This is a genomic window from Ottowia sp. (assembly GCF_047975795.1).
In the GTDB taxonomy this organism is placed as follows: Bacteria; Pseudomonadota; Gammaproteobacteria; order Burkholderiales; family Burkholderiaceae_C; genus Ottowia.
Map to the genome: position 1 here is coordinate 1 of NZ_JBKEEE010000025.1, position 49188 is coordinate 49188.

Annotated in this window: 49 protein-coding genes and 4 pseudogenes; 25 read left to right on the plus strand and 28 right to left on the minus strand. The window is 61.0% G+C overall.

What is annotated here, in order from left to right; all coding sequences use genetic code 11:
- The 6 genes from ACK5NW_RS03615 to ACK5NW_RS03640 all read right to left on the minus strand — a co-directional run.
- Positions 1 to 118: GTP-binding protein (locus ACK5NW_RS03615; RefSeq protein ID WP_416924963.1), on the minus strand; the 118-nt coding region annotated here is incomplete at its 3' end.
- A 195-nt stretch (positions 119 to 313) separates the two neighbouring features.
- A complete protein-coding gene (gene fusA / locus ACK5NW_RS03620; RefSeq protein WP_416925139.1) occupies positions 314 to 2416 on the minus strand; it encodes an elongation factor G in 2103 nt (700 codons plus the stop codon).
- 81 nt (positions 2417 to 2497) lie between these two features.
- The gene (gene rpsG, locus ACK5NW_RS03625) at positions 2498 to 2968 is read right to left on the minus strand and encodes a 30S ribosomal protein S7 (protein ID WP_416925142.1); all 471 of its coding nucleotides are present in this window, start codon (positions 2966 to 2968) and stop codon (positions 2498 to 2500) included.
- A 176-nt stretch (positions 2969 to 3144) separates the two neighbouring features.
- Positions 3145 to 3522 (minus strand): 30S ribosomal protein S12, encoded by a 378-nt coding sequence (gene rpsL / locus ACK5NW_RS03630; protein ID WP_416925144.1) that lies wholly within the window; start codon positions 3520 to 3522, stop codon positions 3145 to 3147.
- 192 nt (positions 3523 to 3714) lie between these two features.
- The gene (locus tag ACK5NW_RS03635; RefSeq protein ID WP_416925146.1) at positions 3715 to 4872 is read right to left on the minus strand and encodes a D-alanyl-D-alanine carboxypeptidase family protein; all 1158 of its coding nucleotides are present in this window, start codon (positions 4870 to 4872) and stop codon (positions 3715 to 3717) included.
- Between the two features lie 46 nt (positions 4873 to 4918).
- Positions 4919 to 5572 carry an alpha/beta hydrolase gene (locus ACK5NW_RS03640; RefSeq protein ID WP_416925148.1) on the minus strand — a complete coding sequence of 218 codons (654 nt, stop codon included), beginning with the start codon at positions 5570 to 5572 and terminating at the stop codon, positions 4919 to 4921.
- A gap of 214 nt (positions 5573 to 5786) precedes the next feature.
- Here ACK5NW_RS03640 and ACK5NW_RS03645 point away from each other — a divergent pair, with 214 nt between their 5' ends.
- On the plus strand, positions 5787 to 6125 hold the full coding sequence (locus tag ACK5NW_RS03645) for a hypothetical protein (RefSeq protein WP_416925150.1): 339 nt from the start codon (positions 5787 to 5789) through the stop codon (positions 6123 to 6125).
- Positions 6126 to 6176: 51 nt separating this feature from the next.
- On the opposite strand, the gene purH is transcribed toward ACK5NW_RS03645, so the two are convergent.
- The 3 genes from purH to dusB form a co-directional block, all read right to left on the minus strand.
- Entirely contained in the window at positions 6177 to 7790 is a 1614-nt protein-coding gene (purH, locus tag ACK5NW_RS03650; protein WP_416925152.1) for a bifunctional phosphoribosylaminoimidazolecarboxamide formyltransferase/IMP cyclohydrolase, read from the minus strand.
- Between the two features lie 188 nt (positions 7791 to 7978).
- Positions 7979 to 8215, minus strand: a complete 237-nt coding sequence (locus ACK5NW_RS03655) for a Fis family transcriptional regulator (protein ID WP_416925153.1) — start codon at positions 8213 to 8215, stop codon at positions 7979 to 7981.
- Positions 8212 to 9255: a tRNA dihydrouridine synthase DusB gene (dusB, locus tag ACK5NW_RS03660; RefSeq protein WP_416925155.1), complete on the minus strand. Its 1044-nt coding sequence runs from the start codon at positions 9253 to 9255 to the stop codon at positions 8212 to 8214. Before dusB ends, ACK5NW_RS03655 begins: the two co-directional genes overlap by 4 nt.
- Positions 9256 to 9461: 206 nt before the next feature.
- Between dusB and alkB the strand changes: the two genes are divergently transcribed.
- Positions 9462 to 10133 carry a DNA oxidative demethylase AlkB gene (alkB, locus tag ACK5NW_RS03665; RefSeq protein ID WP_416925157.1) on the plus strand — a complete coding sequence of 224 codons (672 nt, stop codon included), beginning with the start codon at positions 9462 to 9464 and terminating at the stop codon, positions 10131 to 10133.
- A gap of 49 nt (positions 10134 to 10182) precedes the next feature.
- Here the strand turns inward: alkB and ACK5NW_RS03670 are convergent, their stop codons facing one another.
- Together ACK5NW_RS03670 and ACK5NW_RS03675 are read right to left on the minus strand one after the other, a co-directional pair.
- Positions 10183 to 10605 (minus strand): universal stress protein, encoded by a 423-nt coding sequence (locus ACK5NW_RS03670; RefSeq protein ID WP_416925159.1) that lies wholly within the window; start codon positions 10603 to 10605, stop codon positions 10183 to 10185.
- A gap of 86 nt (positions 10606 to 10691) precedes the next feature.
- Positions 10692 to 11531 carry a metallophosphoesterase gene (locus ACK5NW_RS03675; protein WP_416925161.1) on the minus strand — a complete coding sequence of 280 codons (840 nt, stop codon included), beginning with the start codon at positions 11529 to 11531 and terminating at the stop codon, positions 10692 to 10694.
- A 191-nt stretch (positions 11532 to 11722) separates the two neighbouring features.
- Between ACK5NW_RS03675 and ACK5NW_RS03680 the strand changes: the two genes are divergently transcribed.
- The 4 genes from ACK5NW_RS03680 to ACK5NW_RS03695 all read left to right on the plus strand — a co-directional run bounded on the left by ACK5NW_RS03680 (position 11723) and on the right by ACK5NW_RS03695 (position 15400).
- Positions 11723 to 11896, plus strand: a complete 174-nt coding sequence (locus tag ACK5NW_RS03680) for a hypothetical protein (RefSeq protein WP_416925163.1) — start codon at positions 11723 to 11725, stop codon at positions 11894 to 11896.
- A gap of 250 nt (positions 11897 to 12146) precedes the next feature.
- Positions 12147 to 12707 (plus strand): bactofilin family protein, encoded by a 561-nt coding sequence (locus tag ACK5NW_RS03685; protein WP_416925165.1) that lies wholly within the window; start codon positions 12147 to 12149, stop codon positions 12705 to 12707.
- Positions 12708 to 12810: 103 nt separating this feature from the next.
- Positions 12811 to 13512, plus strand: coding sequence for a hypothetical protein (locus tag ACK5NW_RS03690; protein WP_416925167.1), 702 nt, complete (start codon positions 12811 to 12813; stop codon positions 13510 to 13512).
- Positions 13513 to 13684: 172 nt separating this feature from the next.
- Positions 13685 to 15400: a GMC family oxidoreductase gene (locus ACK5NW_RS03695; protein WP_416925169.1), complete on the plus strand. Its 1716-nt coding sequence runs from the start codon at positions 13685 to 13687 to the stop codon at positions 15398 to 15400.
- 76 nt (positions 15401 to 15476) lie between these two features.
- Here the strand turns inward: ACK5NW_RS03695 and ACK5NW_RS03700 are convergent, their stop codons facing one another.
- On the minus strand, positions 15477 to 16352 hold the full coding sequence (locus ACK5NW_RS03700; protein WP_416925171.1) for a neutral zinc metallopeptidase: 876 nt from the start codon (positions 16350 to 16352) through the stop codon (positions 15477 to 15479).
- Positions 16353 to 16403: 51 nt separating this feature from the next.
- Between ACK5NW_RS03700 and pcp the strand changes: the two genes are divergently transcribed.
- Entirely contained in the window at positions 16404 to 17087 is a 684-nt protein-coding gene (gene pcp / locus ACK5NW_RS03705) for a pyroglutamyl-peptidase I (RefSeq protein ID WP_416925173.1), read from the plus strand.
- A 34-nt stretch (positions 17088 to 17121) separates the two neighbouring features.
- Here pcp and ACK5NW_RS03710 read toward each other — a convergent pair whose 3' ends face one another.
- Positions 17122 to 17745, minus strand: coding sequence for a serine aminopeptidase domain-containing protein (locus ACK5NW_RS03710; protein WP_416925175.1), 624 nt, complete (start codon positions 17743 to 17745; stop codon positions 17122 to 17124).
- Between the two features lie 229 nt (positions 17746 to 17974).
- On the opposite strand from ACK5NW_RS03710, the gene ACK5NW_RS03715 reads away from it, so the two are divergent.
- Positions 17975 to 18721 carry a penicillin-insensitive murein endopeptidase gene (locus ACK5NW_RS03715; RefSeq protein WP_416925177.1) on the plus strand — a complete coding sequence of 249 codons (747 nt, stop codon included), beginning with the start codon at positions 17975 to 17977 and terminating at the stop codon, positions 18719 to 18721.
- Positions 18722 to 18770: 49 nt separating this feature from the next.
- Here the strand turns inward: ACK5NW_RS03715 and ACK5NW_RS03720 are convergent, their stop codons facing one another.
- Positions 18771 to 19319, minus strand: a complete 549-nt coding sequence (locus ACK5NW_RS03720; RefSeq protein WP_416925179.1) for a PaaI family thioesterase — start codon at positions 19317 to 19319, stop codon at positions 18771 to 18773.
- Positions 19320 to 19495: 176 nt separating this feature from the next.
- Between ACK5NW_RS03720 and ACK5NW_RS03725 the strand changes: the two genes are divergently transcribed.
- Together ACK5NW_RS03725 and ACK5NW_RS03730 are read left to right on the plus strand one after the other, a co-directional pair.
- Positions 19496 to 20680, plus strand: a complete 1185-nt coding sequence (locus tag ACK5NW_RS03725; RefSeq protein WP_416925181.1) for a formylglycine-generating enzyme family protein — start codon at positions 19496 to 19498, stop codon at positions 20678 to 20680.
- A gap of 211 nt (positions 20681 to 20891) precedes the next feature.
- Complete coding sequence (locus ACK5NW_RS03730) at positions 20892 to 22520, plus strand: arylsulfatase (protein WP_416925183.1); 1629 nt, start codon at positions 20892 to 20894, stop codon at positions 22518 to 22520.
- Positions 22521 to 22680: 160 nt separating this feature from the next.
- On the opposite strand, the gene asd is transcribed toward ACK5NW_RS03730, so the two are convergent.
- The gene (gene asd / locus ACK5NW_RS03735) at positions 22681 to 23541 is read right to left on the minus strand and encodes an archaetidylserine decarboxylase (protein WP_416925185.1); all 861 of its coding nucleotides are present in this window, start codon (positions 23539 to 23541) and stop codon (positions 22681 to 22683) included.
- A gap of 232 nt (positions 23542 to 23773) precedes the next feature.
- Here asd and ACK5NW_RS03740 point away from each other — a divergent pair, with 232 nt between their 5' ends.
- Positions 23774 to 24337 (plus strand): hemerythrin domain-containing protein, encoded by a 564-nt coding sequence (locus ACK5NW_RS03740; RefSeq protein WP_416925187.1) that lies wholly within the window; start codon positions 23774 to 23776, stop codon positions 24335 to 24337.
- 39 nt (positions 24338 to 24376) lie between these two features.
- On the opposite strand, the gene ACK5NW_RS03745 is transcribed toward ACK5NW_RS03740, so the two are convergent.
- The 8 genes and pseudogenes from ACK5NW_RS03745 to ACK5NW_RS03780 form a co-directional block, all read right to left on the minus strand.
- A complete protein-coding gene (locus ACK5NW_RS03745; RefSeq protein ID WP_416925189.1) occupies positions 24377 to 25075 on the minus strand; it encodes a fumarylacetoacetate hydrolase family protein in 699 nt (232 codons plus the stop codon).
- Positions 25076 to 25156: 81 nt separating this feature from the next.
- Entirely contained in the window at positions 25157 to 26257 is a 1101-nt protein-coding gene (locus ACK5NW_RS03750; protein WP_416925191.1) for a transglutaminase-like domain-containing protein, read from the minus strand.
- A gap of 281 nt (positions 26258 to 26538) precedes the next feature.
- Positions 26539 to 27084 carry a TlpA family protein disulfide reductase gene (locus ACK5NW_RS03755; protein ID WP_416925193.1) on the minus strand — a complete coding sequence of 182 codons (546 nt, stop codon included), beginning with the start codon at positions 27082 to 27084 and terminating at the stop codon, positions 26539 to 26541.
- Positions 27084 to 28631 (minus strand): annotated as a pseudogene (gene alaS / locus ACK5NW_RS03760) (alanine--tRNA ligase); the annotation flags it as partial. The gene ACK5NW_RS03755 and the pseudogene alaS (ACK5NW_RS03760), both read right to left, overlap by 1 nt.
- A gap of 111 nt (positions 28632 to 28742) precedes the next feature.
- Positions 28743 to 29879 (minus strand): annotated as a pseudogene (gene alaS, locus ACK5NW_RS03765) (alanine--tRNA ligase); the annotation flags it as partial.
- Between the two features lie 60 nt (positions 29880 to 29939).
- Positions 29940 to 30365: a type II toxin-antitoxin system VapC family toxin gene (locus ACK5NW_RS03770; protein ID WP_416925195.1), complete on the minus strand. Its 426-nt coding sequence runs from the start codon at positions 30363 to 30365 to the stop codon at positions 29940 to 29942.
- Entirely contained in the window at positions 30362 to 30679 is a 318-nt protein-coding gene (locus ACK5NW_RS03775) for a type II toxin-antitoxin system Phd/YefM family antitoxin (protein WP_416925197.1), read from the minus strand. Before ACK5NW_RS03775 ends, ACK5NW_RS03770 begins: the two co-directional genes overlap by 4 nt.
- Before the next feature lie 520 nt (positions 30680 to 31199).
- A complete protein-coding gene (locus ACK5NW_RS03780) occupies positions 31200 to 32396 on the minus strand; it encodes a phosphoglycerate kinase (RefSeq protein WP_416925199.1) in 1197 nt (398 codons plus the stop codon).
- A 430-nt stretch (positions 32397 to 32826) separates the two neighbouring features.
- Between ACK5NW_RS03780 and rpmH the strand changes: the two genes are divergently transcribed.
- The 8 genes from rpmH (at position 32827) to ACK5NW_RS03820 (ending at position 39598) form a co-directional block, all read left to right on the plus strand.
- Entirely contained in the window at positions 32827 to 32961 is a 135-nt protein-coding gene (gene rpmH / locus ACK5NW_RS03785) for a 50S ribosomal protein L34 (RefSeq protein WP_005798102.1), read from the plus strand.
- 87 nt (positions 32962 to 33048) lie between these two features.
- Complete coding sequence (locus ACK5NW_RS03790) at positions 33049 to 33546, plus strand: ribonuclease P protein component (RefSeq protein ID WP_416925201.1); 498 nt, start codon at positions 33049 to 33051, stop codon at positions 33544 to 33546.
- Entirely contained in the window at positions 33543 to 33833 is a 291-nt protein-coding gene (gene yidD, locus ACK5NW_RS03795) for a membrane protein insertion efficiency factor YidD (RefSeq protein WP_416925203.1), read from the plus strand. Before ACK5NW_RS03790 ends, yidD begins: the two co-directional genes overlap by 4 nt.
- Positions 33830 to 35536, plus strand: a complete 1707-nt coding sequence (yidC, locus tag ACK5NW_RS03800; RefSeq protein WP_416925205.1) for a membrane protein insertase YidC — start codon at positions 33830 to 33832, stop codon at positions 35534 to 35536. Before yidD ends, yidC begins: the two co-directional genes overlap by 4 nt.
- Before the next feature lie 178 nt (positions 35537 to 35714).
- Positions 35715 to 36473 carry a sulfite exporter TauE/SafE family protein gene (locus tag ACK5NW_RS03805; protein ID WP_416925207.1) on the plus strand — a complete coding sequence of 253 codons (759 nt, stop codon included), beginning with the start codon at positions 35715 to 35717 and terminating at the stop codon, positions 36471 to 36473.
- A gap of 167 nt (positions 36474 to 36640) precedes the next feature.
- Positions 36641 to 37894, plus strand: coding sequence for a CaiB/BaiF CoA transferase family protein (locus ACK5NW_RS03810; RefSeq protein WP_416925209.1), 1254 nt, complete (start codon positions 36641 to 36643; stop codon positions 37892 to 37894).
- Between the two features lie 26 nt (positions 37895 to 37920).
- Positions 37921 to 38643 carry a phosphoglycolate phosphatase gene (locus ACK5NW_RS03815; protein WP_416925211.1) on the plus strand — a complete coding sequence of 241 codons (723 nt, stop codon included), beginning with the start codon at positions 37921 to 37923 and terminating at the stop codon, positions 38641 to 38643.
- Between the two features lies 1 nt (position 38644).
- Positions 38645 to 39598 (plus strand): succinylglutamate desuccinylase/aspartoacylase family protein, encoded by a 954-nt coding sequence (locus ACK5NW_RS03820; RefSeq protein WP_416925213.1) that lies wholly within the window; start codon positions 38645 to 38647, stop codon positions 39596 to 39598.
- Here the strand turns inward: ACK5NW_RS03820 and ACK5NW_RS03825 are convergent.
- Positions 39574 to 40233, minus strand: a complete 660-nt coding sequence (locus ACK5NW_RS03825; RefSeq protein ID WP_416925215.1) for a hypothetical protein — start codon at positions 40231 to 40233, stop codon at positions 39574 to 39576. The two genes, ACK5NW_RS03820 and ACK5NW_RS03825, sit on opposite strands and share 25 nt — an antisense overlap.
- A gap of 310 nt (positions 40234 to 40543) precedes the next feature.
- Between ACK5NW_RS03825 and ACK5NW_RS03830 the strand changes: the two genes are divergently transcribed.
- The 3 genes from ACK5NW_RS03830 (at position 40544) to ACK5NW_RS03840 (ending at position 43870) form a co-directional block, all read left to right on the plus strand.
- Positions 40544 to 42136, plus strand: coding sequence for an anthranilate synthase component I family protein (locus ACK5NW_RS03830; protein WP_416925217.1), 1593 nt, complete (start codon positions 40544 to 40546; stop codon positions 42134 to 42136).
- 125 nt (positions 42137 to 42261) lie between these two features.
- Positions 42262 to 42828 carry an anthranilate synthase component II gene (locus tag ACK5NW_RS03835; RefSeq protein ID WP_416925233.1) on the plus strand — a complete coding sequence of 189 codons (567 nt, stop codon included), beginning with the start codon at positions 42262 to 42264 and terminating at the stop codon, positions 42826 to 42828.
- Positions 42829 to 42952: 124 nt separating this feature from the next.
- Entirely contained in the window at positions 42953 to 43870 is a 918-nt protein-coding gene (locus ACK5NW_RS03840; RefSeq protein ID WP_416925219.1) for an NAD(P)-dependent oxidoreductase, read from the plus strand.
- A 499-nt stretch (positions 43871 to 44369) separates the two neighbouring features.
- On the opposite strand, the gene ACK5NW_RS03845 is transcribed toward ACK5NW_RS03840, so the two are convergent.
- From ACK5NW_RS03845 to ACK5NW_RS03860, 4 genes are all read right to left on the minus strand, one after another.
- Positions 44370 to 44717, minus strand: coding sequence for a hypothetical protein (locus ACK5NW_RS03845; protein ID WP_416925221.1), 348 nt, complete (start codon positions 44715 to 44717; stop codon positions 44370 to 44372).
- Positions 44718 to 44785: 68 nt separating this feature from the next.
- Positions 44786 to 45349 (minus strand): hypothetical protein, encoded by a 564-nt coding sequence (locus ACK5NW_RS03850; RefSeq protein ID WP_416925223.1) that lies wholly within the window; start codon positions 45347 to 45349, stop codon positions 44786 to 44788.
- Positions 45321 to 45794, minus strand: coding sequence for a tetratricopeptide repeat protein (locus ACK5NW_RS03855; RefSeq protein ID WP_416925225.1), 474 nt, complete (start codon positions 45792 to 45794; stop codon positions 45321 to 45323). The genes ACK5NW_RS03850 and ACK5NW_RS03855 overlap by 29 nt, the downstream gene beginning before the upstream one ends.
- A gap of 30 nt (positions 45795 to 45824) precedes the next feature.
- Positions 45825 to 46232, minus strand: coding sequence for a GFA family protein (locus ACK5NW_RS03860; protein WP_416925227.1), 408 nt, complete (start codon positions 46230 to 46232; stop codon positions 45825 to 45827).
- A gap of 872 nt (positions 46233 to 47104) precedes the next feature.
- Here ACK5NW_RS03860 and ACK5NW_RS03865 point away from each other — a divergent pair.
- From ACK5NW_RS03865 to ACK5NW_RS03875, 3 genes and pseudogenes are all read left to right on the plus strand, one after another.
- A pseudogene (locus ACK5NW_RS03865) lies at positions 47105 to 48082 on the plus strand (IS481 family transposase).
- Between the two features lie 179 nt (positions 48083 to 48261).
- Positions 48262 to 48753 carry a hypothetical protein gene (locus ACK5NW_RS03870; RefSeq protein ID WP_416925229.1) on the plus strand — a complete coding sequence of 164 codons (492 nt, stop codon included), beginning with the start codon at positions 48262 to 48264 and terminating at the stop codon, positions 48751 to 48753.
- 268 nt (positions 48754 to 49021) lie between these two features.
- Positions 49022 to 49188, plus strand: a pseudogene (locus ACK5NW_RS03875) (IS5/IS1182 family transposase); the annotation flags it as partial.

Genomic DNA, 49188 nt, shown 5'->3' on the forward strand with positions numbered 1-49188 from the left:
ACTTGGCCGACAGCACGGTGGCAATGGCCGCCGTCAAAGTGGTCTTGCCGTGATCGACGTGACCAATGGTGCCCACGTTCACGTGCGGCTTCGATCTCTCAAATTTCTCTTTTGCCATTTCAAAAAACTCCAGTTCAAAGAACAAACGCCCGTGTCATGGTTTCAAGTCTGCATCAGGATGCCTGTTTCGCACTGCACGGGCACAGCGCGGACTCCTGATCACAGACCGGCGGCAAACACCACCACTAAACTACGGTTTTCATAGCTGCCATCGCAGAGAGAACCTGCATCAACAGCCAATTTCATTCACAAATTACTTGGCACGTGCGGCCACGATGGCGTCGGCCACGTTCTTCGGCGCTTCAGAATAGTGTTTGAATTCCATGGTGTACGTGGCACGCCCCTGGGTGGCCGAACGCAGCGTGGTCGAATAGCCGAACATCTCGGACAAGGGAACCTCGGCCTTGATGATCTTGCCACCGCCCACCATGTCGTCCATGCCCTGCACCATGCCGCGGCGGCTGGACAAATCGCCCATCACGTTGCCAGCATATTCTTCAGGCGTTTCAACTTCCACAGCCATCATCGGCTCCAGAATCACGGGCGTAGCCTTCTTAGCGGCTTCTTTGAAGCCGAAGATGGCCGCCATCTTGAACGCCTGCTCGGACGAGTCGACGTCGTGGTACGAGCCGAAAGTCAAACGCACTTTGACATCCACCACTGGATAACCGGCCAACACGCCGCTGGTGAGCGCCTCTTCCACACCCTTTTGCACGGCAGGAATGTATTCGCGCGGCACCACACCGCCTTTGATTTCGTCGACAAACTCAAAGCCCTTGCCCGCTTCTTGCGGCTCCAGCGTGAAGACGACGTGACCGTACTGGCCTTTACCGCCCGACTGGCGCACGAACTTGCCTTCGACATCGGTGACCGTTTTGCGCACGGTCTCGCGGTAAGCCACCTGGGGCTTGCCCACGTTGGCCTCGACGCTGAACTCACGCTTCATGCGGTCAACCAGAATCTCCAGGTGCAACTCACCCATGCCGGAGATGATGGTCTGACCCGACTCTTCGTCGGTGCGCACGCGGAACGACGGATCTTCCGATGCCAAACGTTGCAGTGCAATGCCCATCTTCTCCTGGTCGGCCTTGGTCTTAGGCTCCACCGCCTGCGAAATCACAGGCTCAGGAAACACCATGCGTTCCAGCAGCACGGGGTTGGCCGGATCGGACAGGGTTTCACCCGTGGTCACCTCTTTCAGTCCCACGCAGGCAGCGATGTCACCCGCGATGATCTCGTCAATCTCTTCGCGGTTGTTGGCGTGCATCTGCACGATACGACCAATGCGCTCTTTCTTGCCCTTGACGGTGTTGAGCACCGTGTCGCCCTTTTTCAGCACACCCGAATAGACGCGCACAAAGGTCAACTGCCCCACGAACGGATCCGTCATCAGCTTGAACGCCAAGGCCGAGAACTTCTCGCCATCGTCCGCCTTGCGGGTAATGGGTTTTTCGTCATCGTCCGTGCCCGACACCGGAGGAATGTCCACCGGCGAGGGCAAGAAGTCGATCACCGCATCCAACATGCGCTGCACACCCTTGTTCTTGAAGGCGGTACCGCACAGCATGGGCTGGATTTCGGTCGCAATGGTGCGCGTGCGCAAACCCTGCTTGATATCGTCTTCAGACAAGTCACCCTCTTCCAGGTACTTGTTCATCAGCTCTTCGCTGGATTCGGCAGCAGCTTCGACCATCTTCTCGCGCCACTCTTTGGCCGTATCGGCCAGCTCGGCGGGAATATCGGCGTAGTCGAACTTCATGCCCTGAGAGGCTTCGTCCCAGATGATGGCTTTCATCTTGATGAGATCAACCACACCCTTGAAGCTGTCTTCCGCCCCAATCGGAATCACGATCGGGACGGGGTTGGCCTTCAGACGCAGCCTCATCTGGTCGTGCACCTTGAAGAAGTTGGCGCCCGTGCGGTCCATCTTGTTGACAAAGGCCAAGCGTGGCACCTTGTACTTGTTGGCCTGACGCCAAACAGTTTCCGACTGCGGCTGCACGCCGCCCACGGCGCAATACACCATGCAAGCGCCATCAAGCACGCGCATGGAGCGCTCCACCTCGATGGTGAAGTCCACGTGACCCGGGGTGTCGATGATGTTGAAGCGGTGCTCAGGGTAGTTGAGCTCCATGCCCTTCCAGAAACAGGTAGTGGCGGCCGACGTGATGGTGATGCCACGTTCTTGCTCCTGCGCCATCCAGTCCATGGTGGCCGCGCCGTCGTGCACTTCACCAATCTTGTGATTCACGCCGGTGTAGAACAGGATGCGCTCGGTGGTCGTGGTTTTACCAGCGTCAATGTGCGCCGAAATACCAATGTTGCGATAGCGCTCGATAGGGGTTTTGCGAGCCATGATTAATCTCTTTCTTCAAACGTGCAGGCCCGCTCGTGGCGGGCCGCATTCCTGGGGAGAAAATGGAAAACGACCGAACGATTAAAAACGGAAGTGGCTGAACGCCTTGTTCGCCTCGGCCATGCGGTGCACTTCGTCACGGCGCTTCATGGCACCACCGCGACCTTCTGTGGCCTCCAACAGCTCATTGGCCAGGCGCAGCGCCATGGATTTTTCGCCACGCTTGCGGGCAGCCTCTTTGATCCAGCGCATCGACAACGCCAGACGCCGCACCGGACGCACTTCCACCGGCACCTGGTAGTTGGCCCCCCCCACACGACGGGACTTGACCTCGACCATGGGCTTGACGTTGTTGATGGCCACCGTGAAAAGCTCCAGCGGATCTTTGCCGCTTTTCTTTTCCATCTGGTCGAGCGCGCCATAAATGATGCGCTCAGCCACCGCTTTTTTACCGCCTTCCATGATCACGTTCATGAACTTGGAAAGCTCGACATTGCCGTACTTGGGATCCGGCAGGATTTCACGCTTAGGGACTTCGCGACGACGTGGCATTTCTCACCTCTTTGCTTCAGTTGGCGACCCGGAGTTGTCCTGAAAATTCCGCTCGCCCGGCAGGCCCATTCAAAAAAACCTGCACTTACTTGACCCACGCTTTGGGCCACTACGCCTGATCCGGGGCCGTCAGCCACCCGATTCAGACACCTTGAAAAAACGACTTGAAAGCCAGATCAGGCTTTCTTGGGACGCTTGGCACCGTACTTGGAGCGCGACTGCTTGCGATCTTTCACACCCTGCAAATCCAGCGAGCCGCGCACGATGTGGTAACGCACACCCGGCAAATCCTTGACACGGCCACCACGCACCAGCACCACCGAGTGCTCTTGCAGGTTGTGACCTTCACCGCCGATGTACGAAATGACCTCGAATCCGTTGGTCAGACGTACCTTGGCGACCTTGCGCAGCGCCGAGTTCGGCTTTTTCGGCGTGGTGGTGTACACGCGCGTGCACACACCGCGACGCTGCGGCGAATTTTGCATCGCGGGGCTTTTGGACTTAATCTTCTCGACCGTCCGCCCGTGACGCACCAGTTGACTGATGGTTGGCATTGAAAAACGTCCCTAACGCTTGAAAAATCAGCGCGCCTGCGGCCAATGAGCTAATGCTGAAATTAGCCGACATCGCACCACAAAGCGCGCACGCAAAATTCCCGCCCCAAATGCGGGAAAGCCTTAAAGTATAGCCCGGACTGCCGCTTGCAGCAATTGGTGCGCCCAAAATTAAACAGGGCACACAACTTTTTATTTAATCCACAAACGCATCGCATCCCAGGCGCGACCGAAGAAACCAGCCTCGTCCACCGACTCCAGCGCCATCAGGGGCACTTCAGCCAGCTGCTGTTCACCCAGCTTGACTTTCAGCGTGGCCACCACTTGACCCTGCTGGAAAGGAGCTACCAGCGGCTCCGGGCGAGCCACTTCTGTTTTGACCTGACCTGCACTGCCCGACGGCACCGACACCACGATGGGCGTGCGACTGCCCAGCTTCAGCTCGTTGGTTTTGCCTTTCCACACACGCGGCGTGGCCACCGCCTGATTGGCATCGAACAGCTTGATGTCCTCATATGCGGTATAGCCCCAGTTCAATAGTTTTTGCGATTCGTTGGCCCGCGCCGACTCGCTGCTGGCCCCCAACAGCACCGACAGCAGGCGCCGCCCCTGAAGGTTGGGAAAATCCCGTTTGGCGGTGGCCACCAGGCAGTACCCTGCGGCTTCGGTATGGCCGGTTTTCAGCCCATCCACCGTGGGATCGCGGTGCAACAGCAGATTACGGTTGTTGTCATTGCTGGCGGGCGTGCCTGGATAGCGGTATTTCTTGATCGCGTAATAGCCCACGTACTCCGGAAAGTCGCTCATCAAGCGCGTGGACAGTGTGGCCAGATCGCGCGCTGTGGTGGTGTGCCCCGCCTCTGTCAGCCCTTCAGGGTTTTTGTAGCCTGTGTTTTTTAAACCCAGCACCTTGGCCTGGTCGTTCATCATCTGCACAAAGCGCTCGACCGTGCCGCCCACGCCCTCGGCCAGCGCCACGGTAGCGTCATTGCCCGACTGCACCACCATGCCTTTGATCAGGTCTTCCACCGGCACCTGCATCCTGGGGTGAATGAACATGCGCGAGCCGGGCATCTTCCAGGCTCGCTCAGACACCGGCAGCTTCTGGGTCAAACTGATTTTTTTAGTGCGCAAGGCATCAAACACCAGATAGGCGCTCATCAGCTTAGTCAGCGATGCGGGCTCCACCGCCGCATCAGGATCTTTGGCCGCCAGCACCTGCCCTGAAGTCACGTCCATTAGCAAATACGCCTTGCCCGCCACCTCTGGCGGCTGGGGCACCTGGGCATGCACCAAGGCCACGGCGGCCAGCAAGATAAAAGCAAATAAGGGCTTGATAAAGCGGATCATGAGATTTGAAAAAACCAGAGAAAGAAGAAAACAGCAGCGAGCGGCTTCAAACCACCGTCGGCAGCGCACGCACATGGCGCGCCACCAGCGCACGCAGCAGCGGCAGTTGCCCATGAAAGAAATGTTCGCCGCCGGGCACCACGGTCACAGGCAGCGACTGCGGGCGCGCCCAATCCATCACCGACGCCAATGGCACGGTGTCGTCCTGCTCGCCATGCACCAACAGGGTTTGCGGGTGCAGCGGCGCGGGCACAGGGGCCACGGTAAAACGCGACGCTGCCGTGCCCACCAACACCACACTGGTCATGGAGCGCTGCCCATGCAGCGCCTGCACTGCGTGCGAAGCCACGAATGCGCCAAATGAAAACCCGGCGATGGACAGCGGCGCATCCGCCGGTGCCTGTTGCGCCACCACGGCCAGCAGATCATCCAGCTCACCCCGGCCTTCGTCGTACACGCCCGCACTGGCACCCACACCGCGAAAGTTAAAGCGCAACGCACGCCAGCCACACTGCACATAGGCGCGGGCGATGGTTTGCACCACTTTGTTGGTCATGGTGCCGCCAAACTGCGGGTGCGGGTGCGCCACCACCACCGTGCCGTGGGGGGCGGCGAACAGATCGGCTTCGGGCACGTCCAGTTGTGCTTCCAGCGCACCTGCCGGGCCTTGCAAGATCAAAGATTGGGTTTGAGCATTCATTAGCTATTTAAATTATAGCTGCAATCGCTTTCAGAGCAAGCACAAACGCCATATTTTTTACATAAATATCAAGCGTGTGACTGGCTGGCGGTTGCCGCGTTGCGACAGCCCGGTGGCCTTCGGGCCAACGATCATGAACTATGGCACGCTCCCAAGCGTCGGTCTTGGGGCAAACCAAGCGCGTGTTGCTATGCTTGGCCGCTAAAGGAGATTCATGACCGTGCGCCACTCTCATTTCGCTTTTCTCGCCCTGCTGGCCAGCCTGTCACTGGGCAGCCAGGCCGCAGATGCCCCTGCTGCACCCGCCTCAACCAGTGCGACAGCAGCTCAAGCCCCAGTTGCAGCGGCCGCAACACCTGCTGCGCCCAAAACCGCTTCAAAGCGCCAGGCCGCTGCCGCCAAACCAGTCACCGCCCAATCTGGCGTGCCACTGGACGTATCGCATTTGGTCGAAAAAGACATGGCAATGGAAGTGCAAACCGGCCCGCGCAAAGGTCACGTGGTGAACAAGGACGGCGTCAACTGCTCGCTCTACCCCGCCCGTTGCCGCTGATAAAGCCCATCACGTCGTCCTGCTCTGCCCTGCGTGACTCAGTCCGGCACATCAATGCCTGAAGTGCCGCACGCCTGAGAACACCATCGCCACACCGCGCTCGTTGGCGGCGGCTATCACTTCCTGATCGCGCATTGATCCGCCGGGCTGAATCACACAAGTGGCACCGTGGTCAATCACCACGTCCAGCCCGTCGCGGAACGGGAAAAACGCGTCACTGGCCACCACGCTGCCTTGAAGCGACAGGCCCGCATGCTCGGCCTTGATGCTGGCAATACGGGCTGAATCCAGCCGACTCATCTGGCCTGCACCCACGCCCAGGGTCATGCCATCCTTGCAAAACACGATGGCGTTGCTTTTGACGAACTTGGCCACGGCCCAGGCGAACAGCATGTCCTTGACCTGCTCCGGCGTGGGTTGCAACTGGGTCACCACTTGCAGATCAGCCGCTTTCAGCACATGGTTGTCGGCGGTTTGCATCAACAGCCCTGAGCCGACGCGCTTGACGTCGATAGCGTTGTGGCCGCGCACCCAGTCGGTTTCACCCTCGCGGCGCACGCCGCTCAAATCAATCTTGAGCACGCGCACGTTCTGCTTGGCCTTGAAAACGGCCAGAGCCTCGGGCGTGAAGTCAGGGGCCATCAACACCTCGACAAACTGCTTGGCCACGGCTTCAGCCGCCGCGCTGTCCACCGGCACGTTGAAAGCGATGATGCCGCCAAAGGCGCTGGTCGGGTCGGTCTTGAAAGCCTTGCTGTAAGCGCCCAGCGCATCGACCGCCACCGCCACGCCACATGGGTTGGCGTGCTTGACGATGACGCACGCAGGCACTTCAAACTGCTTGACGCATTCCCACGCCGCATCGGCGTCGGCAATGTTGTTGTACGACAGTTCTTTGCCCTGCAACTGCTGGGCCGTGACGATGGCCCCTGGCGCAGGATACAAATCGCGGTACAGCGCCGCCTGCTGGTGGGCGTTTTCTCCATAGCGCAGGTCTTGCAATTTAACGAAGCGGCCATTGCTTTGTGCCGGAAACAGCGCCCTGACAGGCACAGCGTCTGCGGCATTTTCGGTGGCCGCGTCAAACTCGATCGCGCTCAGATAGTCGCTGATGGCCCCGTCGTAATCGCTGATGCGGTTGAACGCGGCCACCGCCAGCGCAAAGCGCGTCTTGTCAGACAGCTTGCCGCCGTGGGCGCGCATTTCTGCCAGCACGGCGGCGTATTGCGCGGCATCGGTCAGCACGGCCACGTCTTGCCAGTTCTTGGCGGCGCTGCGCACCATGGCTGGGCCGCCGATGTCGATGTTCTCAATCGCATCGGCCAGCGTGCAGCCTTGTTTGGCCACCGTGGCCTCGAACGGATACAGGTTGACCACCAGCAGATCAATGGTGGCGATGCCCTGCTCAGCCAACGCCGCCATGTGCGCGGGCACGTCACGCCGCGCCAGCAGACCGCCATGCACTTTGGGGTGCAAGGTCTTCACCCGGCCATCCAGCATCTCGGGAAACTGCGTCAGCTCAGCCACCTCGGTCACCGGCAACCCTGCGTCTTGCAGCAATTTGGCCGTACCGCCGGTCGATAACAGCTTGACGCCCAGCGCCACCAAACTCTGGGCCAGCTCGACCACGCCCGTCTTGTCAGAAACAGAAATCAGTGCATTCATGGGGAATAAAAATCAAAGATCAAATTAAGCTTTGTCGCCTGTATTGCAAGCGAATACAGCTATTAAAACAAGAGCAAATTAACAACCCGGAGTTGCTCAGATGGCTGCGAAGCAAGCCAGCGAACGCCGTGCCCGCAGAGAGCGGGGGAAGGCGCGCAGCGACTCAGGGGGCATACTTGTTCCAGGGGTCATAGTAATTTGTGCTCGGCCAGCTTCTTGCGCAAGGTATTACGGTTCATGCCCAGCCATTCGGCAGCGCGCGACTGGTTGTGCCCGGCCTGCTTCATCACCACCTCCAGCAAGGGCGCTTCCACCGCATGCAGCACCATGGCGTACAGATCGCCACCCGGCTCGGTGCCGCGCAGATCGCGGAAATACGCCTCCAGGCTTTCACGCACGCACTCCTCAATGTGTTGTTTACTCATGGTGTCGACTCCATTGGTGCCACGTCTTTCCGGCTGGCCGCCTTCTGGGGCAGGCGTTCATGCGTTTCGGCCAATTCTTCAAAGTAATCGGCCACCATCTGCCACTGAATAGCGGCCTGCTCGATGGTGTTGATGCGCTGGCGCAGCAGCTCGCCGTCTGGCAAGGCACGCAGCATCCAGCCAATGTGTTTGCGCGCCGAGCGCACGCCGCTTGACTCGCCATACAACCCGACATGATCTTGCAGATGCGCCAACAACGCACGGCGCACCTCCAGCGTCAGGGGCGGTGCCAGCCGCTGGCCCGTGGCCAGAAAATGCCCCACTTCACGAAAAATCCATGGCCTGCCCTGCGCGGCACGGCCTATCATCAGCGCGTCACAACCAGTGGCACGCAACACGGCGCGTGCTTTTTCAGGCGAGTCGATATCGCCATTGGCCACCACCGGAATACGCAGCGCGGCCTTGACGGCGGCCACCGTGCCGTATTCAGCGTCGCCCTTGTAACCCTGCTGGCGCGTGCGGCCATGCACGGTGACCATCTGCACGCCTGCGCCTTCGGCTGCGCGGGCAATGCGCAACGCGTTCCTGCTCTGCGCGCACCACCCGGTGCGCATTTTCAGCGTCACCGGCACACCGTGCGGCGCACAGGCTGCCACCACGGCCTCGACGATGCCCAGCGCCAGCGGCTCGTCCTGCATCAGTGCGCTGCCCGTCCATTGGTTGCACACCTTTTTGGCCGGGCAACCCATGTTGATGTCGATGATCTGCGCGCCGCGGTCGATGTTGTAGCGCGCGGCCTCGGCCATCATGGCGGCATCGGTGCCCGCAATCTGCACCGCAATCGGCCCTGGCTCGCCCGTGTGATCGGCACGGCGCGAAGTTTTCAGCGTGTGCCACAAATCCTTGCGCGAAGTGACCATTTCGCTCACCGCATAGCCCGCACCAAAGTGGCGGCACAACTGGCGAAACGGCCGATCCGTCACACCCGCCATGGGAGCGACGAACAGCGCATTGGGCAATGTGTACGGGCCGATCTGCATGAAAAATAGCGGAGAGCGTCGAGCTGGGCACCTGGGGTCAGGCACCGTCATCAACAAAAGGGGAATCAGAGGAAGGGACGCATTTTACCTGCCTAAAATTTCAGCAATTGAAATGCTTGTTCGACCCGCTTTCTATCTGGACTGACCCACGGGTTGAATGCATTACCCCACTTTGAATTTGCCTCCTTTTATTACATTGATCTGCCGTGACCACCGATCTGTTTTCACCCAATGGCCCCATGCCCGGCCAGCGCACGCGCCTGGGTGCACAAGCCGCGCTGCTGCATGGCTTTGCGTTGGCGCATATGCCTGCGCTGTGGCCCGCTCTGCAAGACGTGCTGCGCAGCGCGCCACCGCGTCAGATGCGCACGCCTGGTGGTCGCCTGATGTCAGCGCAACTGACCAGTTGCGGTGCCCTGGGTTGGGTGAGTGACACGCGCGGCTACCGCTACAGCCGCACCGACCCGTCGACCGGCCTGCCCTGGCCCGCCATGCCGCTTGCGCTGCGCGCGCTGGCCGAATCCGCCGCTGCCGCTACGGGGCTTGGCGATTACCAGCCCGATGCCTGCCTGATCAACCGCTACGCCCCCGGTGCCCGCATGGGGCTGCATCAAGACCGGGACGAGTACGATCTGGCCCAGCCCATCGTCAGCGTTTCGCTGGGCTTATCGGCCGTGTTTTTGTGGGGTGGCGCAGACCGCCATGAGCGCCCTGCCCGCGTGCCGCTGGCGCATGGCGATGTGGTCGTTTTTGGCGGTGTTGACCGGCTGCGCTTTCATGGCGTGGTACCCATCGCCGCAGGTGATCACCCACTCACCGGCGCGGCGCGCATCAACCTCACGTTTCGCAAAGCCGGGGCTGCGGGTCACCCGGCTTGAGCCAGCTTATGAAACCAGCCCAGTCATCGCCCAATCCCAGCGAATAGTCTCAGCGAATCAGCAGCACCGGCACAGTGCAGTGCGCCAGCACGTTGGTGGACACCGACCCCATCACCAACCCGCCCAGCGCACTGTGGCCGTGCGAGCCCATGACCAGCATGTCGTAGTCGCCGCTTTCGGCGGTTTTGGCGATGGTTTCGCCCACGCGGCCCACTTTGGACATGCCTTTGCACTTCAGTTCGTGGCGCGACATGAACTTCAGCGATGGCTCCAGCACCTTGGCCGATTCTTCGACGTAATAAGCGTCCACCGCGTCCTTGCCCACAGCACTGCGCGCACGCGCGGGCAGCGGCATTTGTACCGACAGCAGGGTGAACTCGTTGTCGCCCGCAAACAGTTCGGTGTGGGTGGTGATGTAGGCCAGCATTTTCTTGGTGTACGCGCTGCCATCGACGGCCAACAGAATCTTCATGCCAACTCCTTCAGCAAGCTAAAAATCACAATCTGTAGCACCCAAGTCTAAGCCTTGCACGTCAAGAACGTGATGTCCTGGATCAATCAGGCCACCCGCGCAGCTTTGGCGGCACGCATTGCGTCCAGCGACACCACGGCGTGCGGATTGAAGCCCGCTTGCTCACCCTTGTCGGCATAACCCAACGGATTGGCCACCACACGGCAGCGGCCCACCTGGTAGTCGATGGCGCAGTGCAAGTGACCGTGCAACCACAGATCGGCGTGGGGCAACAGATCGTCCAGCGCATTGCAAAAGCCAGCGGTGCCCGGCGTCAGGCCATAACGCGGGTCATGGCTGCGCAGGCTGGGCGCAAAGTGTGTAATTACTACCGTGATCCCGTCAAACGGTTGGCCCAACGCGGCGCGCAACCAGCGCTGACACTCGAGTGCCTGAACCCGCACTTCGGGCGCTAAAAAGGGCTGCTCATCACGCTGCGTGGCGGCAAAACGCAAATAGTGGTTGGCGGCGCGAAAGGCTTTTTCACGCGCCGCCGCCTGCGCCTCAGCCGTGGGGGCCGCGGCGGCCAGCGCGTCAAAGTCGCTCCACAGCGTGGTGCCCACAAAGCGCACACCGTTCAACACGTGGGTTTGGCGTTCCAGCCAAATCAGGCCCAATCGCTCGCACGTGGCCCGCAGGCGGGCGTGGGTGGCGTCGAAATCCAGACTGTCGTATTCGTGGTTGCCCGGCACCAGCAGCACCGGCACGGGCCAGTCAGCAAAGCGGCCCAGGCCGAAATCAGCGTCTTGCAAGGCAGGCAGGGCCGAACCGCGCTGGTACGAGCCAATGTCGCCCGCCAGCACCAGCACATCGGCCCCAGGGGCCGGACTGGGCTGAAAACTGGCGTTTTCTTCCAGATGCAGATCGGACAGCAATTGAATCTTCATGGTGTTGCCGGTAGGCCACGCGGGCGGGTGTAGGTCGGGTGCAGTTTCGCACGCTGCGGCCACGCGCGCACCAGGATTAGAGTGCACCGCCTAGGGAAAACCCTAGGTCAACCTTAAAATACGGGGTATCGGCCACAAGCCATCACTCCAGACACAAGCGGCCAATCAACCGCAGCGTCTATTTTTTCATCATGTTGACCCAGTTTTTTCAGCGCCTGTTCAATCACACCCAGGCCACTTCTGCCCTCACCGCCAGCTTGCCTGCGCAACTGATGGAGCGCGCCGAAGCCAGTGCGGGCCAAGACCCTCATCACGCGGCCGAACTGCGCCGCGCCGCCATCGCCTTTTTGGGCATCGTGCGCTGACGCATAGCCCACGCACTTTGCGAGAGCCAAGTGATGCAGGCTGCTCGCCCAAACGGCGGGCTTTCTTCTTTCGCTATTGATTTTTCTCGGTGATGGCGGCTGTTTTCAGGCCTCATCATCCGCAGGTTGCTGTGCGTCAGACCCCAAAGCGGCAAGATGAAAACGCCATCGTTACGTATTTTTCGTCTTGTAAGCAAATCACACCAATCCAGTGCCGTTAGGATCAGCGGGTTGTTATTTAGGAGCACGCATGGCACTTTCAGGACCTCTTTTCGGCAAACGTGATGATTCTTCGGCGCAACGCACGCCGGGCAGTTCAACCTTAGGCAGTGGCACCAGCACGCTGGGATCGGCCAGCAGCGCCCCGTCGTTTTCCACCGCACCAGCCTCATCGGCTGCGCCCGCATCATCGGCACCTGCTTCGACATCTGCGGCAAGCGCGCAGCCCGCAGGCTCAACCCTGACCGTCGGCCCCAACATCAAGCTCAAGGGCGTCGAAATCACTGACTGCGACACGCTGGTGGTCGAAGGCACGGTCGAAGCCACCATGGATTCGCGCGTGATCCAGATTGCCGAGCAAGGCGCTTTCAAAGGATCGGCCGAGATCGACATTGCCGAAGTGCATGGCGTGTTTGACGGCAACCTCACGGTGCGCCAAAAACTGGTGATTTTTGCCACCGGCAAAGTCACCGGCAAGATCCGCTATGGCAAGATCGTGATCGAAGAAGGGGGGCAGCTTTCCGGTGAGATCACATTTGGCACCGCCGATTCCGGCCACAGCAGCAAATCGTCCAGCAGCAGCAAAACCTAGTCCAAGGCCATCGTGGCCTGAAACTGGTGCGCGGCTGCATGGTGCTGTCCGCGTCGCCGCTTTCCACATCAAAGGCATCAAGGCCGCTTCGGCGGCCTTTTGCATGGGCGCAGCGTGCTTGCTGCTCACCGCTTGCGCCAGCGATGCGCCCACCTCTCACGGCGAAGTGCGTGGGGCCAAATTTGAATCTGAAGAGCTGATCCAAAGCGAAAGCAACCGCATCGCCCAAGCCATCATGGTGGCCAACCAGCGCAGCCTAGTGCTGCTGGCCGACAAGCTGTACCGCCGCAACCCGGCCGAATGGCGTAAAACCGCCGCCACGCGCGAAGCCGCGTTGGCCAAGGTGGAGTCCAGCATTGCCCAAAGTCTGCCCTGGGTGCCGCTGAACGGGCTGCGGGACGTGACGGCGCTGTCACTGGCGCTGTCGCCCGACTTCAAAGGCGACCGTGTGGCCGCCTTCATCATGGCCAGCAACGACACCATCATCACCGCACACGGCGGCAGGCGCGAGTTTTACTACCTGGACGGCGTTGACCCCCAACACATCTACAACGCCGCGCGCAACATGGAAATTGCGCTGTGGATTCTGAACACCCGCAAAGACACGCGCGGCCAACCCCTGTTGCTGGCCAACGAACTCACGCCCGACAGCCGCAACCTGAGCTTTGAGCGCGAATTCGGCAAGATCATTGGCCGCCTGGATCTGTTGGCCACCTTCACCACCGAACGCTACCGCCGCGCCGTCATCAGCTACGCCCAAAGTTGGGTGGCCGCGCCGCTGCTGGCGTTTTTGCCTGTGCGGTAGGCGTCTTTTTTTGCCAGGTGATGCCAGCAAAAACCACGTTTTTACGGTTGGGCATCGCATGAAGCTTGTGGCAAGCTAGCGGATTTCTTGCCGTCTTTTCTGACCGCTGCGGGTGGAGCACTGTCTTTTGTGAACTTGGGGGTCAGGACATGAACAGCGCATGGGGCACAGCATGAGCGATCTCACCTTTGATTTCATCATCGTCGGCGCAGGCACTGCGGGCTGCCTGCTGGCCAACCGCCTGTCACGCGACAAAACAAAACGCGTGCTGCTGATCGAGGCCGGTGGTCAAGACAACTACCACTGGATTCACATTCCCGTGGGCTACCTGTATTGCATTGGCAATCCGCGCGCCGACTGGCTGTACCAGACTGAAAGCTCTGCCGGGCTGAATGGCCGCACCCTGCGCTACCCACGCGGCAAGGTGCTGGGTGGGTGCAGCAGCATCAACGGCATGATTTACATGCGCGGACAGGCGCGCGACTATGACCAGTGGGCACAACTGACGGGCGAAGACGAATGGCGCTGGGACAACTGCCTGCCGAACTTCATGGCACATGAAGATCACTACCGTTTAGATAGCAACCATCGCAATACAGAGCAGCGCCAGCAAGACATTTCATCTGAATTTTCCGCCTTGCACGGCCACGGCGGCGAATGGCGCGTGAGCCAGCAGCGCCTGCGCTGGGAGGTGCTGGACGCCTTTGCCCAAGCCGCAGAACAAGCGGGCATTCCGGCCACGGACGATTTCAACCGCGGCAGCAACGAAGGCGTGGGTTATTTCGAGGTCAATCAGAAAAATGGCTGGCGCTGGAACACCGCCAAAGCCTTCATTCGCCCCACCTGCACGAGCCGCCCCAACTTCACGCTGTGGACGCAGGCCCAGGTGAGCCGCCTGATGCTGGAGCGCAGCCCAAACAGCTCGGGCAGCCTGCGCTGCACTGGCGCGCAAGTGTGGGTAGGTGGCCAGATGCACACACCTCGCCTGGCCCCCGGTGGCGAGCTGGTGCTGAGTGCAGGCAGCATTGGCTCGCCCCAGATTTTGCAACTGTCCGGCATCGGTCCGGCCGATTTGCTGCAACGCCACGGCGTTGAGGTGGCCGCGCATCTGCCCGGTGTGGGTGCCAATTTGCAAGACCATTTGCAAATCCGCTCGGTCTACAAGGTGCAGGGCGCACGCACGCTCAATCAGTTGGCCAGCACGCCCTGGGGCAAGGCCGCGATCGGGCTGGAATACCTGTTGCGCCGCACCGGGCCGATGAGTATGGCACCCAGCCAGCTGGGAGCCTTCACGCGCTCATCACCTGACTTGGAATGGCCCAACCTGGAATACCACGTGCAGCCGCTCAGCCTGGATGCCTTTGGCGAGCCGCTGCACCGCTTCGGGGCCATCACCGCCAGTGTGTGCAACCTCAACCCCAGCAGCCGCGGCACGGTGCGCATCACCAGCGCACGCTTTGAAGACGCCCCCGCCATCGCCCCCAACTACCTGGCCACCGAGGACGATCGCCGCGTGGCCGCCGACAGCCTGCGCGTCACCCGCCGCATCATGGCGCAACCGGCCATGGCCCGTTACCAGCCCGAAGAGTTCAAACCCGGCGCGCAGTACCAAAGCGATGAAGACCTGGCGCGCCTGGCGGGCGACATTGCCAGCACCATCTTCCACCCCGTGGGCACCACCCAAATGGGGCGCGATGACAACCCCATGGCCGTGCTCACCCCGCGCTTGCAAGTGCGCGACGGCGCAGGTGGCGTGGTCAGCGGTCTGCGCGTGGTGGACGCCGGTGCCATGCCCACCATCACCAGTGGCAACACCAACAGCCCCACGCTGATGATGGCCGAAAAAGCCGCGCAGTGGATCGTCGCCGCATCAGCCGCTCACGTTTGATGGATGCGCATCAACTGTAGGCAGTTGCCAGAGGCAACCGCTCTGGCGGCTGAGCGTTATTGATTCCCCATCAAGATCAAAGCCCTTGCGCGCTGAAGGTATCGCAAGCTTGTACGCTGCCGGTTTTCAGCCCCTGCATGAACCAGCGCTGGCGCTGGGCGCTGGAGCCGTGGGTAAAGCTGTCGGGCACGGCGTAGCCCTGGCTGCGCTTTTGCAGCGCATCGTCGCCGATCTTGCTGGCGGCGTTCATGGCCGATTCAATGTCGCCTTGTTCCAGCCAGTTCTTGGCCTGTTGCGAGCGGTTGGCCCAAATGCCGGCAAAGCAGTCGGCTTGCAGCTCCAGCCGCACCGACAGCGCGTTCTGCTGCGCCTGACTGACGCGCCCGCGCATCGAATCGACCTTGCCCGTCAGCCCCATCAGGTTTTGCACGTGGTGACCCACTTCATGCGCGACCACGTAGGCGCGGGCAAATTCACCCGGTGCACCCAGGTCGCGGCTGAGGGTGTCGAAGAAATCCATGTCCAGGTACACCTTCTGGTCGCCGGGGCAATAAAACGGCCCCATGGCCGACTGGCCCGTGCCGCAGGCCGTGGGCGTGGCACCGCGAAACAGCACCAGGCGCGGTGGTCGGTATTGCGCACCGTTCTCGCGGTACACCTGACCCCAGGCGTCTTCGGTGGAAGCCAAGATGGTGGATACGAAAGCAGCGTTCTGGTCGTCCGCTGGGGGGGCTTGCGCCGGGCCTTGCTGCACCACGGCGGGGCTGCCGCCACCGGCCATGCCCAAGAATGTGAGCGGGTTGATGCCGAACACGCCCCAGGCGATCAGCGCAATGACGATGGTGCCCAGCCCAATGCCGCGTCCGCCCAGCAGGCCACCGCCACCTCGGCCATAGCCACCGCTGCGGCGGTCTTCCACGTTATCGGACTGTCGTTGGCCTTCCCATCTCATCGCTTGGCTCCTGTCGGCGTGCGGATGGCACACCTGCGCTAAATTCCGGTAATGGTAGCCGCACCTGCGCCATTGCGTTCACGTTCACATTCGACAACACCTTGCGTGCTGCTCACCGGGTTTGATCCGTTTGGCGATGCGGCGGTCAACCCCAGTTGGCTGGTGGCCGAGGCGCTGCACGGCCGCCAGATCGCCCGTCACCGGGTGCAGGTGGCCCAGTTGCCGACCATGTTTGATGCAGCCACCAAGCGTCTGGATGTACTGCTGGCACGGCACCGCCCGGCGCTGGTCATCAGCCTGGGCCTGGCGGCGGGGCGCGCTGCGCTGTCGCTGGAGCGCGTGGCGATCAACGTCAACGACGCGCGCATCCCCGACAACGCGGGCGCGCAACCCATCGACACGCCGGTGGTGGCAGGCGCACCAGCGGCTTACTTCAGCACCCTGCCCATCAAGGCCATGCGCCAGGCCATGCTGGACGCGGACGTGCCCACCGAGGTGTCGCAAACCGCAGGCACTTTTGTCTGCAACCACGTGTTCTTTGCCCTCATGCACCGGCTGGCGACGGCACCCGCGCTGGCCGGTGCACGGGGTGGCTTTATCCACGTGCCGCTACTGCCAGGCATGGGCACGCCCAGCCTGCCGCTGAACACCCAGGTCAAGGGCGTGCGCGTGGCCATACGCGTCGCGCTGGTGCAAAGCGTGGATCAGCGTCTGGAAGGTGGCGCGCTGCATTGATGGGCAGTGCCAAACAAAAACCACGCAAAGTCCATCAGCGGTTTGGCCCATCTGCGGGCTGCTTCCTGACAAGCCCCTCAATGAACGAAGACACGGCCAGCGCCGCCGCCGCAGGCACAGTTTGCAGCAGCCCATGCGGTGCAGCCAATGGCATGACAACTGTTGAAGGCAAGGTGGCTTCAATCAGCTTGGCGGCGCTGGGTGGCACCAGACGGTCATGCGATGCTTGCAGGTACAGGCAGGGCATTTCGAGCTGCGCCAGTTGGGGCCGCACGTCCACCGACAACGCCGCGCGCATCCTCGCGCGAAGCACGTTCGGTGCAACCTGCCGCACGGCTTGGGCCGCAACAGCACGCAGCGCAGGGGTGGCCCACTTTCCCAGCAAAGCCGCATCCAGCGCCGTCGTCGGCAGCGCGCCCAAAGGCATGAGGGGCAGCAGATGCTTCAGCGGTGCCAGGCCAGGGTACGGATTGCGGGCAAAAGTGCAGCACAAGATCAGACCCTGCATCCGTGGCGGGGCCTCGGCGGCGAGGGTGATGGCAATGGGGCCAGAAAATGACTCGCCCAGCACGACGAACGGCCCCTCCGTGGGCAACAGGTCGCGCACCAATGAGGTGAGCGCGGCGTAGTCCAGCGCCTGATCCGAGGGATAGCGCACCACCTAGGTCTTGAACTGATGGCCAATGGCATCCACCAACGGCGCGAACAGCTCGCCCGTGCCATCCATGCCGGGCAGTAATACAAGCGTGGTCATGATTTGTGAATGGTTGGGAGTGGGCGACAAAACAGCGGTTATTTTGACCCGGCGCTTAAGCCAGCGTTCAAACCAGCCAATAGTCACCCATTGGCTCCAGAGCGCCCTGGCCACCCGATAAACTGCTGACCTCATGAATGCACAAAACCGCCTGCTGTGGCACTGGTGGATGCCGTTGGCGATGGGGCTGCTGTGCGCGGCCAGCGCCTGCGCCACGGACAACACCACGGACAACACCACGGACAGCGCCACACCAAGCCAGTGTTTCGGCTCTGTCAGCCACGGGCGGCTCCAGGACGGCGTCAAGCTGCCGAAAAGCGGGGCCAACTTCTCGCCCTACAGCAGCTTGGCGGTGACCGCCGGGCGCACTTACGTACACAGCAAAGTAGCGGCCATCGTGCAGGCCAGTTATGCCGCACTGGCGCAAAGTCGTCCGCACACGCGCTATGTGTATGGCGAATCGGGCTGGGCGTCAGGCGGGCGCTTCAAGCCACACCGCACGCACCAGAACGGCTTGTCGGTGGATTTTTTTGTGCCCGTCAAAGACGCACAGGGACGCTCGGTGCCTTTGCCGACCGAGGCATCCACGCGCTTTGGTTACGACCTTGAATTTGACCATGCAGGCCAGTGGAATGGCCACACCATCGACTTTGAGGCCCTGGCCGAGCATCTGTACCAGCTGGACGTAGCGGCCAAGGCCGCAGGCGCGGGGCTGGCGCTGGTGATTTTTGACCGTGCTTATTTGCCGCGCCTGTGGGCCACCCCGCGCGGGGCGTATCTGAAAAAACACTTGCGCTTCATGAAAAGCCAGCCCTGGGTGCGCCATGACGAGCATGTGCATGTGGATTTTGCGCTGCGGTGCCGGGCGCTGAAGCCTTGAGCGCCAACCCACAAGGCGCTTAAAGCTCTTGTTTTAGGAGCATCCATGCTCACGCGGAAGGCAAGTCAAACACCAGGCAGGTGGTGGTGGCGTGGGCGTACAGCGTGCCGTCGGGGCCAACCAGGCGCGCCTCGGCGGTGGCGAGCTGGCGACCGCAGTGGATCACCTGGCCTTCGGCGCGCACGCGCGGCACCTTCGGGGTCAGGGCCTTGACCATGTTCACGCCCAGCTCGGCTGTGGTGTAGGCGCGGCCTGCGGGCATCAAGGTGTGCACGGCGCAGCCCAGGGCTGAGTCGAGCAAGGTGGCAAACCAGCCACCATGCACCGTACCCAGCGGGTTGAGCAACTGCGGCCCCGGTGTGCCCTGAAAGACGGCGCGACCCTTGTCCACCTCGATCAGCAGAAAATCCAGCGTTTGCGCGATGGGGGCAAAAGGCAGCTCGCCGTCCAGCATGGCCTGCATCAGCTCCAGCCCACTCATGGCAGCCACCTGATCCATGCGGGTCACGCCGGGGCCGGGGCCAGCTTGCAGGCGGGCCATCACGGCTTGCTCCTGAGTCAGCCATTGGTCGAGGTGGTTGTGGGTTTTGCTGCTCATGGAAAGAGTCTCCGTGCTGATTGAGATCAAGGCCGCATACCATCAGCCAAGATTACGGCTTGTTGGGATGTAGTCAAAAGATGTAAAGTAAAAATGACTGGCACCATACCGCTGGCCATATCGCTAACAATATGGTCAAACCCTAACGCCATGATATGCAATCTGGAAAGCCGATGATGACCGCATCAACCCAAAACCAACCCCGCCAAACACGACCGTGGTGGCGCAGCAAGCCCGTGGGCTTTGCGGCGCTGGTTCTGGTGGCCGCTTTGCTGGGCTATGGTGCGCAGCGTCTGTGGTTTGCGCCTGCCCAGTCCGCCGCCGCGCCAGTCATCTTGGGCAATGGCAGCAACGGGCCGCTGGGTATGGCATGGGTGCCGGGCGGCGATTTTTTGATGGGCAGCGATCACCAACTGGCACAAAACAACGAGCGTCCGGCACACGCGGTCAAGGTGCAAGGTTTTTGGATGGACCGCTACCACGTGACCAACGCCCAGTTTCGTGATTTCATGCAGGCCACGGGTTACGCCACCACGGCCGAGCGACAACCCGACTGGGAAACCATCAAGCCCCAAGTGCCACCGGGCACACCCAGGCCGCCAGATTCTGTGCTGATCCCCGGATCGATGGTGTTCGTGGGCACCGACCGCGAAGTCTCTTACGACAATTTCTCGCTCTGGTGGCGCTATGTGCCGGGGGCCGATTGGCGGCACCCCACCGGCCCCGGCAGTGACATTGAAGGACGGGATGACCATCCCGTGGTGCACATTTCTTACGACGACGCCATGGCCTATGCCCAATGGGCGGGCAAGCGCATGCCGACCGAGGCGCAGTGGGAGTTTGCCGCCCGCGGCGGGCTGGAGCAGGCCACTTACACCTGGGGCGAAGAGTTTGCGCCCGGCGGCCAGCAAATGGCCAACGTCTGGGAAGGCCAGCAAACGCAGCGCTTTCCGGTCGTCAGCCCCAAGGCGGGCGGGGCCATCAGCACCAGCCCGGTCGGCACTTTTCCGCCCAACGGCTATGGCCTGTACGACATGACGGGCAACGCCTGGCAATGGGTGTCAGACTGGTACCGGGCCGATCAGTTTGTGCTGGTGTCGCAATCGGGCCAGACGCAGATAGACCCCACCGGGCCGTCAGACAGTTATGACCCGTCGCAGCCGGGTGTGCCGGTCAACGCGCCCAAGCGCGTCACGCGCGGCGGCTCGTTTCTGTGCAACGAAGACTATTGCCTGAGCTACCGCCCCAGCGCGCGGCGTGGCACTGATCCGTATTCGAGCATGTCGCACCTGGGCTTTCGCCTGATCATGACGCAGGCCGACTGGGAACAAAGCCAAAACCAGAAAACCGCTGCCAGGTGATGGTGAGAACCCATCACAACCCTATTTTGGTTCGATCCGGTTTGACGTACATTGCCCCGCAGTACGACACCCGGTGCAGTTCATGATGCAGCGCAATTGTTGGTATAAACCCGAGGAAACGCTGACAGTTTGGAACAAACTGACCCCTCGCAACACTTGCATTGGTTACGGAATAGATTTAGTGTTTTATTCTTAATTTTGGAGGTCGGTCATGCTCAATGACTTGAAGAAAGCGCTGCTGGGCACGCTGGCGACCGGGGCCTTGGCCCTGGCCTGCGCCCAGACTGCGGTGGCCCAGACGGCGGCGGCCAGCTCCACCGGAGCCAAGCCCAACATCCTGATCATCTTTGCCGATGACGTGGGGCAAACCAACCTCAGCATCTACAGCCGGGGCCTGATGGGCTACCGCACCCCCAACATCGACCGCATTGGCCAAGAAGGGGGGGTGTTTACCGACTACTACGGCGAGCAATCCTGTACCGCCGGGCGAGCGGGCTTCATCACCGGCCAGTACGCCGTGCGCGTGGGCCTGCCCAAGGTGGGCCTGGTGGGGTCGCCGCAAGGCATCAGCAGCAAAGACGTGACGCTGGCGCAGATGCTCAAGCCGCTGGGCTACACCACCGGCCAGTTTGGCAAGAATCACCTGGGCGATCGCAACGAATTTTTGCCCACGGTACACGGGTTTGACGAATTCCTGGGCAACCTGTACCACCTGAACACGCACACTGAGATGTTCGACAAGGACTACCCCAAGTCCAAAGCCTTTACCGACAAGTACGGCCCGCGCGGTGTGATCCACAGCTACGCCAGCACTACCGATGACGCCACCACCGACCCGCGCTTTGGCAAGGTGGGCAAGCAGAAAATCCAGGACACCGGCCCGCTGGACTTGAAACGCATCGAAACCATTGACCAGGAATACCTGGAAGGTGCCGAGCGCTTCATCCGCAAGGCCCATTCCGATGGCAAGCCTTTCTTCACCTGGTTTGCCGCCTCGCGCATGCACTTCCCGACCATCCTGTCCAAAGACGCTGAGGGCAAAACCGGGCAAGACCTGTATGCCGATGGCATGGTCGAGCACGACGGCCATGTGGGCAAACTGCTGGCGCTGCTGGACGAGCTGAAGATCGCCGACAACACCGTGGTGGTGTGGACCAGCGACAACGGCCCCATGACGATGAACTGGCCTGATGGCGGCATGGATCCCTTCCGCTCCGAAAAAGGCACCAACTGGGAAGGCGCTTTCCGCGTGCCGATGGTGGCGCGCTGGCCAGGCGTGATCAAGCCCGGCAGCGAGCTGAACGGCATCATGAGCCACCACGACTGGTTCCCGACGCTGTATGCGGCTGCCAGCGGCGATGGCGCGGTCAAAGACAAGCTGCGCAGCGGCTTGAGCGTGGGCGGCACCACCTACAAGGTGCACCTGGATGGCTACAACATGCTGCCCTGGCTGAAGGGCGATGCACCCAAGAGTCCGCGTGAAGATTTCTTCTATTTTGGCGACGACATGAGCGTGCTGGCCTTCCGCTTCAACGACTGGAAGTTCACCTTTGCCGAGCAGCGTGCCGAGCCTGGCACCTGGAACCTGTGGCGCGACCCCTTCGTCAAGCTGCGTGTGCCGCGCGTGCAGAACCTGCGCCGCGATCCGTTTGAGCGGGCTGAAAAAGAAAGCGTGACTTACGGCATGTGGCTCCAGGACAAGCAGTTCATGCTGGTGCCCGCCAGCGAGTACGTGGCCCGGGAAGTGCAAACCTTCAAAGACTTCCCACCGCGCGGCGCGCCGGCCAACTATTCGTTGTCCGAAGCGCTGAAAAGCATGGAGTCCGCAGGCAGCCCCTGAGCTTGACCTGATTTGACTTCACCGGCCGGGGCAGACCACCGCAAGTGGCCTGCCCCGGTTTTTTTGCGCTGCGGGGCACACAAGGTGATGCGCAAGCACTACCAAATGAATAGCTGCTCACGCTTTCTGCATAAGCGCCAAATGCCTGTTTATCTCAAAATTAACCCAGCGCCTTGCCCATTGCCTGACCCATGCGCACCGGCCCACCGGGTGCCCAGTCGGGATTGAACTTCAGTGCGCCCTTGGGCCACAGCAGCACCACGGTGGAGCCGAGCAAAAAGCGCCCCATTTCGGCCCCTCGGGCCAGCTCAATGGTTTGATCGGTGTAGTCAAAGCGTTGGATCTGGCCTGGCCGCGGCGGGTTGACCACGCCGTGCCACGCCGTGGCCATGCTGCCGACAATCGTGGCACCCACCAGCACAAGTACCAAGGAGCCGCGCGCGGTGTCGAACAGGCACACCACGCGCTCGTTGCGGGCAAACAGGCCCGGCACGCCGCGCGCCGTGGTCGGGTTGACGCTGAACAAGTCGCCCGGCACGTACACCATGCGTTGCAGCCGTCCAGCGCAGGGCATGTGAATGCGGTGGTAGTCCCTGGGACTGAGGTAGATGGTGGCAAATTGCCCGTGGTCAAACTGCGCGGCCAGCGCAGCATCACCGGCCAGCAAGGCCGTGGTGCTGTAGCGGTGGCCCTTGGCCTGAAAAATCTGGTCTTGCTCAATGGCCCCGAACTGGCTGATGGCCCCATCCACCGGGCACAGGTAATCGGCCTGGGCCAGCGGACGAGCATCTGCGCGCAATGGGCGGGTGAAAAAATCGTTGAAGCTGGCGTAGCTGGTGATGTCGGGGTTGGCGGCCTCGTCCATGTCCACGCCATAACGCGCCACGAAGCGGCGAATGAGAGCGTGCGTGGCATCGCCCCGCTTGGCGCGCGCCAGCCGCCCGGCGAATTGGGTCAGGGCCTGTTTGGGCAACAGATACTGCGGCAGCACGGCCAGGCGGTCATTGAAAGAACGGGGCATTAAAACCAATCGGGCAAGTAGAACAGATGATGCCGGGCATTGTCGCAGCACGATGGGGCACCGCCTAATGACTATAAATTTAATAGCTTACAACGCAACTGGGGTACGCAGAAAAGCCATTAATCCATCATGAATTGATATCAGTCAAAACTGCAACGCGCTCGTGGTCGCAAACATCGACAGCGCCATGGCATCACCACATAATGAATCGCATCAACGAAGGAGCTTGCCTATGACCACCAAGACCCCCGCACCCCCTGCTGATGCGCCTGTGGCCGACACGCTGTTTCAGTTTCTGGACGCCACGCACCAGCGCATGCAGCAAGAGCTGGCCCACATGAACCGCGTGGTCGATGCCTTGGTGGCCGACCGCCTGACACCTGAGGATTTGACGCAACTGGCCAGCACCGTGCAGTGGTTTGACACCGTGGCGCGCCAGCACCATCTGGACGAGGAAAAGCATGTGTTCCCCACCCTGATGGCCAGCGACGATGCGCATGTGGTGGACGTCACGCGCCGCCTGCGGCAAGACCACGGCTGGATCGAGCAGAACTGGCTGGAAATGGGGCCGCACCTGTCGGCCGTGGTGGGCGGCAATCACTGGATTGAACCCGCGCTGGTGCGCGAGATGGTGCGCGTGTTCACCCAACTGTGCTTGGACCATTTGGCGCTGGAAGAGTCGCTGGCCTATCCGCAAGCGCGTGCCCACATCGCGGCGCAGGATTTGGCCCGAGCAGACAAAGAAATGGCCCAGCGGCGCGAGAGCTACCAGGCCAAGCAAGAAACCAAGCGCTGATTGGATTCAGCCCAGGGCCGTGCTTTTAAAGCAGCGGCCCTACAGCGACGGCCCCATTGTCAGCGCAATCTCGCCCACCCGTTCAATCTGACCGGTGATGACGTCGCCCGGCTGCACCGGCCCCACACCTTCGGGCGTGCCGGTGTAAATCAAGTCGCCTGGTTGCAGGTGGTAATACGCCGACAGGTTGGCAATCACCTCCGGCACGCTCCAGATCATGTCGCTCACATCGCCCTGTTGCTTCAGCTCGCCGTTCACGCTGAGTTCGATGCGGCCCTGGCCCAGCAAGCCCACTTCGCTGACGGGCACCAGCGGGCTGATGACGGCAGCGTTTTCAAAGTCTTTACCAAAGTCCCAGGGGCGACCCGCCTGCTTGGCGCCGTTTTGCAAATCGCGCCGTGTCATGTCCAGCCCACAGGCATAGCCCCACACGCAGGCTGCGGCCTGCTCGGGCGTAACGCGCAAGGCCCGCTGGCCTATGGCCACCACCAACTCCATCTCGTAATGCAGGTTGTGCGTGCCCAGCGCATACGCCACCGTACTGCCCGAGGCCGCCAGATGCGCCGGGGCCTTGTTGAAATAAAACGGCGGCTCGCGGCTGGGGTCAGACCCCATCTCGCGCGCGTGTGCCGCGTAATTGCGCCCCACGCAAAAAATGCGGCGCACCGGAAAAAGATGGCTGGAGCCGCGCACAGCCACGGCCGCCTGAGAGGCGGGAGGAAAAACATAGTCAGTCACGATAGTTTGCTCCTTGTTTTATAGCTATGAGCATTTGTTTTGTATGAGACAAAGCGCAAGCAGCAAGCAACCCAGCAGGCATCAGGCGGGCACTTGTTCAGCACGGATGGTGTATTTGAAATAGTCCGGGTGATAGCTGTCAAAGCGCCCGTCGGCGTTTTCGGCCACGGGGTACATCACAAAGCCCAGCTCGCCTTCCTGGGTGCCGGGCAGCAGCACGTCGTGCGCGGTGTTGTAGGCCATCCAGTTGCCCTCCCAGTTGCCGTACAGGCCAGTGTTGACGGGGGCGATCAACGGATCATCGGTGCGCTTGATCCACTCGGGGGCCTCTTGCCGCATCACCTTGGCCACGTCGGCCGGGTCCATCGCCGTCCAACCGTGGGCCTGCAAATACACCTCGGCGCGGCAGTGCTGCGCGCCCGACAGCTTGGCCGATCCGCTGCCCAATTGTTGGTAGCCAAAGGCCGATGGGGCCAGCCGCACGCCGTATACGTCGCGTGCGGGCACCCCGGCGGCGCGACACAGGCCGACGAACAGCGCATTCAGATCAGCGCACTTGCCGCCCAGGTTGCCGGTTTCCAGCATGGTTTTGATGTCGCCTTCGCCACAGCCCTTGACCTTGGGTTCGCGCCAGGCGTTGCCCACCACCCAGTCGTAAATGGCGTGCGCCTTGGCCTGGTCGCTGCGCGCGCCGCGCGTGACCTTGAGCGCGGTGTCGCGCACGATGCCGTCGGTGGGCAGCAGCCGGGTGGGTGCCAGGGCGGCGCGCAGGGTGGAAGCATCTTCACGTCCACCGGCTGCGCCCAGCGTGCGGCTTTGCGTGCGCACGCGGCTGGTAATTTCAGCAAACGGCTGCGTCACACCTGCGGCAAACTCCACCGCCACCACGCGCACGCCTTGCGCGCCATCGGCCACCACGCGGGCCGTGCCGTTGCTGGCAAAGCTGTCGCCCAGCGGCAGTTGCCACGTGGTTTGCACCGACGGCAGTGGCACCCACAACCGGGTAGCGCTGGTGGCGGCAGGCAAATCGACGCGGGTGGTGACGTCAAACGTGCGCCAGTCGCCCGCCTGGGGCGCAAAACGGGGGATGGTGGTGGATTGCGCCAGAACGGCGCGCGGCAGCGTGGCGGCCAGCCCAAGGCCAGCAGCGCGCCCAATCAAGGCGCGGCGATACAGGTTCATGCGAAAGAACTCCGAAGATGGTCAAAAAACCCTGTCGGGCCACACGAGGCGTGCACGCTCCCATGTGGGCCGCGTTCGCCAATGTCCCGAAAGCAGGGGCTGATCACGCAACCGCAAGGGCCGCGCGCAGCGGGTTTGATTATGTGTGCTGTGGTTTTTTCTGTGGTGCGGGTGGCTTCATTCCATTTGCGGATCAATAGTGAACGCGAAGGCGAAGCGCAGACAGCACTGGCGTACGGCAAGCTGAGCCGACAAAGTGCGCTGTTGATCTGGAAATGGAATCAGACGCGCAGCCGCTCGATCCAGCCCAGCGCCTGCGGCCCGGTCCAGTCCACCGCACCGGTCACCAGTTGCTGGGGACGACCGGCAGTGTCGATCAGCACCGTGGTGGGCAGCAGCTTGATGGCCCAGTCTTTTTTGGAGATGTCGCAGCGCGGGTCGCTCAGCGTGACGATGGCATCCATGCGGGTACGGCGCACATAGCGCTCGGCCGTGGGCAGCGGCTCGCGCGTGTTAACGGCCAGCACCGTGAGCCAATCGCTTTCCAGATCGGCCAGGGTGTTGAGCGAGGGCATTTCTTCGGTGCACGGCGGGCACCAGGTGGCCCAGAAGTTGACCACCACCGCGCGCCCGCGCAGCGCGGCCAGATCCCAGGTGCGGTCGTCGATGTCTGGTGCCACCAATGGCGGCACCGGGCGGCCTTCAGGCCATGGCTGAGGCTGAGGCTGAGGCTGATTTTGCGCCTGCGCTGGCAACGGCCAGGCGGCCCATGCCGCGGGCAACGCAGCCAGCGCCCCTAATGCTTTTCGGCGTGTGCGAAGTGGCATCAGTCCACCTTCGCGCCCACCTTCTGGGCCACCCAGCCGGGCACGCTTTGCAGCGCCTGGGGCAGCCCGGCAGCGTCGGTGCCACCGGCCATCGCCATGTCGGGCTTGCCGCCGCCTTTGCCGCCGACCTGACTGGCCACAAAGTTGACCAGCTCGCCCGCTTTGACTTTGGCCGTCTCAGCCTTGGTCACGCCAGCAGCCAGTTGCACTTTGTCGCCATCAACTGCGGCCAGCACGATGACGGCGGATTTGAGCTTGTCTTTGAGCTTGTCCATGGTCTCGCGCAGGGTCTTGGCATCGGCCCCTTCCAGGCGCGCGGCCAGCACCTTGATGCCGTTGATGTCCATCGCCTGCCCCGCCAGTTCGTCGCCCTGGCTGGAAGCCAGTTTGCCTTTGAGCTGGGCGACTTCTTTTTCCAGCGACTTGACCTGATCGAGCATCTGGCCCAGACGCGATTCAACCTCGGTCGGGGGCGTGCGCAGCGTGGCGGCCACGGCGTGCAGGCTGGCTTCAAGGCCCTGCGCATAGCGCATGGCGTTTTCGCCCGTGATGGCCTCGATGCGGCGCACGCCAGCGGCCACGCCGCTTTCGCTGACGACTTTGAACAGGCCGATATCGCCCGTACGCGCCACATGGGTGCCGCCGCACAGCTCGCGGCTGGTGCCGATGTCGAGCACGCGCACGGTCTCGCCGTACTTTTCGCCAAACAGCATCATGGCGCCGGTCTTTTGCGCGCTGTCAATGTCCATCACCCGCGCCTGAGTAGCGTCGTTGTGCAGCACTTCCGCGTTCACACGGCGCTCAATCTCAGTGACCTGCTCAGGTGTGACCGGTGCGTGGTGAGCAAAATCGAAGCGCGTTTTTTCGGCATCGACCAGACTGCCCTTTTGCTGCACGTGATCGCCCAGCACTTCGCGCAGCGCCTTGTGCATCAGGTGCGTGGCACTGTGGTTGCGCATGGTGGCCGCCCGCGTGGCGGCGCTAACCCGCGCCGTCACGCTGTCGCCCACCGTGAGCGTGCCTTGTAACACCTTGCCGTGGTGGCCGAACACGTCGGCCTTGATTTTTTGCGTGTCTTCTACGCCGAAGGTAGCGCCTTCATTGAGCAGCGTGCCGCTGTCGCCCACCTGGCCACCGCTTTCGGCATAAAACGGCGTGGTATCGAGCACCACGATGCCGAATTCGCCTTGTTTCAGGGTGTTGACGCTGGCTCCATCAGCGTAAAGCGCCATGATTTTTGCGCTTTCTTCCAGTTGCTCGTAGCCGGTAAATCGGTTGGCCGTGCCGCTGTAATCGACGGCCTTGTCCATCTTGAATTTGCCACCTGCGCGCGACTGCTCCTGGTCTTTCTTCAGCTCGGCCTGATAGCCCGCCATGTCCACGGTAACGCCGCGCTCGCGGCACACGTCCTGCGTCAAGTCGATGGGGAAGCCGTAGGTGGCGTGCAGCTTGAAGGCGACGTCACCTCGCAACACCAACTTCGGCGCTCGCGGCTGATCACCACCTGATCCGTCGCCATAGCCCGCACCGTCACCACTTCCGCCGCCATAGCCCGATCCATCACCGCATCCCTCGCCATCGCCAGAACCAAAACCAAAACCTGATCCATCGGCGAACCCGTGGCCATCAGCAATCCGTCGATCACCGCGGCCCAGCCTCGCAAGTTCGGTTTCTATGATTGCCATACCAGTTTCTAGCGTCTCAAAAAACCGCTCCTCCTCGGCCTTCAGCACCTGCTCCACCCTTCGGCCTTCAGCCTGCAAGCGCGGGTAGGCCGCGCCCATCAGCTCAACCAGCATCGGCACCAGTTGGTGGAAGAAGGGTTGCTTCTTGCCCAGCTTGTAGCCGTGGCGGATGGCGCGGCGGATGATGCGGCGCTGCACGTAGCCGCGCCCCTCGTTGCTGGGGATCACGCCGTCGCTGACCAGGAACGCGGTGGCGCGGATGTGGTCGGCGATCACCTTGAGCGAGGGGTTGGCCCGGTCGGTGCAGCCCGTCACCTCGGCGGCCTTGGCGATGAGCTTGGCGAACAGGTCGATCTCGTAGTTGCTGTGCACGTGCTGCAGGATGGCGGCCAGCCGCTCAAGGCCCATGCCGGTATCGACGCAGGGCGCGGGCAGCTTCGTCAGGCTGCCGTCTTCGTGCATCTCGAACTGCATGAACACGTGGTTCCAGATCTCGATGAAGCGGTCGCCGTCTTCGTCCGGGCTGCCGGGCGGCCCGCCAGGGATGTGCGGGCCGTGGTCGTAGAAGATTTCAGAGCACGGGCCGCAGGGGCCGGTGTCGGCCATCATCCAGAAGTTGTCGCTCTTGTACTTGCCGCCCTTGTTGTCGCCGATGCGGATCACACGCTCGGGTGGCAGGCCGATCACTTTCGTCCAAATGTCGTACGCCTCGTCGTCGTCCTGGTACACGGTGGCGGTGAGCTTCTCGCCTGGCAGGCCATAAACCTGGGTGAGCAGCTCCCAGCCCCATTCGATGCTCTCTTTTTTGAAATAATCACCAAACGACCAGTTGCCCAGCATCTCAAAAAAAGTATGGTGGCGCGCGGTGTAGCCGACGTTTTCCAGATCGTTGTGCTTGCCGCCCGCGCGCAGACAGGCTTGCACCGTGGCCGCGCGCACGTAAGGACGCTTGTCGGTGCCCAGGAACACATCTTTGAACTGCACCATGCCGCTGTTGGTGAACATCAGCGTCGGGTCGTTGCCGGGCACCAAGGGGCTGCTGGGCACGACGGTGTGGCCCTTGCTTTCAAAAAAATCGAGAAAGCTCTTGCGAATGTCGGCAACGGACATGGGGTGGGCGTTTTTTTTCATAAGCGTTTCAGGCGTTTATCGCAGGTATTCAGAGCGATTTCAGCTCAATAATTGATAGCGTAAACCGGTAAATCTGGCAAAGTCTTTGTCGAAGGTGATGACCTCGGCACCATGCTCGATGGCAATGGCGGCGATGTGGGCATCGCTGGTCAAGTTGCCTGCGGTGCCCGCTTCCAGCAGCAGCCGCGCCAAAATGTCCATGTGCCGCACGCCGGGCTGTAGCAGGCGCGCGTTGGGATGATCCAGCCAGCCTTGCACATCAGCCAATGCGTCGGCCACGCTGAGCGGATTTTCCATCACGCGCGCCATCGTCGACAGCCGCACGAAGCCGATCAGCGGCAACCACGCCAAGCCCACGCCATTCGGCTCGCGCACCGCCGCGTCCAGCAACGCCCGCGCCATCTCGTGGTGGGGACTCAGCGGGTTGGTCGCGTAAAGCAACAAATTGGTGTCGGGCAGCTTCATGCCTTGTCGCGGCCCTTGGCTTGCCGTTCGGCATGAAGCCGTGCGTCGAGATCGAGGAACGCCTGCACATCCACCTCATCCAGCAACTGGTTGGCACGGCTCAGGTCAACCAGCGGGGTGCCCATATCGTGGGTGCGCTGGATGAAAGGCGGCATGTCTTTGGTCGCCACGGCCGGTTTGGCATGCAGCGGCACAATTTTGGCCACCGGCTTGTTGTGGCGGGTGATGATGACTTCTTCGCCCTGCTCTGCGCGGGCGACGTATTCACTCAGATGTGTCTTGGCCTCGAACAGGCCAACGGCGGCGGTAGACATGGCGGGCCTTTCAAATTGGTTGAATCAACCAGATTTTAGCCAACACCGCCGGATATTGCAGCGCAGCAAAACACGTTGATGACCGTTTCACCGGGGCCAAAGTGGCGCACGCGCTGGAAACGCTGTCGCTGGTGGCCGAACCCGACGGCGTCACCGCCCGCTGAGATATACCCGTCGCTGCTACGACCATTTGGCGGGCGAGTTGGGCGTATCGCAGTTGCGCATACTGCTGACGCAGGCAAACCTGGCTGAACCAGATCGGCGTGGACTTGCCAGCATCCGGCACCCGGCTGGCTTACCGCTGCATGGACTGGTCAGAACGATAAGACCATTTGGCGGGCACTTTGGTAACGGCCTTACTGAACCACTGGCTGGCGCGAGACTGACTGCGCCCCGACCCGGCGGCAAGTCGCGCGCTGCATGTCATACCTGCAGGCCAAACGCAGTGGCTGCCAACACTGCAAACATAAAGCTCAACCCGTTCCGTCAGACATGCCACCACTTCAAACGCGCGGCGGCTTCAAGCGTTGGCAGCGCGTTGGGTCAAAATTTCAAACGCGGGCAGCATCTTGCCCTCCAGCACCTCCAAAAACGCGCCGCCACCGGTGGAGATGTAGCCCACGTCTTTGCCAATGCCGTACTTGGCGATCGCTGCCAGCGTGTCGCCGCCGCCAGCGATGCTGAAGGCATCGCTCTGGGCAATGGCCTGGGCAATGGCCTTGGTGCCGCCTTCAAACGCAGCCATTTCAAACACGCCCACCGGGCCGTTCCAGACGATGGTGCCTGCCTGCCTGAGCTGGCCCACCAGCTTTTGTGCGGTTTCGGGGCCGATATCCAGAATCAGGTCATCATCGGCCACATCCTGTGCGCGCTTGACCATGGCTGGCGCATCCGCCTTGAATTCCTTGGCAACCACCACGTCGGTGGGAATGGGCACCTCGGCTCCGCGCGCTTTCATGGCCTCGATGACGGCCTGGGCATCGCCCACCAGATCGGGTTCGGCCAGACTTTTACCAATCGGCAGACCTGCGGCCAGCATAAAGGTATTGGCAATGCCGCCACCGACGATCAATTGATCGACGTTGCGAGCCAAAGACTGCAAGATAGTCAGTTTTGTACTCACTTTGCTGCCAGCCACGATCGCCACGAGCGGGCGCTTGGGCTGGGCCAGGGCTTTGGTGATGGCGTCGATTTCGGCGGCCAACAGTGGCCCCGCGCAGGCAATGGGCGCAAACTGGGCGATGCCGTAGGTGGTGGCTTCGGCGCGGTGTGCTGTTCCAAACGCATCATTCACGTAAATGTCGCAAAGTGCTGCTATCTTGCGCGAAAGTTCTTCATTGTTTTTCTTTTCGCCTTTGTTGACGCGGCAATTTTCCAGTAGCACCACCTGCCCGGGGGCGACTTGTACACCATCGACCCAGTTTTGCACCAAAGGCACTTCACGCCCCAGCAGCTCGCCCAGACGTTGCGCCACCGGAGCCAGTGAATCCTGGGGCTTGAACTCGCCTTCGGTCGGGCGGCCCAGATGGCTGGTCACCATCACCGCTGCGCCTGCATTCAGTGCCATTTGTATGGCGGGCACGCTGGCGCGAATGCGCGTGTCTTCGGTAATGCGGCCCGCGTCGTCCAGCGGCACGTTCAGGTCGGCGCGGATAAACACGCGCTGGCTCTGGGCGCGGCCTTGGGCGCACAGATCAGAAAAACGGATGACGTTCATGGGGATAGGCTCCTGGTGGATGCGTGCGCCCATCTTTGTCACACACAAAAACGGGCCTGGGCGTCAAAAATCGCCACGCATTATAAAAATTCACCCCTGCTGTCCTGCCCGGATGCCACCACACCCAGGCAAAACTCATCCACCGGGTCTGGCGCAGCACTCGGGCACGTCAGCGGCCCGCAAATGGTTTGCAGTTTTGGCAAGGCGGTTTTTGTCTGCGATAATGCACGGTTACCTGGTCGCAGTAAGGTGTGGGATATGTCTAGGCGCTGGGTATTTGCTGGCGCGCAGGTGCCCTGATCCTGATCGGTTGTCGCCATTGACGCCGATGGCACGCGCGGCAGACAGGGTTTCCACGTTGGTCGTTGATCTGGATGGCTTTGAAGGCCGCCTGCACACGACTTTTCTCCTGATTGAGCACATACATACCATGAAACGCACTTATCAACCTTCCAAAACACGTCGTGCCCGTACGCACGGTTTTTTAGTTCGCATGAAGACCCGCGGTGGTCGCGCTGTGATCAATGCGCGCCGCGCCAAAGGCCGCAAGCGCCTGGCCGTCTAAGCCTGCCCATTCGTCTGGTCATTCCGATTGCAAGCCCTGTCTGGCGCATCAGCGACTGCGGCTGGCGTGGTGATAGCCCGTTGCCCCATGCCGGACCATTGCGCGGCCCCCGTCAAGCGCTTGCGTACACGCGCCCAGTTCCAGGCACTGTTGTCCCGCCCCGCCGTGGCGCGCACTGCGCATTTCGCGTTGCATCGCATGCCCGTGCCCATGTATGGCAGTGCTGAAACTGATGCAACTGATGCAACTGATGTAAACGCCGCACCTTCAAATCCCGTGCAACCAGACGCTGTGTCGTTCACCGTGTCGTTGTTTGCGCCGTCGGATGCGGTCTGGCTAGGGGCCATGACTCCCAAGCGCTGGGCGCGCCGCGCGGTCACGCGCAATACCATCCGCAGACAGGTTTACGCCGTAGGCGAATGTCTGGTGCCACCGCTGGCCGCCGGAGCGCAATTGGTGCGCTTACGCGCGGCATTTTCCAAGCAGCAGTTTCCCAGCGCCACGTCAGATGCCCTGCGCCAAGCGGTGCGTGCCGAGCTGCATCAACTGTTCCAGCGCGGCGCGCGCATGAAAGTGCCCGCATGATTCGCTCCGCACTGATTGGGCTGCTGAAGGCTTATCGCCTGCTTTTATCGCCGTGGCTGGGATCAGCCTGCCGGTTTGAGCCGACCTGCTCGCGCTATGCAATCGAGGCGCTGGAGCAGCATGGCGCAGCGGCCGGAAGTTACCTTACATTGCGCAGGCTGGCGCGCTGCCATCCCTGGTGCGAGGGCGGCTGCGACCCTGTACCCGCAAAGCCCCCTGGTTTATTCACCCGGCTGAATGCTGGCTCTGCGCCCGCGTCGCCCGACAAATCTCACCACGTCTCATGAACGATATTCGCCGCACCATCCTGTGGGTGGTTTTCGCTTTTTCGCTGATCATGCTGTGGGATCAATGGCAGGTGCACAATGGCCGCCACGCCACCTTCTTTCCCAGTGCGCCGCCTGCGGCCACCACGGCCAGCGCACCGGCATCTGCCGTGCCCCAAGGGGCAACGCCAACGGCTGCGGCAGCAGCGGTGCCCGGCAGCGTGTCTGCGGCCCACACCTCGCCCATACCAGGTGCGCAAACCGCACCGAGCCAACCATCCATCCCGCGCGAGCGCATCGAAGTCAGCACCGATGTCCTGAAGCTGGCGTTTGATACCGAGGGCGGCTCCATCATCAAGAGCGAATTTCTCAAGTTTGCGGCGCAAGACCATCCCGATCAGCCTTTTGTGCTGCTCGATACCAGCGCCAACAGGGTGTATCAGGCGCAGTCGGGCCTGATTGGCGGCGCATTTCCCACGCACAAAACGCCGATGAAGTTTGTGGGCGAAAAGACCCTGTCCGATGGAGCCAATGAGTTGGTGCTGCGCTTTGAGTCACCCGCGCAAAACGGCATCAGCCTGAACAAAATCTATACGCTCACGCGTGGCTCTTACGTCGTTGGCGTGCGGCACGAAATCGTCAACGCCAGCGCGCAGGCCATCCAACCTCAGCTTTATGTCCAACTGGTGCGCGACGGCAACAAGCCACCGGGTGAATCGTCGTTTTACTCTACCTTCACCGGCCCGGCGTTTTATACCGAGGCCAAAAAATTCCAGAAGGTGGATTTCGAGAAGATTGACAAGGGATCGGCTGAATTCGCCACCCAGTCGCCCGACGGCTGGGTGGCCATGGTGCAGCACTACTTTGCCAGCGCCTGGCTGCTACCTGAAGGCGCAAGCCACGAAAACTTTGCCCGCAAGGTCGACACCAACCTGTACGCCGCAGGCATGATTGCCCCCGCTGCCACGGTGGCTGCGGGCAGCACGCAGACCATGGATGCGCGCCTGTTCGTCGGCCCGCAGGAAGAAAAAGTGCTGGAAAGCCTGGCCCCCGGGCTGGAGCTGGTCAAGGACTATGGCTTTTTCACCATCTTGTCCAAGCCGCTGTACTGGCTGCTCGACAAGCTGCACGGCGTGATCGGCAATTGGGGCTGGGCCATCGTGGCGCTGGTGTTCTTGCTGAAAATCCTGTTCTATCCGCTCAACGCCAAAGCCTACGCCAGCATGGCCAAGATGAAGGCCATCAACCCCAAGCTGACCGACTTGCGCGAGCGCTACAAAGACAAGCCGCAACAGATGCAAGCCGAGATGATGCGCATCTATCGCGAAGAAAAGGTCAACCCCATGGGCGGCTGTCTGCCCATCATGATCCAGATCCCGGTGTTCATTGCGCTGTACTGGGTGTTGCTGTCGTCGGTTGAAATGCGCGGCGCACCCTGGATGCTGTGGATCAAGGATTTGTCGGCCAAAGACCCGTTCTTCATCCTGCCCATCGTGATGACGCTCACCACGCTGCTGCAAACCGCGCTCAACCCGTTGCCGCCTGATCCGATGCAGGCCAAGCTGATGTGGTTCATGCCGCTGGTGTTCAGCGTGATGTTCTTTTTCTTCCCCTCAGGCCTGGTGCTGTACTGGATCACCAACAACGTTCTGACCATCGCCCAGCAGTGGCTTATCAACACCCGCATGGGCGTGCCGCCGCAGTTCAATCTGCCGAAGTTTTAAACGGCCAACCCAAGCCGCAGCAGGCACGCTTGAAGGCCAGCACATCAAAGCCCGCTTCCAGCGGGCTTTTCTTTGGCTTCACTCAATTCCATAGAACAAAATAGGCCATCAACGCTTGTTGGTCATGCGTTATAAGCTATTATAAATATAGCTAACCACCTCTGCTACTTTGATTGACATGGATACCTTGACCCATGCGGGCTTGTTGATGGCGGCCGCTTTTGCCGCTGGCGTGCTCAACGCCGTGGCTGGCGGCGGCACTTTTTTGACCTTTCCTGCACTGGTCTGGACTGGGGTGCCGCCCATTGCCGCCAACGCCACCAGCGCACTGGTGGTCTGCCCCGGCTATCTGGGCAGCGTGCTGGGTTTTCGCGCCGAACTGGCGGCCTTGCCGCGGGCACTGCTGTGGCGCGAAATGACCTTGGCCGCGCTGGGCGGAGTAGCCGGTGCGCTGCTGCTGCTGGTCACGCCGGCCAAGGTGTTTTCAGGCATCGTGCCCTGGCTGCTGCTGTTTGCCACGGCCTTGTTTGCCCTGGGGCCGCAACTGGCCCGCTGGGCCGGTGGTGAGCATGGACAGGGGCTGAGCGGCTGGCGTTCGCTGGGGCTGCTGGCCGTGGCGGTGTACGGCGGCTACTTCAATGGCGGCTTGGGCATCTTGCTGATGGCGTTGTACCTGCTGGTGGGCGAGCAGCGGCTGAACACGGTCAACGCGCTGAAAAATCTCAACTCCTTCGTGCTGTCCGTGGTGTCGGTTACCGCCTTTGCCATCGGCGGCGCGATCGTCTGGCGCGATGCGCTGCTGATGGCGATGTTCGCCACGTTGGGCGGATTTTTTGGCGCACGTCTGGCCAAGCGTTTGCCCGTGGCGGTGGTGCGGGGGGTGGTCATCATCACCGGGTTGGTGATGAGCGGGCTGTTTTTTGCACGCAGCGGTTAAAGCGTCTTTGAGCCGCAAATGGACAACGCCTGCGGCGGCCATCGCACCGGCGACAGCTCCTGTCCGACTGCCACGGGTACAGTACGCCGTCCCTGCCAAACATCTCGGCTCTTGAGGCTGCGCTGAATCAGCGGACAGGGCCTTACCCAATCAGGAGATTTGCTTTCATGCCCGCGTCTGCCCCTGCCGACTCTGCTGCTGTGCCCACCACATCCACCCATTTGCCACTGGCAGGCATCCGCGTGCTGGATTTGTCGCGCGTGTTTGCCGGGCCGTTGTGCGCTCAAGTGCTGGCCGATTTTGGGGCCGAGGTCATCAAGATCGAGCACCCCGGCCGCGGCGACGACACGCGCGACTGGGGGCTGCGCGTGGGCCAGACCGAAACCACCTACTACAACAGCATGAACCGCAACAAGCGCTCCATCACGCTGGATTTGCAAAGCGCCGAGGGTCAGCGCATCGTGCACGAGCTGCTGCCGCAATGCGACGTGGTGGTGCACAACTTCAAGACCGGCGGGGCAGAAAAGCTGGGCCTGGGTTACGAGCAACTGCGCCAGTTGAAGCCAGAGCTGATTTACTGCGCCATTGCAGGCTACAACAGCGCGGGGCCTGAGGCCAAGCGCCCCGGTTACGACCTGGTGATCCAGGCCGAGGCCGGACTGATGGCGCTGAATGGCGAAGCCACGCAACCGCCTTTGAAATTTGGTGTCGCCGTGGTCGATTTGATGACCGGGATGGCCGCAGCACAAGCCGTGCTGGCCGCACTGCTGCGGCGCGAACGCACGGCCCAAGGTGCACTGATCGAAATGGCCCTGTACGACAGCGGCATCATGATCACCGGCTACTACGGGCTGGATGCGCTGCTGCTCGGGCACGACCCGGCGCGCTACGGCAATGCGCACCCGTCCATCATGCCCTATGGCTTGTTTGAGGCGGCCGACGGCCCGCTCATCATCGCTGTCGGCAACAACCAGCAGTTCGAGCGCTTTTGCCGCGACGTGATCCAGCGTCCTGACATCGTGCAAGACCCACGCTTTGCCACCAATGTGGAACGCGCCCACCACCGCACCGAGCTGGCCCCTTTGCTGGTGGAACTGATTGGCGGCTTTGCGCGCGACGTGCTGCTGGATCGGCTGATGGCCTGCGGCATTCCATGCGGGCGCGTGGCGGGCCTGCACGAGGCACTGACCAGCGAACGCACGCAACAAGGCGGCCTGGTGCAGGCCATGCCCCACCCCGTGGCAGGCCACACGCATGTCTTTGCGCCGCCTTACCGCCTGGACGGTAAGCGCCTGCCCTTGCGCCATGCGCCGCCGGTGTTGGGCGAAGGCACGCGCGAGGTGCTGCAACGCCTGCTGCAAATGGACGACGCCGCGCTGCAAGCGCTGAAAGACCAGGGCGTGCTGACGCTGCCGCAATGATTGAATGTTGAGATTGAATTTTTGCCATGACTGCACCCGCCCCGACCATCCAAGCCTGCATGATCGACCTGGACGGCACCTTGCTCGATACCCTGGGCGACTTTGATGCGGCACTCAACGACGCGCTGCGCCAGTTGGGCCTGCCTGCGCTGACCCGTGCGCAGATCGGCCTGATGGTGGGCAAAGGTTCTGAACACCTGGTGCAGTCGGCGCTGGCGGCCTGCACCGACAACGCCACGCCCGACATCCCGCTGCAAGCGCAGACGATGGCGCTGTACCAGACGGCCTACGCCCGCATCAATGGCCAGTTCAGCCGCATTTATCCAGGCGTGGAAAAAGGCTTGCAGCAACTGTGCGCCCAGGGGTTGTCACTGGCTTGCTTGACCAACAAACCCTTGGCACACGCGCGCAAGCTGCTGGCAGCCAAGGGGCTTGACCATTATTTCGCCCACACCTTCGGCGGCGACAGCTTTGCACGCAAAAAACCCGATCCACTACCGCTGATTGAAACCTGCCGCGCACTGGGCAGCACCCCTGCGCGCGCCGTGATGGTGGGCGATTCCAGCAACGATGCCGCCGCAGCCCGCGCCGCCCGCTGCCCGGTGGTGCTGGTGCGCTACGGCTACAACCACGGTCGCCCCATCACCGAGGTGAATGCAGATGCCTATATCGACAGCCTGGCCGAGCTGCCTGCATGGCTGGCCCAGCGCGGGTACCATCAAACCATGACCTCGAAGGACATGACTTAAGGTGGCCGCACTGCACGACTGGCTGCAACGCGCCATCGACCAGCCTGATGTGCTGCACTGGCACACCTGGTCGGCGCTGACCCCCGGCCCGTCGCTGGTGGTGATGGGCGCAGTGCACGGCAACGAAACCTGCGGCGCGCACGCGCTGGCGCACGCGCTGGACGATTTGGCGCAGGGCCGCCTGCAACTGCAACGCGGGCGGCTAACGCTGGTGCCCGTGGCCAACCCGCTGGCCTTCAAGCAAAACACGCGCGAGGGCGAGCGCAACCTGAACCGCAGCTTTGTGCCGCGCCCCGATCCGCAGGACTACGAAGACCGCGTCATCCGCCAGTTGGCTCCGCTGCTGGCCGCGCACGATGCGTTGCTGGACTTGCACTCTTTCCACACCCCCGGCCAGCCGTTTGCCATGGTCGGGCCGCGCAATAACAGCGGCGCGCGCGAGCCGTTTGTCCGCGCCGCCGAAGAAATGGCCTTGGCACGCAGCCTGGGGGTGGACTTGATTGTGGAAGGCTGGCTGGAGGTGTACGACCGCGCCGCCCGCGCGCGCGGCGAAACGCCGGACGAAGTGGGCATTGGCACCAACGAATACATGCGCAGCCAGGGCGGCTATGCCGTCACCATCGAGTGCGGCGAACATGGCGACCCGCAGGCCGTGGCGGTAGCCGAGCAGGCTTTTCATGGCGCACTGGCCTTGCTGGGGCTGGCCGACGTGTCCGCGCCACCGCGCTTTGCAGGCCCGGCCGCGCGCCTGCGCGATGTGGTGCTGCGCGAATCGCCCGGGGACACCCTGGTGCGCCACTGGCGCAGCTTTGATGCCGTACAGGCGGGCCAGCCCATTGCCCAGCGCGACAGCGGCGAAGTACTGCGCGCGCCTTACGACGGGCTGGTGCTGTTTCCGTACCCCGAATCCGAGGTCGGGCAAGAGCTGTATTACCTGGCCGAGCCGGGCGGCTGAATTTCTGGCGGATTTAGCGCGGCCTCAGTCTCCTGGGCGCGTGCGCGCCACGCTCGGGCCGATGCCCAGATGGACGCACGGTCAAACTCCGGGTGCCAGCGATAGCGCAGCACATGCTCGCCCACAAAAAAAGCGCCCAGCGCCAGCGGCGAGCCAATGTTGGCATACAGCGCCCAGCCACCAAAAGGCAGCCACACGAACAGCGCCACCGACAACAGCGCCATGCCCGCAAAGTACAGCGCCCAGGCGCGCGTGAGCTTGACGGTGTAGCACTCCATCGCCGGCGTCAGCGCATGCACCGTGCGTGCCACCCGCGTAATCAGTGGCGTGCTGCGCAGGCTGTGCCAGAACCAGATCGCCATAAACCCATAAATGCCCACGTATTCCGTCACGTACAACCAGGCCATGTCGTGCGGCCCCTGCGTGCCCAGCCAGACCAGCCAAGCCACCGCACCCACCGCCAGCAGTGCGACCGCCGCGCGGTGGCCTGCGGCCCGCAGCGCCAAAGCTGCGCCCAGCACCACCGGCCCCAACACGAAGCACACCGTCAGCAGGCTGTGCGGCAGGTGCAACATCAGCCACTGCGCGCCCAGGCTGTACAGCGCCACCAGCAAAAAAGGAAGAGCAAACATCATCCAGCGGCCACTATAACGGGCCGCCAGCGCGCGCCCGGCGCTTTGCTAAACTCATGCGCATGTTCACGTCCTGCAATGTCCATTCGTCGCGGAGCCTTGCGCTCCAGGAGGCATGGCCTTGGCGCAAGCCAGCGCACTGACATTGCTCCTTCGCGCCTGCAACGGGCGCATGGTGGGCGTCTCAGGTAAGCCACCCTTTGCACTGAATTTGCACGGCACCTGAGCGAGACCCAATTTCACCGGACACCCAATCTTCGCGGCCCCTTCAATTGAAAGACCTCCCCGCGCGCGAGCTGGAGGCTCGCACCAGATGATGACCGAACTTGAATTCAAAAGCCTGGCAGGCCAAGGCTTTAACCGTATCCCCTTGATGAGCGAGGCGCTGGCCGACCTTGAAACCCCGCTATCCTTGTACCTCAAACTGACCTCTGGCGCAGGTGCATCAAGCGGTGGGCGCTATAGTTTCTTACTGGAATCGGTGATTGGCGGTGAGCGCTTTGGACGTTACAGCTTCATCGGTCTGCCCGCCCGCACCATCGTGCGCGCCAGCGGTTTTGGCGATGCCGCGCGCACCGAAGTCGTCACCGACGGGCAAGTGCTCGAAACCCTGGGCGGCAACCCGCTGGAGGTGATCGACGCCTACCGCCAGCGCTTCAAGGTGGCCTTAAGCCCCGGCCTGCCACGCTTTTGCGGCGGGCTGGCGGGCTATTTTGGCTACGACGTGGTGCGCCACATCGAGAAAAAGCTCGAAAACACCTGCCCGCCCGATGCCCTGGGTACGCCCGATATTTTGCTGATGCACTGCGAAGAAGTGACGGTGATCGACAACCTGTCGGGCAAGCTGTATTTGATCGTCTACGCCGACCCGGCCCAGCCCGAGGCATACGCCAAGGCCAAAAAACGTCTCAAAGGCTTGCGCGAGCAACTGCGCTACTCGGTCGCCGCGCCGCAACTCAAGCCCAGCCAGAACCACCCGGCCGAGCGCAGCTTTGCCAAGGCCGACTATCTGGCAGCGGTGGAGCGCGCCAAGGGGTTGATTGAAGCGGGCGACTTCATGCAGGTGCAGGTGGGCCAGCGCATCAGCAAGCGCTACACCGAGTCACCCCTGTCGCTGTACCGCGCAGTGCGCTCACTCAACCCCTCGCCGTACATGATTTATTACGACTTTGGCGACTTTCACGTCGTCAGCGCCAGCCCGGAGATTCTGGTGCGGATAGAAAACGTGCCGGAAGATGCCCCGAGCGCCGCCGGGCCGTCCCAAGGTGCGAGCGCCCCCTCGGGGGGCAGCAAACCACGCGCAGCGGCGAGCGTGGGGGCACGAAAAGTCACGATCAGACCCCTGGCCGGCACCCGCCCGCGCGGTGCCACGCCTGAAGCTGACAAGGCCACCGAGCAAGAGTTGGTCAACGACCCCAAGGAGCGCGCCGAGCACGTCATGCTGATCGATCTGGCGCGCAACGACATCGGCCGCATCGCCCAAACCGGCAGCGTGAAGGTGACCGAAGCCTTTGCGGTAGAACGCTACAGCCATGTGATGCACATCGTCAGCAACGTCGAAGGCATTTTGAAAGACGGCATGACCGCCATGGACGTGCTCAAGGCCACCTTTCCAGCAGGCACGCTGACCGGCGCACCCAAGGTACACGCGATGGAGCTGATCGACCAGCTCGAACCCGTCAAACGCGGCATCTACGGCGGCGCTTGCGGCTACATCAGCTACGCGGGCGACATGGACGTGGCCATCGCCATTCGCACCGGCATCATCAAAGACCAGATGCTGCACGTGCAGGCCGCCGCTGGCGTGGTGGCCGACAGCGTGCCCGAAATGGAATGGCGCGAGACCGAGCACAAGGCGCGCGCTTTGCTGCGCGCGGCCGAGCTGGTTGAAGAAGGGCTGGAGTAATCGCCATGACCTCAAAAACCGAATCAAATCAAACGGTAACGCTGGCACAGAACGTAAATAGCACTATTGATATCGAAGCTATTCGACGCCTGCGCCAAACCGTGCCCCCAGGCATCAAGGTGCTGATGATCGATAACTACGACAGCTTCACCTACAACATCGTGCAGTACTTTGGCGAGTTGGGAGCCGAAGTCACTACCCTGCGCAATGACGAAGTCACGCTGGACGAACTCAAGGCCCTGTTCAAAGCGGGCCAGTTCGCCCGTCTGTGCATCAGCCCCGGCCCTTGCTCACCGGCTGAGGCAGGCGTGTCGGTCGCCGCCATTCAGCACTTCGCAGGCCAACTCCCCATCTTGGGCGTGTGCCTGGGCCATCAGGCCATCGGCGTGGCCTTTGACGGCACCATCATCCGCGCGCAACAGTTGATGCACGGCAAAACCAGCGTCATCACCACCACGCAGCAAGGCGTGTTTGCGGGGCTGCCACAGCAGTTCACCGTCAACCGCTACCACTCACTGGCCATTCGGCGCGAGGATTGCCCAGCCGAGCTGGCAATCACCGCCTGGACAGATGACGGCGAAATCCAGGGCATCAAGCACCAGACACTGGACATCGAAGGCGTGCAGTTTCACCCCGAAAGCATCCTGACCGAGCACGGGCACGCCATGCTGGCGAATTTTTTGGTGCGCTGAACCTCAAGCGCAATCAACGCCTCACGAAAGCGTCCCCCTAAAATCAGCCGTTCAAACTTTGTCTTCTTGACATAACAGGTTCGCGCCTAGCTTGCGCGGCAACCTTACCTTCATTGCCCTCGACATGAACACGCAAATCAACGCCCGCACTTACGAACCCACCCCGCCGCGCCGCGTGGCCTTTCTGGGCCTGGGCGTCATGGGCTACCCGATGGCGGGGCACTTGGCGCTGGCGGGGCACGGCCTGACGGTCTACAACCGCAACGGTGCCAAGTCGCAAGCGCTGGTGGATCAATTGGGAAAAGACCATGCCGTCAAGCGCGCGGCCACGCCCGCCGAGGCAGCCGCAGCCGCAGACATGGTGTTTTGCTGCGTGGGTAACGACGACGATTTGCGCGCGGTGGTGCTGGGCGAAACAGGCGCGTTGGCGGGCATGCAGCCGGGGGCGATATTCGTCGACCACACCACCGCGTCGGCGAATGTAGCGCGCGAGCTGGATGCCGCAGCACGCGAGCGCGGTCTGCATTTCATCGACGCCCCAGTGTCCGGCGGACAGGCGGGCGCGCAAAACGGCCAGTTGACGGTGATGTGTGGTGGCGAGCAAACGGCGTTCCATCAAGTCCAGCCCGTGGCGATGGCGTATGCACGCGCCTTTACGCGGCTTGGCCCCAGCGGCGCGGGGCAACTGGCCAAAATGGTCAACCAGATTTGCATTGCGGGCCTGGTGCAAGGCTTGTCAGAAGCCGTCGCTTTTGGTCAACGCGCGGGGCTGGACATGGCGCAGGTGCTGGACGTGATTGGCAAGGGCGCAGCCCAAAGCTGGCAAATGGACAACCGCGGCAAGACCATGACGGAAGGCCAATTCGACTTTGGTTTTGCCGTCGACTGGATGCGCAAAGACCTGGGGCTGGTGCTGGACGAGGCCAAGCGCAACGGCGCTTTACTGCCCGTGACGGCGCTGGTCGATCAGTTTTACGCCGACGTGCAGCGCCACGGCGGTGGACGCTGGGACACGTCCAGCCTGATTACCCGGCTGAAGTGACCTGCGCGGCTTTATCGCGCAGCGTCCGGTGTACCGCAGGGTTATGCGTCTGGCTCATAGCACTCTCGTTCAGCGCTCGGTCTGAACAGCGTAGACGACAAGCTCTGAACTACCTAGCTCCAAAGACTTTCGCCAGACGTTCTTGACATTCCCAATCGCGACGAATGTGCCGCTGTATGCTTTGCGTAGGAGTTCTTTTCGCAGAGTCGGCGTGAGAGTGCTCAACTCAGTTACTGGAATGTTAGCCGCCCAAGTCATTGCAAAGCCGGTGAAATTGCTGTGACTACCTTGAGCGACATAACTCTGCCCCCTGTAGCTGACGATGTACGTGAATAGTGGCATAGAGCTATTGATCTAACGAACGTTGCGATCCTTCTGACGCCTAACGTAGAGTTAGGCGGCACTGTCGGCGTTGTGGGTGCCGTTCCATGAACGGACGCGAACTCGATCAATGGACTCCGGTGCAGCCCAGTGTGGACGTGCGAGGTCCGCTCCAACCTTAAGTTGGGAGGATCCCCCGCCACTGGTCGCCGTGCCACCACGAGACGATCGCAACTCGTTCCTCAAGGATCTGCTTGATGAACGCGAGGGCGGCGTTGGTACCGAAATGCTCACCATCTCCTGCCCAGTCATCAAAGTACGCGTGGTAGCAGTCAAAGCCCACTGTCACTTCGTCGTTGGACGTATCAACAATCAGGCCATGCTCCACTCCTGCAGCAGGAGGCGCCTTGACTTCAACCACCACGAACGAAGCACCGTCATCTGCGGTCTCGACACGCGCCAGCGCTCGCCACTCTGGAAACTCGGCGAACAGGGCGTCAGCGGAGATGGGGGGCGGAATGGGCATCTGTGCCGCCTAACGTTTGAATTCACCGGACTGCGCGGCTTTTCGCGCAAGTCCGGTGGAATGATGGGTTAGCCGTTTGCAGAAGAATGTGCATTTGGGATGAACCCGATTGCAAATGTGCGAACTATTGATTCGGGCGTTAGCACCTTGATAGACATCCCGCCATCAATGTTTCTTGGAGAGCCATATCCTTCGAACGACCATGGCAAGTAGCCGCGCGTGGCTACAAGAAAAGCCTGTCCTTCGTATTCCAACATTGCTCCCACAGGCAAATCTGAGAGCGTGGCATCGAATGTTTGTTTACCTCCGCCTCGAATTGCACGTTCATTGTGCAAAGCATTGTCGATCTCCGGCATATTCGTGGAAGAGCGAGCCGCCTCTGCAACATTTGCGCGCAGCCATGCTTCCTTAAAACGAAGATGGCGTTCTCGCTGGCAGTGCGCGCATGGTCTGTGCCCAGCAGAGAATGCGGTGGTCTCATCGAGGAAGAACAGTTCGGAGTAGTTTCCTTGTGAGAAAGGGCGGGGACGCTTGATTTCCTTGAAGGAGAGCAGACAAGTAACCCAAGCCTTGTGTGCCCAAGGTTTGACGATCCGGTTGCACTCATCGTGGAGGATGCCGCGATTTCCCATGAGGGTTCCACGATTGGCAACGGCGCATAACGATCCCCAAGGATTTACTCGATTCTGTAGGACGATGTGGGTCACCGTTCATTCTCCTCTCGGCCAGTGCGATGTTTTTTGCGGCAGAGCGAGCGACATGATGACCTTTCGGCACTAGGCGATACTGTGCAATGGCAGCATCGTATTTGCCTTGATCAAAGAAGGCATTGCCCAGGTTGAAATTCAAGTGCGGCAACTTATCCGCGGTTGCAAGCGGGATGGCTGCCTTGAACTGCTCCTCCGCTTTGCGGGGTTTCTTCAGTTCCGTGAAGCAGTTTCCAAGCGCCCACATTGCTTGCCAATCCTCGGGCCACTCCTCAATTGCAATCTTGAACTGCACGCCTGCATCGACGAACTTGCCCTGCTTGAAAAGCTTGTCACCTTTCAGGTAAGCGGCGTGGTTCGGGTCGCGCATTGAAGTGATCCTAACGCCAAGTTATGTGTGTCACCTTCTGTCTGTCGGATGATTAACACCATCGTACGTTGGAACATCGTTAATCTTTAGCGGATTAATACCCTCAAGACACGCCACGTTGAAACCATATTGCGATGAATTTGAGCGGCGCTGGTGATGTGTATAAATGCCACAATTACCGCAAAAGTAGTGCTTTGCTGTTTTGGTATTGAACTGATAGAGCTTCAAGTATTCGTGACCTTTGACGATGCCTATATCGGACAATGGCACTGAAGCCACGATAGCCCCTCGACGGCGACACAACGAACAATCGCAGCGTCGAATATCCACCAAGCCATCCGGCAACGAAAGTTCTAACTCAATGCTACCGCAGTGGCAGGATGCCTTGTGTTTCGATTGAATTTCAACGCCATTGACTTCCTTGAGATTTACTGGCATTTACTCTCCTTAAACACATAACGCCTGAGTTCAGCCGCCGTCGTAGGCGGTCGACTGCAATGATGGGTCAGGCGCAATGCCCACTGAGCGCGTAGAGTCACTAGCGGCCCGCCATGCGATCTACGAGCGCAAAAAAAAGGAAAACAGTCAAATAAATGCCATAAATTTTAGCAACGTGAGGCAAATAAAGGCCCGCCGGTTTTGATTGGAATGTGGAGGACGAATATGTCCCCATCGCATAACTCTTGTGATCTCCCGGCCAAATGCGATACGACCCAGCCGGTATGAGCGGGAAAACAAGACAGAACCACTTCGTGGCGATATATGAGCCATCCCGCTTGGGGTCAGACGCGCCAATGAACCTGAAGCCGATGCCGTTAATAATTAAGGACATGATTTTGCAATGAGTGGATTTTTAGCACTAACGTTGGAGGCAACCGGACTGCCGAAGGCAGGTTCAGTTGACCGAAAGGTTAGGCCGATTTATCGGAGATTCCACTGATACACCTCCTGGAAGTCCTCGAAGCAGGATTTGCAAACCCAATACGTTTCCTCCCTGTCCGTCCAACCCTCGGATTGAATATCTTCCCCACTTAAATCTGATATTTTCGCTATACAAAATTCGCAGTGATCATGATCCTAATGCGGCCGACTTCTCGACCAAATCTTTAACGCCCATTGAAGCTGGCTATAGAAGGATGGCTCCTTCCCAAGCTCAAGGTGCCAATCATTTTGTTCGATAGCCATAGGTGTCGCATCCCGGACGATTGGGTAGATACTAAACGCTTTGCACTGTTCATGGCTCGCGAGGTTCTGCGAAAGCTGATCGATCAGTTGCAAGCCGAAGAAACCTCCAGCCCAGTCGTACCATCATGATCATCGCCTTACACAAAAACGCCCGTACCACCCCGGCCATCCGCGCCGAGATCGCTGCCAGCACCGATTCTGTGGCCGTACTGGCCGCACGCTATCACGTGGGCGAAGGCACCATCCGCCGTTGGAAGGCCCGGTAAGTCTTCACCGACGCCTCGCACACCGCCCACCGGCTGCAAACCACCCTCAACGTGGCTCAAGAAGCCATCGTCCTTGAGCTGCGCCGCACCTTGGTGCTGCCCCTGGATGATCTGCTGGCGGTCTGCCGGGAGTTCATCTGCGCCGATGTGTCCCGCTCAGGTCTGGATCGGTGCCTGCGCCGCCATGGGGTGGGCAACCTGAATGCGCTCAGGCCCGCTGCACCGAAAGACACCTCCAGGCCCTTCAAGGCTTATGAGCCGGGCTATCTTCACGTGGACGTGAAGTACCTGCCGCAGATGGCCGATCAAACTCGGCGCAGCCACCTGTTCGTGGCCATTGATCGGGCCACGCGCTGGGTGTTCGTGCAGATCAGGGCAGTCAAGGATGCGCTCAATGCCAAGGCCTTCCTGGCGGCCCTGTACAAGGCCTACCCGATCGGGATCAACAAGATCCTCTCCGACAACGGCACGGAGTTCACCGACAGGCAGTTTGGCTCAAGAGCGCGAGCGCCTACAGGCGAGCATGCGTTTGAGCGGCTGTGCCAGGCGCTGGGCATTGAGCACCGGCTGGCCCCACCCATGCATCCGCAGACCAACGGGATGGTCGAGCGCTTCAATGGGCGCATCGAGGATATGCTCAAAACGCACCGTTTCCATTCAGGCTAGGACATGCGCCAGACGTTGCAGCGCTATGTGCAGCTGTACAACCAGGAGCTGCCGCAGTCGGCCTTGAAGTCTCAAACCCCCATTCAGACCATGAAGCGTTGGTACGATGAAAAACCGCACCTGTTTCACAGGCCACCAAAACGGGACAATCGTCCGGGATGCGATAGTTAGGCCGTTGCCCAATCCTGCCACCAATCCAAATTCACTACCAGAATTGACTCGACCGACTGCACCTATTCCTCCGCCTTCATCCGGGCCAGTTACACCCAATCTAAACTTGGCACCTCCACCTCTTTGGCCACTAGCATTAAGATGCATGAGCGCGGCTGCTTTCTCATTAATTCCGAGTAATGCTGGTCAGTGCGCAAATCCATGTGAATGCGGTCAATTGTATTGTGATTAATTGGATTTATATGGATTCCCTACAGTACGACTGCCGGCAAAAAGCATATAAACTATATATTGATGGCGATGAAGATGGCGCAATCGCAGTCTGCATCGCCAAGAATTGTGAAAAATATATGGAGTGTCAAAGGCTTTCTGGATGGATATTTTATAATATAAGCCTGTACGATATGGCAATTAATAGGTTTAAAATGGCTGCATCCAAAGGAGATGCCGAATCTTATTTTGGCATAGGATCGGCTCATTATGCTTTAGGCGAATACAAGATGGCTATGGATTTATTCTACCAAGCGGCGGGATACGGGTATGGTCGCGCATTTCATTGGATTGGAGGCATGTATCGAGATGGAATAGGAGTGCCGGTGAATTATAATAAGACTATTTATTTTTTCGATTGGGTTCGGCTGCTGATTACTCGGTTGTGCAAAGAGGACTGATTCATCTTGATAACATGAGAGGTGGTATTTTTAGAAAAATATTCAACTTCCCACGCTTTTTGTTTATTGTTTTTCGGGCAGGGGTGATTGCAATTAAAAATATAAAAGATGAAAGAATTATTGATGCGCCAAACGCGCTCGAGAAAAATCGGGGTCGGAGCACAAATAAGTCATGATCAGTATGGAAAGGCTCTATTTTTATAAATGGAAACCTCTAAAAACCCCCAGCCTCCAACCGAGACCACCTTGAAATACTGATCCCCGCATCATGCACCAACCGCGCAGCGCCCTGAAGTTTGACCTATTCACTGACGACGCGCACAAGCGCAAGATCGATGTGCTGGGCGATCCCCTGGAACTCATCGCCCGTCACATCGACTTTGACCACTTGGGCGGCCTGATCGATGACCTGTACCCCCGCACCGACGGTGCCAA

Excerpts from the sequence above, each read along its gene's own strand:
- ACK5NW_RS03755 (WP_416925193.1), bottom strand. The coding sequence starts at position 27,084 with ATGCCACTTCGCACACGCCGAAAAGCATTAGGGGCGCTGGCTGCGTTG.
- ACK5NW_RS03680 (WP_416925163.1), top strand. The coding sequence starts at position 11,723 with ATGTTGACCCAGTTTTTTCAGCGCCTGTTCAATCACACCCAGGCCACT.
- asd (WP_416925185.1), bottom strand. The coding sequence starts at position 23,541 with ATGCCCCGTTCTTTCAATGACCGCCTGGCCGTGCTGCCGCAGTATCTG.
- ACK5NW_RS03730 (WP_416925183.1), top strand. The coding sequence starts at position 20,892 with ATGCTCAATGACTTGAAGAAAGCGCTGCTGGGCACGCTGGCGACCGGG.
- ACK5NW_RS03825 (WP_416925215.1), bottom strand. The coding sequence starts at position 40,233 with ATGATGTTTGCTCTTCCTTTTTTGCTGGTGGCGCTGTACAGCCTGGGC.
- ACK5NW_RS03840 (WP_416925219.1), top strand. The coding sequence starts at position 42,953 with ATGAACACGCAAATCAACGCCCGCACTTACGAACCCACCCCGCCGCGC.
- yidD (WP_416925203.1), top strand. The coding sequence starts at position 33,543 with ATGATTCGCTCCGCACTGATTGGGCTGCTGAAGGCTTATCGCCTGCTT.
- dusB (WP_416925155.1), bottom strand. The coding sequence starts at position 9,255 with ATGCAGATCGGCCCGTACACATTGCCCAATGCGCTGTTCGTCGCTCCC.
- ACK5NW_RS03645 (WP_416925150.1), top strand. The coding sequence starts at position 5,787 with ATGACCGTGCGCCACTCTCATTTCGCTTTTCTCGCCCTGCTGGCCAGC.
- yidC (WP_416925205.1), top strand. The coding sequence starts at position 33,830 with ATGAACGATATTCGCCGCACCATCCTGTGGGTGGTTTTCGCTTTTTCG.
- ACK5NW_RS03780 (WP_416925199.1), bottom strand. The coding sequence starts at position 32,396 with ATGAACGTCATCCGTTTTTCTGATCTGTGCGCCCAAGGCCGCGCCCAG.
- ACK5NW_RS03695 (WP_416925169.1), top strand. The coding sequence starts at position 13,685 with ATGAGCGATCTCACCTTTGATTTCATCATCGTCGGCGCAGGCACTGCG.
- rpsL (WP_416925144.1), bottom strand. The coding sequence starts at position 3,522 with ATGCCAACCATCAGTCAACTGGTGCGTCACGGGCGGACGGTCGAGAAG.
- rpmH (WP_005798102.1), top strand. The coding sequence starts at position 32,827 with ATGAAACGCACTTATCAACCTTCCAAAACACGTCGTGCCCGTACGCAC.
- ACK5NW_RS03835 (WP_416925233.1), top strand. The coding sequence starts at position 42,262 with ATGATCGATAACTACGACAGCTTCACCTACAACATCGTGCAGTACTTT.
- ACK5NW_RS03740 (WP_416925187.1), top strand. The coding sequence starts at position 23,774 with ATGACCACCAAGACCCCCGCACCCCCTGCTGATGCGCCTGTGGCCGAC.
- fusA (WP_416925139.1), bottom strand. The coding sequence starts at position 2,416 with ATGGCTCGCAAAACCCCTATCGAGCGCTATCGCAACATTGGTATTTCG.
- pcp (WP_416925173.1), top strand. The coding sequence starts at position 16,404 with ATGGTAGCCGCACCTGCGCCATTGCGTTCACGTTCACATTCGACAACA.
- ACK5NW_RS03810 (WP_416925209.1), top strand. The coding sequence starts at position 36,641 with ATGCCCGCGTCTGCCCCTGCCGACTCTGCTGCTGTGCCCACCACATCC.
- ACK5NW_RS03670 (WP_416925159.1), bottom strand. The coding sequence starts at position 10,605 with ATGAAGATTCTGTTGGCCGTCGATGGCAGCGCGTACACCAAGAAAATG.
- ACK5NW_RS03805 (WP_416925207.1), top strand. The coding sequence starts at position 35,715 with ATGGATACCTTGACCCATGCGGGCTTGTTGATGGCGGCCGCTTTTGCC.
- ACK5NW_RS03850 (WP_416925223.1), bottom strand. The coding sequence starts at position 45,349 with ATGGGAAATCGCGGCATCCTCCACGATGAGTGCAACCGGATCGTCAAA.
- ACK5NW_RS03845 (WP_416925221.1), bottom strand. The coding sequence starts at position 44,717 with ATGCCCATTCCGCCCCCCATCTCCGCTGACGCCCTGTTCGCCGAGTTT.
- ACK5NW_RS03720 (WP_416925179.1), bottom strand. The coding sequence starts at position 19,319 with ATGAGCAGCAAAACCCACAACCACCTCGACCAATGGCTGACTCAGGAG.
- ACK5NW_RS03870 (WP_416925229.1), top strand. The coding sequence starts at position 48,262 with ATGCTGGTCAGTGCGCAAATCCATGTGAATGCGGTCAATTGTATTGTG.
- ACK5NW_RS03815 (WP_416925211.1), top strand. The coding sequence starts at position 37,921 with ATGACTGCACCCGCCCCGACCATCCAAGCCTGCATGATCGACCTGGAC.
- ACK5NW_RS03775 (WP_416925197.1), bottom strand. The coding sequence starts at position 30,679 with ATGTCTACCGCCGCCGTTGGCCTGTTCGAGGCCAAGACACATCTGAGT.
- ACK5NW_RS03715 (WP_416925177.1), top strand. The coding sequence starts at position 17,975 with ATGAATGCACAAAACCGCCTGCTGTGGCACTGGTGGATGCCGTTGGCG.
- ACK5NW_RS03855 (WP_416925225.1), bottom strand. The coding sequence starts at position 45,794 with ATGCGCGACCCGAACCACGCCGCTTACCTGAAAGGTGACAAGCTTTTC.
- ACK5NW_RS03675 (WP_416925161.1), bottom strand. The coding sequence starts at position 11,531 with ATGAAGATTCAATTGCTGTCCGATCTGCATCTGGAAGAAAACGCCAGT.
- ACK5NW_RS03790 (WP_416925201.1), top strand. The coding sequence starts at position 33,049 with ATGCCGGACCATTGCGCGGCCCCCGTCAAGCGCTTGCGTACACGCGCC.
- ACK5NW_RS03640 (WP_416925148.1), bottom strand. The coding sequence starts at position 5,572 with ATGAATGCTCAAACCCAATCTTTGATCTTGCAAGGCCCGGCAGGTGCG.
- purH (WP_416925152.1), bottom strand. The coding sequence starts at position 7,790 with ATGAATGCACTGATTTCTGTTTCTGACAAGACGGGCGTGGTCGAGCTG.
- ACK5NW_RS03750 (WP_416925191.1), bottom strand. The coding sequence starts at position 26,257 with ATGAACCTGTATCGCCGCGCCTTGATTGGGCGCGCTGCTGGCCTTGGG.
- rpsG (WP_416925142.1), bottom strand. The coding sequence starts at position 2,968 with ATGCCACGTCGTCGCGAAGTCCCTAAGCGTGAAATCCTGCCGGATCCC.
- ACK5NW_RS03700 (WP_416925171.1), bottom strand. The coding sequence starts at position 16,352 with ATGAGATGGGAAGGCCAACGACAGTCCGATAACGTGGAAGACCGCCGC.
- ACK5NW_RS03685 (WP_416925165.1), top strand. The coding sequence starts at position 12,147 with ATGGCACTTTCAGGACCTCTTTTCGGCAAACGTGATGATTCTTCGGCG.
- ACK5NW_RS03770 (WP_416925195.1), bottom strand. The coding sequence starts at position 30,365 with ATGAAGCTGCCCGACACCAATTTGTTGCTTTACGCGACCAACCCGCTG.
- ACK5NW_RS03690 (WP_416925167.1), top strand. The coding sequence starts at position 12,811 with ATGGGCGCAGCGTGCTTGCTGCTCACCGCTTGCGCCAGCGATGCGCCC.
- ACK5NW_RS03635 (WP_416925146.1), bottom strand. The coding sequence starts at position 4,872 with ATGATCCGCTTTATCAAGCCCTTATTTGCTTTTATCTTGCTGGCCGCC.
- ACK5NW_RS03830 (WP_416925217.1), top strand. The coding sequence starts at position 40,544 with ATGATGACCGAACTTGAATTCAAAAGCCTGGCAGGCCAAGGCTTTAAC.
- ACK5NW_RS03860 (WP_416925227.1), bottom strand. The coding sequence starts at position 46,232 with ATGCCAGTAAATCTCAAGGAAGTCAATGGCGTTGAAATTCAATCGAAA.
- ACK5NW_RS03725 (WP_416925181.1), top strand. The coding sequence starts at position 19,496 with ATGACCGCATCAACCCAAAACCAACCCCGCCAAACACGACCGTGGTGG.
- ACK5NW_RS03655 (WP_416925153.1), bottom strand. The coding sequence starts at position 8,215 with ATGAGTAAACAACACATTGAGGAGTGCGTGCGTGAAAGCCTGGAGGCG.